The sequence below is a fragment of the Bacteroides fluxus YIT 12057 genome, from assembly GCF_000195635.1.
In the GTDB taxonomy this organism is placed as follows: domain Bacteria; phylum Bacteroidota; class Bacteroidia; order Bacteroidales; family Bacteroidaceae; genus Bacteroides; species Bacteroides fluxus.
On sequence record NZ_GL882623.1, the window covers coordinates 1 to 57,671 of the forward strand.

43 protein-coding genes and 1 tRNA gene (1 of these 44 running past the window's edge) are annotated in these 57,671 nt (G+C 47.2%); 35 read left to right on the forward strand and 9 right to left on the reverse strand.

Annotated elements, in window-relative coordinates:
* Positions 1 to 374 precede the first annotated feature (374 nt).
* The 12 genes from HMPREF9446_RS05865 to HMPREF9446_RS05920 all read left to right on the forward strand — a co-directional run bounded on the left by HMPREF9446_RS05865 (position 375) and on the right by HMPREF9446_RS05920 (position 11,181).
* A complete protein-coding gene (locus HMPREF9446_RS05865) occupies positions 375 to 818 on the forward strand; it encodes a hypothetical protein (protein WP_009124540.1) in 444 nt (147 codons plus the stop codon).
* Positions 819 to 1,018: 200 nt separating this feature from the next.
* A complete protein-coding gene (locus HMPREF9446_RS05870; protein WP_009124541.1) occupies positions 1,019 to 1,831 on the forward strand; it encodes a MotA/TolQ/ExbB proton channel family protein in 813 nt (270 codons plus the stop codon).
* Positions 1,832 to 1,942: 111 nt separating this feature from the next.
* On the forward strand, positions 1,943 to 2,548 hold the full coding sequence (locus HMPREF9446_RS05875; RefSeq protein WP_009124542.1) for an ExbD/TolR family protein: 606 nt from the start codon (positions 1,943 to 1,945) through the stop codon (positions 2,546 to 2,548).
* Between the two features lie 43 nt (positions 2,549 to 2,591).
* The gene (locus HMPREF9446_RS05880; RefSeq protein WP_087943542.1) at positions 2,592 to 3,245 is read left to right on the forward strand and encodes an ExbD/TolR family protein; all 654 of its coding nucleotides are present in this window, start codon (positions 2,592 to 2,594) and stop codon (positions 3,243 to 3,245) included.
* A 28-nt stretch (positions 3,246 to 3,273) separates the two neighbouring features.
* Positions 3,274 to 4,089, forward strand: a complete 816-nt coding sequence (locus HMPREF9446_RS05885) for an energy transducer TonB (RefSeq protein ID WP_009124544.1) — start codon at positions 3,274 to 3,276, stop codon at positions 4,087 to 4,089.
* Between the two features lie 10 nt (positions 4,090 to 4,099).
* Positions 4,100 to 5,050, forward strand: a complete 951-nt coding sequence (locus HMPREF9446_RS05890) for a PstS family phosphate ABC transporter substrate-binding protein (protein ID WP_009124545.1) — start codon at positions 4,100 to 4,102, stop codon at positions 5,048 to 5,050.
* Between the two features lie 5 nt (positions 5,051 to 5,055).
* Entirely contained in the window at positions 5,056 to 6,501 is a 1,446-nt protein-coding gene (locus tag HMPREF9446_RS05895) for a tetratricopeptide repeat protein (RefSeq protein ID WP_009124546.1), read from the forward strand.
* Between the two features lie 373 nt (positions 6,502 to 6,874).
* Positions 6,875 to 7,729: an ABC transporter ATP-binding protein gene (locus HMPREF9446_RS05900; protein ID WP_009124548.1), complete on the forward strand. Its 855-nt coding sequence runs from the start codon at positions 6,875 to 6,877 to the stop codon at positions 7,727 to 7,729.
* Complete coding sequence (locus HMPREF9446_RS05905; RefSeq protein ID WP_009124549.1) at positions 7,726 to 8,562, forward strand: membrane protein; 837 nt, start codon at positions 7,726 to 7,728, stop codon at positions 8,560 to 8,562. The genes HMPREF9446_RS05900 and HMPREF9446_RS05905 overlap by 4 nt, the downstream gene beginning before the upstream one ends.
* Before the next feature lie 5 nt (positions 8,563 to 8,567).
* Positions 8,568 to 8,936 carry a GntR family transcriptional regulator gene (locus HMPREF9446_RS05910; protein WP_009124550.1) on the forward strand — a complete coding sequence of 123 codons (369 nt, stop codon included), beginning with the start codon at positions 8,568 to 8,570 and terminating at the stop codon, positions 8,934 to 8,936.
* A 7-nt stretch (positions 8,937 to 8,943) separates the two neighbouring features.
* Positions 8,944 to 9,771 carry a hypothetical protein gene (locus HMPREF9446_RS05915; RefSeq protein ID WP_009124551.1) on the forward strand — a complete coding sequence of 276 codons (828 nt, stop codon included), beginning with the start codon at positions 8,944 to 8,946 and terminating at the stop codon, positions 9,769 to 9,771.
* 99 nt (positions 9,772 to 9,870) lie between these two features.
* Positions 9,871 to 11,181 (forward strand): anaerobic C4-dicarboxylate transporter family protein, encoded by a 1,311-nt coding sequence (locus HMPREF9446_RS05920; protein ID WP_009124552.1) that lies wholly within the window; start codon positions 9,871 to 9,873, stop codon positions 11,179 to 11,181.
* 77 nt (positions 11,182 to 11,258) lie between these two features.
* Here HMPREF9446_RS05920 and HMPREF9446_RS05925 read toward each other — a convergent pair.
* A tRNA-Met gene (locus HMPREF9446_RS05925) sits at positions 11,259 to 11,331 on the reverse strand.
* A 494-nt stretch (positions 11,332 to 11,825) separates the two neighbouring features.
* Here HMPREF9446_RS05925 and HMPREF9446_RS05930 point away from each other — a divergent pair.
* Genes HMPREF9446_RS05930 through HMPREF9446_RS05945 form a run of 4 tightly spaced genes read left to right on the forward strand, consistent with a single transcriptional unit; the run spans position 11,826 to position 16,441 of the window.
* Positions 11,826 to 12,437, forward strand: a complete 612-nt coding sequence (locus HMPREF9446_RS05930; protein WP_009124553.1) for a TetR/AcrR family transcriptional regulator — start codon at positions 11,826 to 11,828, stop codon at positions 12,435 to 12,437.
* Positions 12,438 to 12,450: 13 nt separating this feature from the next.
* Positions 12,451 to 13,197: a 3-oxoacyl-[acyl-carrier-protein] reductase gene (fabG, locus tag HMPREF9446_RS05935; protein WP_009124554.1), complete on the forward strand. Its 747-nt coding sequence runs from the start codon at positions 12,451 to 12,453 to the stop codon at positions 13,195 to 13,197.
* Positions 13,198 to 13,209: 12 nt separating this feature from the next.
* Positions 13,210 to 13,881 (forward strand): RluA family pseudouridine synthase, encoded by a 672-nt coding sequence (locus tag HMPREF9446_RS05940; RefSeq protein WP_009124555.1) that lies wholly within the window; start codon positions 13,210 to 13,212, stop codon positions 13,879 to 13,881.
* Between the two features lie 22 nt (positions 13,882 to 13,903).
* Positions 13,904 to 16,441, forward strand: a complete 2,538-nt coding sequence (locus HMPREF9446_RS05945) for an alpha/beta hydrolase family protein (protein WP_009124556.1) — start codon at positions 13,904 to 13,906, stop codon at positions 16,439 to 16,441.
* A gap of 554 nt (positions 16,442 to 16,995) precedes the next feature.
* Here HMPREF9446_RS05945 and HMPREF9446_RS05950 read toward each other — a convergent pair.
* A complete protein-coding gene (locus HMPREF9446_RS05950; RefSeq protein ID WP_009124559.1) occupies positions 16,996 to 18,423 on the reverse strand; it encodes a sigma-54-dependent transcriptional regulator in 1,428 nt (475 codons plus the stop codon).
* Between the two features lie 93 nt (positions 18,424 to 18,516).
* Between HMPREF9446_RS05950 and HMPREF9446_RS05955 the strand changes: the two genes are divergently transcribed.
* The 16 genes from HMPREF9446_RS05955 (at position 18,517) to rodA (ending at position 44,886) form a co-directional block, all read left to right on the forward strand.
* Positions 18,517 to 19,359: a peptidylprolyl isomerase gene (locus tag HMPREF9446_RS05955; RefSeq protein WP_009124560.1), complete on the forward strand. Its 843-nt coding sequence runs from the start codon at positions 18,517 to 18,519 to the stop codon at positions 19,357 to 19,359.
* On the forward strand, positions 19,349 to 20,584 hold the full coding sequence (locus HMPREF9446_RS05960) for a M16 family metallopeptidase (RefSeq protein ID WP_009124561.1): 1,236 nt from the start codon (positions 19,349 to 19,351) through the stop codon (positions 20,582 to 20,584). Before HMPREF9446_RS05955 ends, HMPREF9446_RS05960 begins: the two co-directional genes overlap by 11 nt.
* 5 nt (positions 20,585 to 20,589) lie before the next feature.
* On the forward strand, positions 20,590 to 21,930 hold the full coding sequence (locus HMPREF9446_RS05965) for an MATE family efflux transporter (protein ID WP_009124562.1): 1,341 nt from the start codon (positions 20,590 to 20,592) through the stop codon (positions 21,928 to 21,930).
* An 8-nt stretch (positions 21,931 to 21,938) separates the two neighbouring features.
* Entirely contained in the window at positions 21,939 to 24,287 is a 2,349-nt protein-coding gene (locus HMPREF9446_RS05970) for a hybrid sensor histidine kinase/response regulator (RefSeq protein WP_009124563.1), read from the forward strand.
* A 124-nt stretch (positions 24,288 to 24,411) separates the two neighbouring features.
* Positions 24,412 to 28,998 (forward strand): translocation/assembly module TamB domain-containing protein, encoded by a 4,587-nt coding sequence (locus HMPREF9446_RS05975; RefSeq protein ID WP_009124564.1) that lies wholly within the window; start codon positions 24,412 to 24,414, stop codon positions 28,996 to 28,998.
* Positions 28,999 to 29,014: 16 nt separating this feature from the next.
* On the forward strand, positions 29,015 to 31,369 hold the full coding sequence (tamL, locus tag HMPREF9446_RS05980; RefSeq protein ID WP_009124565.1) for a translocation and assembly module lipoprotein TamL: 2,355 nt from the start codon (positions 29,015 to 29,017) through the stop codon (positions 31,367 to 31,369).
* Positions 31,370 to 31,492: 123 nt separating this feature from the next.
* Entirely contained in the window at positions 31,493 to 32,404 is a 912-nt protein-coding gene (locus HMPREF9446_RS05985; RefSeq protein ID WP_009124566.1) for a glycosyltransferase family protein, read from the forward strand.
* 119 nt (positions 32,405 to 32,523) lie between these two features.
* Positions 32,524 to 32,979: a DUF6078 family protein gene (locus HMPREF9446_RS05990; protein ID WP_039968681.1), complete on the forward strand. Its 456-nt coding sequence runs from the start codon at positions 32,524 to 32,526 to the stop codon at positions 32,977 to 32,979.
* Positions 32,980 to 33,272: 293 nt separating this feature from the next.
* Positions 33,273 to 35,231, forward strand: coding sequence for an ABC-F family ATP-binding cassette domain-containing protein (locus HMPREF9446_RS05995; protein ID WP_039968716.1), 1,959 nt, complete (start codon positions 33,273 to 33,275; stop codon positions 35,229 to 35,231).
* 27 nt (positions 35,232 to 35,258) lie between these two features.
* On the forward strand, positions 35,259 to 37,295 hold the full coding sequence (locus HMPREF9446_RS06000; RefSeq protein WP_009124570.1) for a M13 family metallopeptidase: 2,037 nt from the start codon (positions 35,259 to 35,261) through the stop codon (positions 37,293 to 37,295).
* A gap of 162 nt (positions 37,296 to 37,457) precedes the next feature.
* The gene (gene purH, locus HMPREF9446_RS06005; protein ID WP_009124572.1) at positions 37,458 to 38,981 is read left to right on the forward strand and encodes a bifunctional phosphoribosylaminoimidazolecarboxamide formyltransferase/IMP cyclohydrolase; all 1,524 of its coding nucleotides are present in this window, start codon (positions 37,458 to 37,460) and stop codon (positions 38,979 to 38,981) included.
* A gap of 85 nt (positions 38,982 to 39,066) precedes the next feature.
* The gene (locus HMPREF9446_RS06010) at positions 39,067 to 40,089 is read left to right on the forward strand and encodes a rod shape-determining protein (protein WP_005652290.1); all 1,023 of its coding nucleotides are present in this window, start codon (positions 39,067 to 39,069) and stop codon (positions 40,087 to 40,089) included.
* A gap of 6 nt (positions 40,090 to 40,095) precedes the next feature.
* The gene (gene mreC, locus HMPREF9446_RS06015) at positions 40,096 to 40,938 is read left to right on the forward strand and encodes a rod shape-determining protein MreC (RefSeq protein ID WP_009124573.1); all 843 of its coding nucleotides are present in this window, start codon (positions 40,096 to 40,098) and stop codon (positions 40,936 to 40,938) included.
* Between the two features lie 71 nt (positions 40,939 to 41,009).
* Positions 41,010 to 41,510, forward strand: coding sequence for a rod shape-determining protein MreD (gene mreD / locus HMPREF9446_RS06020; protein WP_009124574.1), 501 nt, complete (start codon positions 41,010 to 41,012; stop codon positions 41,508 to 41,510).
* Position 41,511: 1 nt separating this feature from the next.
* Positions 41,512 to 43,380 (forward strand): penicillin-binding protein 2, encoded by a 1,869-nt coding sequence (gene mrdA / locus HMPREF9446_RS06025; protein WP_009124575.1) that lies wholly within the window; start codon positions 41,512 to 41,514, stop codon positions 43,378 to 43,380.
* 48 nt (positions 43,381 to 43,428) lie between these two features.
* The gene (rodA, locus tag HMPREF9446_RS06030; RefSeq protein ID WP_039968718.1) at positions 43,429 to 44,886 is read left to right on the forward strand and encodes a rod shape-determining protein RodA; all 1,458 of its coding nucleotides are present in this window, start codon (positions 43,429 to 43,431) and stop codon (positions 44,884 to 44,886) included.
* A gap of 8 nt (positions 44,887 to 44,894) precedes the next feature.
* Here rodA and HMPREF9446_RS06035 read toward each other — a convergent pair whose 3' ends face one another.
* From HMPREF9446_RS06035 to HMPREF9446_RS06055, 5 genes are all read right to left on the reverse strand, one after another.
* Entirely contained in the window at positions 44,895 to 45,380 is a 486-nt protein-coding gene (locus HMPREF9446_RS06035) for a gliding motility lipoprotein GldH (protein ID WP_009124577.1), read from the reverse strand.
* Positions 45,358 to 46,689: a PSP1 domain-containing protein gene (locus HMPREF9446_RS06040; protein ID WP_009124578.1), complete on the reverse strand. Its 1,332-nt coding sequence runs from the start codon at positions 46,687 to 46,689 to the stop codon at positions 45,358 to 45,360. The genes HMPREF9446_RS06035 and HMPREF9446_RS06040 overlap by 23 nt, the downstream gene beginning before the upstream one ends.
* A 6-nt stretch (positions 46,690 to 46,695) precedes the next feature.
* A complete protein-coding gene (locus HMPREF9446_RS06045; protein ID WP_009124579.1) occupies positions 46,696 to 47,826 on the reverse strand; it encodes a DNA polymerase III subunit in 1,131 nt (376 codons plus the stop codon).
* 52 nt (positions 47,827 to 47,878) lie between these two features.
* Positions 47,879 to 48,832: a methylenetetrahydrofolate reductase [NAD(P)H] gene (gene metF / locus HMPREF9446_RS06050; protein ID WP_009124580.1), complete on the reverse strand. Its 954-nt coding sequence runs from the start codon at positions 48,830 to 48,832 to the stop codon at positions 47,879 to 47,881.
* 96 nt (positions 48,833 to 48,928) lie between these two features.
* Positions 48,929 to 50,818 carry a fimbrillin family protein gene (locus tag HMPREF9446_RS06055; protein WP_009124581.1) on the reverse strand — a complete coding sequence of 630 codons (1,890 nt, stop codon included), beginning with the start codon at positions 50,816 to 50,818 and terminating at the stop codon, positions 48,929 to 48,931.
* A gap of 338 nt (positions 50,819 to 51,156) precedes the next feature.
* Between HMPREF9446_RS06055 and metA the strand changes: the two genes are divergently transcribed.
* Genes metA through HMPREF9446_RS06070 form a run of 3 tightly spaced genes read left to right on the forward strand, consistent with a single transcriptional unit; the run spans position 51,157 to position 55,009 of the window.
* Positions 51,157 to 52,074 carry a homoserine O-acetyltransferase MetA gene (gene metA / locus HMPREF9446_RS06060; protein ID WP_009124583.1) on the forward strand — a complete coding sequence of 306 codons (918 nt, stop codon included), beginning with the start codon at positions 51,157 to 51,159 and terminating at the stop codon, positions 52,072 to 52,074.
* A gap of 27 nt (positions 52,075 to 52,101) precedes the next feature.
* Positions 52,102 to 54,000, forward strand: a complete 1,899-nt coding sequence (locus HMPREF9446_RS06065; RefSeq protein WP_009124584.1) for a peptidase U32 family protein — start codon at positions 52,102 to 52,104, stop codon at positions 53,998 to 54,000.
* Between the two features lie 31 nt (positions 54,001 to 54,031).
* Positions 54,032 to 55,009 carry a hypothetical protein gene (locus HMPREF9446_RS06070; protein ID WP_410510776.1) on the forward strand — a complete coding sequence of 326 codons (978 nt, stop codon included), beginning with the start codon at positions 54,032 to 54,034 and terminating at the stop codon, positions 55,007 to 55,009.
* 178 nt (positions 55,010 to 55,187) lie between these two features.
* Here the strand turns inward: HMPREF9446_RS06070 and HMPREF9446_RS06075 are convergent, their stop codons facing one another.
* Both HMPREF9446_RS06075 and HMPREF9446_RS06080 read right to left on the reverse strand, forming a co-directional pair.
* A complete protein-coding gene (locus tag HMPREF9446_RS06075; RefSeq protein WP_009124586.1) occupies positions 55,188 to 57,497 on the reverse strand; it encodes a fimbrial protein in 2,310 nt (769 codons plus the stop codon).
* A 92-nt stretch (positions 57,498 to 57,589) separates the two neighbouring features.
* Positions 57,590 to 57,671 carry the end of a fimbrillin family protein gene (locus HMPREF9446_RS06080; protein ID WP_148345749.1) on the reverse strand. Its footprint extends 1,079 nt past the window's final position, so 82 of the gene's 1,161 nt are visible here — the last part of the coding sequence; its start codon lies off the right edge, out of view; it ends in the stop codon at positions 57,590 to 57,592.

The window sequence follows — 57,671 nt, forward strand, 5'->3', positions numbered from 1 at the left end:
TCCCTTACCGCGCCTGGAATGAGAAATCAATATAGAAAGTGATTACCTTAAATCTTTTCCATACAACTCTTTTCAATTTATATGCAACGAGAGGGTATTCGGATTAGAGGGTAAAAGTCCTTTTTCTTGTGTATGCAACTTATCTTAATCCTAGGGAATATTATGGATCTGAAAAATTTAAAAGTGTTTAAAATCAAAGATTTATCTTCCGTTTTTACTTCTCTATTTCATTTTTTATTCCTATCTTTACTCTGTGTTAAAGGTGCATTAAGCCCTTTTGTTGGTAAATAATTTAGTTTTTATAAAAGAAAATTTTGTTTTGAGAAAACAATAATAAACTTAAGGCGTTTATTATTGTAGTATTATTAGACGACATGAAAACAACTGTAAAGACATTTTGGATTTGTATGGTACTGATGTTGGCTTACAGCATGAGTGGAAAAGCCATTGATCTGACAAAGGTGGATGCTAAGTTGGGTGATGCCGATGCAGTTTCTGTCTCTTCGTCTTTAAGTTCCGCTACTTCTGATAATATTCAAAAACGTACTTCTTTATTTACTAACATTAAGTTTGCATGGACTACGGACATGGAGTTGGGAAGTAAACCTGTTTCTGAAAATTATATTTCCAACCAACAACGTTTGCGTAGAGTTCTTGAAGATAATCTTTTTCTTAGAAATATTCTTTTAATATTATCCAATCACGAGAATCATCTCGTACAAGGTCGGTCCAAGCTATACTATTCTGACAAAGACCCGTATTATGCATTGACGGGTAGTGACTACTATATCTACACGCTTCGGCGGATTTTGATTTAGCTGGCATTTATTCCTTCTTGTTTTTCCCCTTTGCCCTTCTTTCCTAGGTGTTTGAAAGTAGGTAGCCTTTGGTGTGCATAGCACTGAAATAAGGTTGCAAGGTTGATTACGTCCTATTGGGAATCGTAACAGGGAAACTATACCCCTACGAATCATTTTTTCAAAAATCAATTTTAATACCAACAATTAAACTTTTCATCATGGAAACTACTCAAAAAAAGTCTGCCTCTTTTAAAGGCATCAAATCCGCTGGTTGGGTAATCGTAATTTGTTTTATCATCGCCCTGCTTATTTTTAACTTTGTATTGGGAAATCCCTCTAACTTCATGAACAATGACCCGAACAACCACCCGTTGCCAGGAAATTTCTTGGGGACTATTTATAAAGGTGGATTTATTGTTCCTGTTATCCAAACTCTCTTGCTGACTGTCATTGCCTTGAGTATTGAGCGTTATATCGCTATCCGTGCAGCATTCGGTAAAGGCTCATTGGTGAAATTTGTGGAAAATATTAAAGCGGCATTGGCTGCCGGCGATATGAATAAGGCTCAGCAGATTTGTGATGCACAACGCGGATCTGTGGCAAATGTGGTAAATGCCACTTTGAAAAAGTATGCCGAGATGGAGAGTGACACGACTCTGTCTAAAGACCAGAAATTGCTTGCTATCCAGAAAGAACTTGAAGAGGCTACTGCATTGGAGCTGCCGATGATGGAGCAGAACCTTCCGATTATCGGTACTATTACTACTCTGGGCACATTGATGGGACTGCTCGGTACGGTTATCGGTATGATTCGTTCATTTGCCGCTTTGGCTGCCGGAGGTTCTGCCGACTCAATGGCATTGTCTCAAGGTATTTCCGAGGCTTTGATTAATACGGCATTCGGTATCTTGACAGGTGCATTGGCTGTTATCTCTTATAACTATTACACCAATAAGATTGATAAACTGACTTACAGCCTTGACGAGGTTGGTTTTTCTATCGTACAGACCTTTGCTGCTACACATAAGTAAATTGATAATTGATAGTTGACAATTGATAATTGGGCAGTGCAAAACTGTTGTATGCCTGTTATTGATTTCTAAACTTCTAATTTTAAATTCTCAATTTTCAATTTAATAATTATGGGTAGAGTAAAAATAAAAAAGAAAAGTACGTTCATCGACATGACTGCGATGAGTGACGTGACCGTATTGCTGCTGACTTTCTTCATGCTGACTTCTACGTTCGTGAAGAAAGAGCCGGTACAGGTTACCACTCCTGCATCAGTTTCCGAGATTAAGATTCCGGAAACCAACATCCTTCAGATATTGGTCGATCCGAACGGAAAAATATTCATGAGTCTGGATAAGCAGTCCGACTTGCGCAATGTGTTGGAGGCTATGGGGCAAGAGTATGGAGTGACTTTCACTCCTGAAGAAATCAAGAAATTTACGCTGGCAACTACTTTCGGGGTACCGATGAAGAGCATGAAGAAATTTCTGGATTTGCCGCAAGACCAGCAAGATGCTGTATTAAAGAATGAAGGAATACCGGCAGACAGCATTGACAATCAGTTTAAAGCCTGGGTACGCAATGCCCGTGCTGCGAACAGTGATCTGCGTATTGCTATCAAGGCAGACGCCAATACTCCTTATTCCGTAATCAAGAATGTAATGAACTCACTGCAGGACCTTAGGGAGAACCGGTATAATCTGATTACTTCTCTGAAGACGACGAGTGACGAGTAACACGTTGCAAGTGATGAGTTACAAGTAGAAAAAGAAAGGAAACATTATGGCTGAAATACAAGAAAGCGGCAATAAGAAAGGCGGGAAAAGCAAGCAAAAAAAGATGACCGTTAGGGTGGACTTTACCCCGATGGTGGACATGAATATGTTGCTGATTACCTTCTTCATGCTTTGTACTTCGCTGAGTAAACCTCAGACTATGGAGATAAGCATGCCGAGCAACGATAAAAGCATTACCGAGGAACAGCAGAGTAAAGTGAAAGCATCCCAAGCCATCACATTGCTGCTGGGTGATGACGACAAATTGTATTATTATGACGGTGAGCCCAATTACAAAGACTATACATCGCTGAAGGAAACTACCTATCAGCCGGATGGTTTGAGGGATATGCTCCTGAGACGTAATAGGACTGCTGTGAATGAAGTGAACAAGCTGAAGCAGCAGAAGATGGAACTGAAGATATCAGAGGAAGATTTTACGAAACGGCTTTCCGAGATAAAAAGCGGGAAGGATACGCCTACGGTTATCATCAAGGCTACTGATGCGGCGTCGTATAAGAATCTGATTGATGCTCTCGATGAAATGCAAATATGTAATATAGGTAAGTATGTGATAACGGATATCGCCGAAGCTGACGAGTTTCTGATGAAGAACTATGAAAGCAAAGGTGAATTGTCTCAGAACATTGCCGAATAATGTGTAACACCTAAAACGATAAAAGAATATGGCTAAAGTAGATTTAAGTTCTGCGGAATGGTGTGACCTTATATTCAACGGCAAGAATAAAGCGTATGGCGCCTATAAGATGAGGGAAAATTCTCCCAAACGTCACAACATAGCTGTTGTATTGGTGATAGTGATTGCCTTGGTGGGCTTCAGCGTCCCTACCTTGATAAAGATGGCTACTCCCAAACAGAAGGAAGTGATGACGGAAGTGACTACCCTTTCACAACTGGAAGAACCGGAAGTGAAACAAGAGGAAATGAAACGTGTGGAACCGGTGGCTCCGCCTCCTCCCGCATTGAAAAGTTCTATCAAGTTTACAGCTCCTGTCATTAAGAAGGACGAGGAGGTAAGGGATGAAGACGAGATCAAGAGCCAGGAGGAGCTTACCCAGACCAAGGTTGCTATTTCCATTGCCGATGTGAAAGGCAATGACGAAGAAAACGGCAAGGACATCGCTGATTTGAAGCAAGTGGTTACCCAGGCTCCGGTGGAAGAAGAAAAGGTATTTGACATGGTAGAGCAGATGCCGCAGTTCCCCGGCGGTCAGACTGAGTTGCTGAAATACATCGCCAACCATTTGAAGTATCCGACCATCGCCGCTGAAAACGGTGTACAGGGACGCGTGACCTGTCAGTTTGTGGTGGGTAAAGACGGCAAGGTGCGTGACGTAAAGGTCATCAAGACCTTGGACCCTTATTGCGATAAAGAAGCAATCCGGGTAATCATGTCAATGCCCAACTGGATTCCCGGCAAGCAGAACGGTGCGGCGGTGGCTGTGAAATATACAGTGCCCATTACCTTCAGATTACAATAATGTGTGTGTGATGAAAACGGTGAAACAACTTCAGCTTTCAGGCTTGCTGGCGATGCTGGCTCTTTTGTCAGCCTGCCAGGGCAAGCCCAAGGACGGACAGACGGATACCTATACTTCCGGTGTGGTTGCAATTGCTGCCGACGAAAGTTTCCGACCCATTGTACAGGAAGAAATCAATGTATTCGAAGGTCTGTTTCCCTTGGCAGGAATTGTGCCCCGTTATGTGACGGAAGTGGAAGCCGTCAATCTCTTGCTCAAGGACAGTCTGCGGTTGGCTATAACCAGCCGTAGGCTGACTCCGGAGGAGATGAACTCCTTTAACAGCCGTAAATTTTTTCCGCAGGAGATAAAGATCGCTACGGACGGTCTGGCGCTTATTACTCATAAGGGGAATCCCGATACCTTGATTACCGTGAGTGATATCCGTAATATCTTGACGGGCAAGATTACGCGGTGGAAGGAACTTTATCCGGAATCTGCATTGAAAGACATCAGTCTGGTGTTTGACAACAAGAATTCCAGTACGGTGCGTTTTGCAGTTGATTCCATTTGCAAGGGAGCTGCGCTTTCAAATCGGGTAAAGGCGTTGAAGACCAATAAGGAGGTCATTGACTATGTGTCAAGAACGCCGGATGCCGTCGGCATTATCGGTGTGAACTGGTTGAGTGACCGGAATGACAGTACGGGGCTTTCTTTCAGCAAGGAGGTACAGGTGATGTCCGTCAGTGCAGCCGGTAAGGCTACGCCGGAAAACAGTTACAAGCCTTATCAGGCATATTTGTTTTATGGCGACTATCCGCTGGCACGCAGCATTTATGTCTTGTTGAATGATCCGCGGAGCGCTCTTCCGTGGGGCTTTGCTTCTTTCCTCGCATCCGACCGGGGGCAGCGGATTATATTAAAGTCGGGACTAGTGCCTGCCACCCAACCGGTGCGCGTGGTAAACGTCAAGGATGAATAACTAAAATGAAAGCTAAAATGAAACGTAGATTTGTATTATGTATGGGAGCGATACTGCTGACAGGTACGCTCGCCGCACAAACGCCGGTGCCCGAGTGGCAGGCGGGGGTAGATAAGGTTAAAAGTCTGGTTAAGGACAACCTGGATCAAGCTTCGGAAGAAGCCGGTGAATTGTTGAAAGGCAAGAATAAGAAAAATGTGGAGCTGGTAACTTCCATAGCCCGCGTTTATCTGGACGCCGGAAAGCTGACGGAAGCGGAAGCCTATTTGGAGAAGGCCCGGAAGGCCGACCACAAGGCTCCCGAGGTATCAGTCCTGGAAGGTGACATCGCTTTGGCCCGGAAAGATGTGGGCAAGGCGTGCCAGTTGTATGAGCAAGCCATTTATTTTGATCCTGACTGCAAGGAAGCCTATCTCAAGTATGCACAGGCCTATAAGTCGGCCAGTCCTGCGCAGGCCATCGAGAAGTTACAGCAACTGAAGGCAATCGCTCCGGACTATCTGGAAGCTGATAAGGTGCTGGCCGAAGTATATTATGCCAACAATCATTTCGGCAAGGCGGCCGAGGCGTATGCAAAGTTCATCGATACTCCCATCGCCACGGAAGATGATATTTTGAAATATGCCTTTGCTTTGTTCCTGAACCATGATTTCGAGAAATCTTTGCAGGTTGCCCAAAAAGGATTGCAGCAAAATGCCCGTCATGCGGCATTCAATCGTCTTGCAATGTATAATTATACCGACTTGAAGCGTTATGAAGAAGCCGAAAAAGCGGCTGATGCCTTCTTCAATGATTCGGATAATGCCGATTATTCCTATCTGGACTATCGCTATTACGGAGCTTTGTTGAGTGCCTTGAAGAAATACGACCGGGCTGTCATGGAATATGGCAAGGCTCTGGAAAAAGACAGTACTCAGAATGACGTTTGGCGGGAAATTTCCGATGCATACGAGCAGGATAACAATTATGCCCGGGCAATTATCGCTTATCAAAAATATTATGATTCGTTGGATCAAGATAAAAAGGCGCCCGAAACCTTATTCCAGTTAGGACGCCTATATTACGGGCAAGGGACTTCTACGGATACCCTTGCCGTCCGGCCTGCCGACCGTAAGGCGGCTTTACAGGCAGCAGACTCTGTGTTCACTCTTGTCTCTGAACAAGCTCCCGGCAGTTACTTGGGAGAGCTGTGGCGTGCCAGAACCAATTCCGCTATGGACCCTGAAACGACAGAGGGTCTTGCGAAGCCTCATTATGAGAAGGTTGTGGACATTCTCCTGGCTAAAAACGAACCGAAGTACAACTCTGCATTGATAGAGTGCTACAGTTATCTGGGCTACTACTATCTGTTGAAGAGTGATTATCCTGCTTCGAAAGAGTATTGGAATAAAATTCTGGCTATCGACCCCACCAACGCTACTGCAAAGAAAGCGTTGGACGGCATCAAATAGCAATAATTTTAGTTGTTTGTCGTGTCGGGAGGAGTGGAGAGTGATTCTTAGCTCCTCCTTTTTTTGCCCTTTTGTAACCTGTTTTCATTCTTCTTTTTGATGTCCTACCAGACCCTCTTCTTCTTTTTACTAAAACTCGGATGACGATTTATTAAATCATTTTCTCATGCTCTGCAGTAGCTTTTGAGAGGGTTTTTAAAGAAAGCCTGCTCAGTCTGGTATCTGTCAAATAAAATGAAGGCATGTACTTCCCCGGATTATTTTTATTATTTTCTTCCTGAAACGCTTGTTGTTCTAAAAAGAATATATACTTTTGCGGTGTACTATTATACTAATACACGTAAACAATATAATCTTTAATAGATCCAAGCGTATGTTACAAGTAGAAAACATTTCATTTAGCTATCGCAGGGGCAAGAAAGAAGTCCTGAGCGATTTTTCGCTTTCGCTGGAGAAGGGTAGGGTATATGGCTTGTTGGGAAAGAACGGAGCCGGTAAATCCACGCTGCTTTATCTGATGAGCGGTTTGCTCACTCCCAAACACGGGAAAGTGATGTATCATGATACCGATGTGCGCCGTCGGTTGCCTATTACCCTGCAGGACATGTTTCTGGTACCCGAAGAATTTGAACTGCCGCCTATTTCCTTGGTCAGCTACATCGAGTTGAACGGTAACTTCTACCCTCGTTTCAGCAAAGAGGATATGGTGAAGTATCTGCACTTCTTTGAAATGGACTTGGACACGGACTTGGGAGCCTTGTCTATGGGGCAGAAGAAGAAAGTCTTTATGAGCTTTGCATTGGCCACCAATACCTCGTTGCTGCTGATGGATGAACCCACCAATGGACTGGATATTCCGGGCAAGAGCCAGTTCCGTAAATTCATCGCTTCGGGCATGTCGGATGATAAAACAATCGTGATCTCTACCCATCAAGTTCGCGATATTGATAAGGTGCTGGATCATGTATTGATCATGGATAACAGCCATGTCTTGCTGGACCAGTCCATTACCAGTATCTGTGACAAGTTGCTGTTTGTAGAAAGTGACGACCGTGAGTTGGCCAAGACTGCACTCTATACGCTTCCGTCCGTACAAGGAAATCTCCTTTTATTGCCTAATACGGAAAATGAAGAATCGGAAATTAATCTAGAACTGCTGTTTGGCGCTACACTTGCTATGCCCGATAAGATAGTGGAAATGTTTCACGCTAAAATGAACGAACAATGATACGAGATACTTTTTTTGATTGGCATCGTTTCGTAAATGTATGCCGCAAGGAGATGGTGGAGGGTTGGAAGGCCAATCTGCTCCGCATGGTGCTGATGTATGGTGTGTTGGCGATTGCGCTTGTCTGGAATGCCTACGTTGAATACGACGGAGATAGAAGCAGGGAGGCGATAGAAAGGAACGTTTGGTCATTCGGCATTGTGGCCTTTATCTGGGGCATCACGGTGATGGGCTGTCTCAGTGCTTCGTTTACCATGGAACGCATGAAGACGAAGACCAGCCGGATGGCTATGCTGATGACGCCCGCCACTATGTTTGAGAAGTTTTTTGCACGCTGGGTAGTGTTTACGTTCGTGTTTCTGGTAGTTTATATTATAGCCTATAAATTGGCGGATTGGACGCGTATCTTGGTTTTCATGGCGAAATATCCCGAAATGGACCATATTGGGCAAGTTCCGCTATGCTCCCACATGGTCAGTGAGTGTAGAACTTGTACTGAACATTGGACGGCTTTTCCCGATTATTGGAGATTCATGCTCGGTGTGAGCGGTTATTTCTTTTTCCAGTCTTGTTTTGTGCTTGGCAGTTCCATCTGGCCGAAGAATGCTTTCCTGAAGACGTTTGCTGCCGGAGTAATCATCGTTATCGTCTATGCCCTGATAGGGACTATGCTTGCCAAGCTGCTGATATCTGACTACTATGTGGATAGAGAACATCCTTCGGAGGAGGCGCTGTGGGCTTGTATGACGGTGGTTGCCTTTGCGATGGCTCTTTTCAACTGGATACTTGCCTATTTCCGTTTCAAAGAATCTGAAATCATTAACCGCTGGTAAAGAATATGAATTTCAAAGAAAGTAAAGCCATCTACCTGCAAATAGCAGACCGCATTTGCGACGAAGTGCTTCTGGGCCACTACCGGGAGGAAGGACGTATTCCTTCGGTAAGGGAGTATGCGGCTGTGGTAGAGGTTAACGCCAATACGGTGATGCGCTCGTACGATTACCTGCAGACGCAAGGGGTTATTTATAACAAACGGGGTATCGGTTACTTTGTATCTGCCGGTGCACGTAAGCTAATCCTTTCGTTGCGGAAAGAATATTTCCTGAAAGAAGAAGTGGATTATTTCTTCAAACAGATATTTACATTGGGTATTTCTGCCGGAGAACTGGCGGATATGTACCGCGAGTTTACCAAGAAACAAAAATAAAGTAATTATGAAACGGACAACTTATATAATATTCGGAGTAATGCTTGCCGGCCTGTTGGCGATGAGTGGCATTATATTCTATATGTCGTTATATACTATCGAATGGGAAGAAACTTTTATGGAAATCAAAGGGGACAGGCAGACTGTAGCGCTGCCGCCATGCAGGGTGGTGAAACTCACTCAGCCCCAGACCGTGTGGAAGCAGAAGAGCAAGGGGATTGTAGAAGCGGAGCGTGTCGTTTCGTTTATAAAAGCTCCGTTGGCCGTTGTTCCTGTAGATTCTCTGCAGGGGAGCTTGTCTCTGGCAGGTGATATGGTGCCTTTTGTATCGGTAACTGCTGCAGGCGATACTGTGTGTATAGAATTTGACATTTCGGACGGGAAGATTGAAAAGCGTTTTCGGGATGTTCATTGGTTGAAGGTCAAGTCCGAAAAGATGCAACTGAACATTCCGGAGGGTGTACAGGCTGTTTTAGTGGATGTTGAGGGCATGCAAACGGATTTCCGCGGATTCTGTTGCGACACACTGGCTTTCAAGGTGCGGGATTTTGCCAGGGTGGAAGATTGTCGTATTGTCTCTTTGGCGGCACAGGCACGGACCCTGCGTCTCAATAGCGGTGAAGTGCGGAATTTGCATCTGAATTTGGACGGTACCGCCGACTGTAGAGTGAAAGTCGATTCCTTCCGTATTGATACGGAGCATCTGACGGGTAGCAGAAGGTATCACAATGTGTTGCAGAGGGGAGAATGCCGTAGGGTTCTCTGGACACCGAAAAATAAAGACGCTTCTCTGAATGTGGAGTTGAACCAGGCGGTGAGGATTGAAATGGATTAAGTTTGTTTTCTTCACGCAGGTGGGGAAGAAACAAGTTCGCTCCCAATTCGCTTAATCGGGATTTTGCATTATCTTTGTGAGAAATAAAATCTACGGTATATGGTCTTGCAATTGATATTTGTATTAGTCTCTATTATTATAGGTGCGCGTTTAGGAGGTATCGGCCTTGGAGTTATGGGGGGTATCGGACTGGCAATCCTGGTCTTTGGCTTCGGATTGCAGCCCACCTCACCTCCTATTGATGTCATGCTGATGATCGCCGCCGTCATCTCTGCGGCATCTTGCATGCAGGCTGCCGGCGGCTTGGATTATATGGTGAAACTGGCGGAGAAGTTATTGCGCAAGAATCCGTCACAAGTCACCATCCTGAGTCCTATAGTAACTTATCTGTTTACGTTTGTTGCCGGTACCGGACATGTGGCCTATTCAGTGCTCCCGGTGATTGCCGAAGTTGCCACAGAAACCAAGATACGTCCCGAAAGGCCTTTAGGAATAGCCGTGATTGCTTCACAACAGGCTATTACGGCCAGCCCTATTTCGGCAGCAACGGTAGCACTGCTCGGTTTGCTGACGGGATTTGATATTACCCTGTTCGATATCTTGAAGATTACAATTCCTGCTACCATTATCGGCGTACTGGTAGGGGCCTTGTTTTCAATGAAAGTGGGTAAGGAGCTGGTAGATGATCCTGAATATCAGAAGAGGCTTGCAGAAGGTTATCTTAATACCAAGAAAATAGAGATAGCGAGTTTGCATAACAAGCGTCATGCTTTGGTGTCTGTACTCATCTTTATTCTTGCTACGGTTTTTATTGTGTTCTTCGGTTCGTTTGACGCTTTGCGTCCTTCGTTTGTTGTGGATGGTGAGACGGTGAAGCTCGGTATGTCTGCAATTATAGAAATCATTATGCTGTCTGCCGCCGCCCTTATTCTGCTGCTGACTAAGACGGATGGGATGAAAGCAACGCAAGGTTCGGTGTTTCCGGCGGGTATGCAAGCGGTTATTGCTATATTCGGCATTGCCTGGATGGGTGATACTTTCCTGCAAGGTAACTTGTTGCAATTGACCCGTTCCATAGAGGGAGTCGTACGGGAAATGCCCTGGCTGTTCGGGATCGCCCTGTTTGTAATGTCTATCCTGCTTTATAGCCAGGCTGCTACAGTCCGTGCATTGATGCCTTTGGGCATAGCCTTGGGCATTTCTCCTATGATATTGATTGCTTTGTTTCCCGCAGTGAACGGCTATTTCTTTATTCCCAATTATCCTACGGTTGTGGCGGCCATCAATTTTGACCGTACCGGAACAACCAGAATCGGCAAGTATGTGTTGAATCACTCTTTTATGATGCCCGGACTTGTTTCAACGGTGGTGGCTATCGCGCTGGGCTTATTGTTTATCAAAATATTCTGAGGGTAATATTATCCGGTAGAACCCCCAAAAGGGGCAGAAACAAAAAAGAATCGCGATTGCGATTCTTTTTTTCTTAGTTGCGGAGGCCTGACTCGAACAGACGACCTTTGGGTTATGAGCCCAACGAGCTACCAACTGCTCCACTCCGCGATTTTGTGAGTGCAAAGGTACGGCTTTTATTGGAATATGCAAATAAAATCTGCATTATTTTATGAAATAAATATCCTGTGATATGTAATTTGTTGATAATAAGCTGATAAACGGATAGCCTTTTAAAGCTTCTCTTTTCATTCTGAATGTTGATAAGACATGCCTGTTGGCTGAATTGTTGTTTGGAAGATGTTATATGCTCCTATGTGAAGGGTATCTCTTGAAAAGTTTTCGGGAAGCTGCTGCAAAAACTTCCGAAGCTAAGACTAAAAGTTGGAGGAGTTAAGTGGAAACTCTGTTCGCAGTGCGCGAACGGATATTCAAAGCGTGCGAATATGTATTCAAAGCTTGCGAACGGATATTCATAAGCTTTGAATAAAGCTTTTTCTACTGAAAAAAGAATCCCGCCAGTGGTTTAAAATCTTCATTTTCTTGTAAGATATGCGGAAATGTCTTACTTTTGCTCAAATTATTAAGCAATGTGCAATTAATCTATGACCGTATCGAAGACAAAAGCTAAATTAGTGGACGTCGCCCGTCAGCTGTTTGCAAAGATGGGTGTCGAAAATACTACGATGAATGATATCGCTCTCGCTTCAAAAAAAGGTAGAAGAACACTTTATACCTATTTCAAAAGCAAGGAAGATATTTATTTGGCAGTTGTCGAGTCCGAGTTGGATATCCTGTCGGATATGATGAAACGTGTGGCTGAGAAGACTATTCAGCCGGACGAAAAGCTGATGGAGATGATTTATACTCATTTGGATGCGGTGAAAGAGGTTGTTTTCCGCAATGGAACCCTTCGGGCCAACTTCTTCCGTGATATATGGCGGGTGGAGAAAGTAAGGAAGCGTTTTGACGCCAATGAAATCCAGCTGTTTAGGGAAGTGTTGCGTGAAGGCATGGAGAAAGGCGTTTTCCGGATAGACGACTTGGATATGACGGCTGAGATTGTGCACTATTGTGTCAAGGGCATTGAAACACCTTACATTCGCGGGCATGTAGGAGCCTACCTGGATGACGAGACGCGTGACAATTATGTCACCCGGCTGGTGCTGGGGGCGTTGGGTGCAACAGGAAAGAAACAGAATAACATTAATCAATAATTTAGAAAACAGTATGGGATTATTAGATGGAAAAACAGCCATTGTAACTGGTGCTGCACGTGGCATCGGTAAGGCTATCGCTTTAAAGTTCGCTCAGGAAGGAGCAAACATCGCATTCACCGACCTGGTGATTGATGAGAATGCTGAAGCTACGGCAAAAGAAATAGAGGCGTTGGGTGTGAAGGCCAAAGGATATGCTTCTAACGCGGCCAACTTTGAAGATACTGCCAAGGTAGTGGAAGAAATTCACAAAGATTTCGGCCGGATTGATATTCTGGTGAACAATGCCGGTATTACTCGTGACGGTCTGATGATGCGTATGAGCGAGCAGCAATGGGATATGGTCATTAATGTGAATCTGAAGTCCGCGTTCAATTTCATTCATGCGTGTACACCAATCATGATGCGCCAAAAGGCAGGTAGCATTATCAATATGGCATCTGTGGTAGGTGTTCACGGCAATGCGGGCCAGGCCAACTACTCTGCTTCCAAGGCGGGTATGATCGCTTTGGCCAAGTCTATCGCGCAGGAATTAGGTTCCCGTGGGGTTCGTGCCAACGCTATCGCTCCGGGCTTTATCATGACTGACATGACTGCTGCCTTGTCTGATGAAGTAAAGGCGGAATGGTGCAAGAAGATACCTTTGCGTCGTGGCGGTACTCCCGAAGACGTGGCGAATATTGCTACCTTCTTGGCTTCTGATATGTCATCATACGTATCCGGACAGGTTATCCAGGTAGATGGTGGTATGAATATGTAAAATAAATGAAGAATGACTGTCATATACGAAGACAATCATATCATTATAGTCAGCAAGACCGCTTCCGAGATTGTTCAAGGAGACAAGACGGGTGATACGCCGCTTTCAGAGACTGTAAAGCAATATCTGAAGGAAAAGTACAATAAGCCCGGCAATGTTTTCATTGGTGTTACGCACCGGTTGGACCGTCCCGTGAGCGGTCTTGTTGTTTTTGCCAAGACCAGTAAGGCCCTTTCCCGTCTCAACGAGATGTTCAAGGACGGCGAGGTGAAGAAGACCTATTGGGCAGTGGTGAAAAACCGCCCTCCCGAGGAAGAGGGGGAACTGGTACATTATATGGTACGAAACGAGAAGCAGAACAAAAGTTACGCGTACGACAAGGAGAGACCCGGCAGCAAGAAGGCGATCCTGCATTACCGGCTCATCGGAAAATCGCAAAACTATTATTTATTGGAAATAGACTTGAAAACCGGACGCCATCATCAGATCCGTTGCCAGCTGGCAAAGATGGGATGCCCCATCAAGGGGGACTTGAAGTACGGTTTTCCCCGTTCCAATCCGGATGGCAGTATTTGCCTCCATGCACGTTTTATCCGTTTTGTGCATCCGGTATCCAAGGAGATGGTTGCAGTGGAAGCGCCTGTTCCTTCCGGGAATCTGTGGAACGGATTTGAAAATATTTAGAACCTTTTTATAACTAAATTCAATGAAAAAAAACACTATTTTATCGGGGTTGCTGCTTTTAGCCGGACTGGCAGCCCAGGCACAAGACCGGGTGACGGAGTACAACGTACGCCCTGCCGTTGCGTTACGCACTCCTCTACAGAGTGACAGTATCAATTTCACCGGAGAAAAGTTTACGGTTGGCAATCTGCTGAAGACGGATATCAGTCTCGATTTTGAGGGACGTCCGTATGAGCGCATGTCCGCCGATACTGCCGGTTATGTGGCTGTGCAGAAAGCGGACAAGGATAACCTTGTCTATCTGTTTGCTACCAACCTGCGTGCAGAGCGCTTTATGAAAGGTAAATTGAATATCTATTCTCCTGCCCGCTTTGAGGTATTTGTGAACGGTGTGTCCAAGCAGACTAAAGAAACGGCGGAAGACAGTCTTTCCGAAGTCCGTCCGGTGGCAGTCAGCTTGCGTCTTGAACCGGAAGCGGATAATGAAATTGTCATCAAACTGCTGTCTGCGGCCGATGACAAGATACAGCCGGTTCTGAAGTGCGAATTCGAGAAGGAGAAAGATTTTGCCGAGGTCGGTTACCGGATGGCACCGGACTTGAAGAGGCGTTTTTCCTTGTATAATACCGCATTCGGTTGTCGTGTCAGTTCGGTGTCTCTCTCGCCGAACGGGAAGTACCTGTTGACACGCTACTCCGACAATTATTCCACGAAACGTTCCAGAACGCATTGTGAACTCACGGAGGTGAAGACCGGACGTGTGATATTGCCCGATGCCAACGAGAGTATGCGTTGGATGCCTTACAGTAATAAACTCTATTACACGGTGGTAGGCGAACGGCAGAGAGACTTGGTGGTATATGATCCCGCTACCATGCGTGAAGAGGTGTTGTTCAAAAATGTCCCCGAAGGTTATTTCTATTGGTCGCCTACGGAAGATTACTTGATTTATGCGCCTGTGGATGAGGGTGAAAAGGTGAATGGACCGTTGAAGCGTCTCCTTCATCCTGACGACCGCATCCCCGGTTCCCGTAACCGCCGTTACTTGGTGAAGTATGATATGGCGACCGGACTTTCCGAGCGTCTGACTTATGGAAGCCATAACGTTTATCTCAATGATATTTCTCCCGACGGAAAGAAACTTTTGTGTTCTACTTCCAAACCTGATATAACGAAGTGTCCTTTCTCGCTTTCCTCTTTGTTCGAGATAGACCTGGCCACCTTGAAGGCTGATACGTTGGTTTCCTGGGATGCTTATGCGGGAGGTGCCTCTTACTCTCCGGACGGAAAGCAGCTGTTGCTGACCGGTAGTCCGTCGGCTTTCGGAGGTATCGGCAAAAACTGCGGCGAACACCCTATAGCCAATGACTTTGATACCCAGGCTTTCATCATGGACTTGTCCACGAAGAAGGTCACTCCCATTACGCGTGACTTCAATCCTACGGTGAATCTCTTGCAATGGAACCGTACAGACGGCTGTATCTATTTCAATACTACTGACGGCGACTGCCAGCACATCTACCGCTATACTCCGAAGACCGGACAGTTTGAAATGCTTCCCCTGAAAGAGGACGTGATCACTTCCTTCACGCTGGCGGAAGACAATCCGGCGATAGCTGCTTATGTGGGAGGCGGAAATACCAGTGTGGGCGTTGCTTATACATACGATGCGAAAAAGAAGGCTTCCACTTTGCTTGCCAATCCGATGCAACCCATTTTGGACAAGATAGAACTCGGCAAGATGGAAGAATGGAACTTTACGGCGGCAGACGGCACAGAGATTAAGGGGATGATGTGCCTGCCTCCTTCATTCGACCCGAATAAGAAATATCCGCTGATTGTTTATTACTATGGCGGTACTACGCCCACTACACGTGGCATCACTTCTCCTTATTGCGCGCAGCTGTTCGCTTCACGCGATTATGTGGTCTATGTCATCCAGCCCAGTGGCGCTATCGGATACGGTCAGGAGTTCTCTGCCCGTCATGTGAATGCATGGGGGGAACGTACTGCCGATGAAATCATTGAAGGAACGAAAAAGTTCTGTGAGGCCCATCCGTTTGTCAATGAAAAGCGTATCGGTTGCCTGGGTGCTTCCTATGGAGGTTTCATGACGATGTATTTGCAGACCAAGACCGATTTGTTCGCCGCCGCCGCTTCACATGCCGGTATCAGCAATGTGACAAGCTATTGGGGCGAAGGTTTCTGGGGATATTCCTATAACTCCGTTGCGGCTGCAGAAAGCTATCCGTGGAACAATCCCGATTTGTTCACCAAGCATGGCGCGCTGTTCAATGCAGACAAGATAAAGACTCCGTTGCTGTTGTTGCATGGCACTGTGGATACGAATGTGCCTATCGGTGAAAGCATCCAGTTGTACAATGCGCTGAAAATCCTGGGCAAGCCGGTTGAATTCATTACGGTAGATGGCGAGAATCATTTTGTGCTGGATTATGCGAAGCGTGAGCTGTGGCAAAACTCCATTATGGCATGGTTTGCCCGTTGGTTGCAGGACAGCCCGGCATGGTGGAATGACCTCTATCCGGAAAGACACTGGTAAAGAAAGTGATAAGGTGGCAGGATGTTTGGAAAATGTCACCTTATATTCAAATAAAAAAGCCGTTCCCCAGAATAGACAAGGAGGGAACGGCTTTTTTTGTTAGTGTGCTTACTCTTCTTCGGCAGTCTTTGCAGATGTTTCCGTTATAAGCGCGGCGGTTATGGGCTGGATAACTTTCGGCCTTTTGTCGGGCTCTTTCTTGACACACTCGGTATGAATCCGAGTCTTGTCAAGAAAGAACCACCACAAACAAACATAAACAGGGCTGCTACTAATACTAACTTAGGATCATAGATACATTTGCTTTGGGCTACATATATAATTAGTCAAGTTTAAGTGTTTCATTCCGGTAGAAGCTTGACGCTTCCCGTAAGGTATGCTCAAAGGATGTGCCAAAGAGAAAAAGGAAAATGTAACTTCTTGTTTTTCAAGGATACAGGATGCCGTAGAAGCTATGATGCAATGCAGGGTAGTGTGGAAAACTGTGGAAAGTGTGGCAAGAAGTGTGGAAATATTCCACACTTCGGTTGTGGAGGGAACGGAACATGCTTTCGTCAGCTCTCTATTCCGTATAATTTCAGTTTGTTATACAGCGTTTTCCGGTCGATGCCCAACAATAGTGCGGCACGGCTCTTGTTGTTGCCTGTTTGGCGGAGAGCTTCGAGGATGTGCTGTTTCTCGGTTTCTTCATTGCGCAGCGGCATGCCGGCAAAGGCAGGGGCAGGTTCCCGCAAGTCGCTCAGTTCATCGGGGGTGATGAATCTGCCTTGGGCCAGCAATGTGGCGCGGCGTACGATGTTCTTCATCTGACGCAGGTTTCCCGGCCAGTGATATTCCAGTAAAGCCCTGGACGCCTTCTCGTCAAATCCTGTCAGATGTTTGTCCATTTCCCGGTTTGCCTGGTCAAGGAAGAAGTTGGCGAAGAGCAGGATGTCTTCGCGGCGGTCTTTCAACTGCGGCATACGCAGGGTAAACTCGTTGATGCGGTGATACAGGTCTTCACGGAACGTGCCTTTCTCAATGGCCTGTTCCAGGTTTTCGTTGGTGGCGGAGACCAATCGCACATCCACTTGTATCTCTTTGGTAGAGCCTACAGGACGTATTTTGCGCTCTTGCAGGGCGCGGAGCAACTGTATCTGTACCTCATAGCTCAAGTTTCCTATTTCGTCGAGGAAAATGGTACCGCCGTTGGCGGCGACAAAGGCTCCCGTCTTGTCTGTAAGCGCACCGGTGAAAGCTCCTTTTACGTGTCCGAAGAACTCGGAGGCCGCCAGTTCCTTGGGGATGGAACCGCAGTCTATGGCAACAAACGGCTGTCCGGAACGTTTGCTGAGCTGATGGATGCGATGGGCCACATATTCTTTGCCCGTACCGCTGGCTCCATTGATGAGCACGGACATGTTGGTAGGGGAAACAAGTTTTACATAATTATAGAGTTGCCTGGCGGCGTCACTCTCTCCTTCCAGAAAATCGGAAGGGGCGGATACGCCTGTGGTGTCCTTCTCGGCGGAATTTTTCTCTTTTCCGGAATGCATCATCTGTTTGGACGAAACGGATGATTTGTTTGGGGCAAACGCATCATCTGTTTGGGGTGAATGCATCATCTGTTTCGACACGTCGGATGATGTGTTTAGGGCTTCATCCATTTTCTTTAACAACTCATCCGGGTTTACGGGTTTGGCAATGTAATCGCAGGCGCCCAGTTTCATGGTTTGCACCGCCGATTGTATATCCGCATATCCCGTCATGATGATGAGCGGTATCGGCAAGCCGCGTTCACCCAACCATTTCAGCAGATCGATGCCGTCCTTGTCGGGCAAGCGCAGATCGGATAATATCAAGTCGATATGTTCCGTCTCAATCAGTTTCTGAGCGCGGGCGATGCTGCTGGCCGACGTTACCTGAAAACCTTTTTTCCCAAGCCACGTTTTAAGCATCATACCGTAAGTAATATCGTCTTCTACGATTAATATGGATCTCATTGCCTTTGGTTTTTATCTCTTTTATAAGTACAAAGGTAAGCGGTTTTGTGCGAAAATCGTATATTTGCAGACTTAAATTAAACAAAAAGGAAGATGAAAAGGAATTTCATTGTATTATTAACCATACTGGCTTGCGCTTTGACAGGCTGCAAGCCGGGACAAAAGAAAGATGGAGATATGGAAAAAGAGACGAAGTTGAAGATTGAAACAAGTGTGGGTGACATTATCGTGAAACTGTATAACGAAACACCCGGACATCGTGATAATTTCATAAAACTGGCTGAGGAAGGTACTTATGAAGGTACTTTGTTTCACCGTGTGATAAAAGACTTTATGATACAGGCCGGAGACCCGGAGTCCAAGAATGCCCCGAAAGGCAAGATGCTGGGAGCCGGTGACGTGGGTTATACCGTTCCCGCGGAATTCGTCTATCCGAAGTATTTCCATAAGAAAGGTGCCTTGTCTGCAGCCCGTCAGGGCGACAATGTAAACCCGAAGAAGGAGTCATCCGGCTGCCAGTTCTATATTGTGACCGGAAAGGTGTACAATGATTCCACCCTGCTGGGCATGGAACAGCAGATGAACCAGATGCGTCTGAACAATGCTTTCCAGGCGTTGGCGCAGAAACATACAAAAGAGATTTATAAGATGCGCAAGGCCGGTGACCAGGAAGGACTGATGAACCTGCAGGATTCTCTGATCGCGCAGGCTGAGGCACAAGTGGCGGGAGAACCGGAATTCCATTTCACTCCGGAACAGGTGAAAGCTTATACCACAGTGGGCGGCACTCCCCATTTGGACGGCGAATATACCGTGTTCGGCGAAGTGTTGGAAGGGCTGGATATCGTCGATCGGATTCAGAAGGTAAAGACAGACCGCAGCGACCGTCCGGAAGAAGATGTGGTGATCAAAAAAGTGACTGTCCTTGAAGATTAATAAAAAGACACTGGACAATGGTTTGCGGCTGGTGCACCATGAGGACACCAGCACGCAAATGGTTGCGTTGAACGTCGTTTATGACGTGGGTGCCCGTGATGAGCATCCCGACCATACGGGATTTGCGCATCTGTTTGAACACCTGATGTTCGGCGGTTCGGTACATATTCCCGACTATGACGCCCCCTTGCAGTTGGCGGGTGGTGAGAATAACGCATGGACCAACAATGACATCACCAACTATTATCTCACAGTCCCGAAGTCGAATGTAGAGACCGGTTTCTGGCTGGAATCCGACCGGATGCTGGAGCTGGCTTTCAGTGAGCAGAGCCTGGAAGTGCAGCGTGGTGTGGTGATGGAAGAGTTCAAGCAACGTTGCTTGAACCAACCGTACGGAGACGTGGGGCATCTGTTGCGCCCGTTGGCCTACGAGGTACATCCGTACCGCTGGCCTACGATCGGCAAGGAACTCTCACATATTGCCAACGCTACCCTGGATGAAGTCAAAGACTTCTTTTACCGCTATTATGCGCCGAACAATGCGGTGCTTGCTGTAACGGGAAATATCTCATGGACGGATACCGTCCGTCTGGCCGAGAAATGGTTTGCGCCTGTTCCCCGGAGAGACGTTCCCGTAAGGAGCTTGCCCCGGGAACCCCTGCAGACAGGGGAGCGCCGCCGGACGGTAGAGCGCAATGTGCCCTTGGATGCATTGTTTATGGCGTATCACATGTGTAGCCGTGAGGATGCGGATTACTATGCGTTCGATATTCTTTCGGATATTCTCAGCAATGGACGCTCCAGCCGTTTGAACCGTCGCCTGGTGCAGGAACAGAAGTTGTTCTCCAGTCTGGATGCCTATATCTCGGGTACACGGGATGCGGGATTGGTGCATATCAGCGGCAAACCGGCGGCAGGTGTATCGTTGGAGCAGGCTGAGGCGGCTGTACGCAAGGAACTGGACGAATTGAAGAATGCTCTTGTCGGGACACAGGAGTTGGAGAAAGTAAAGAATAAGTTTGAGTCTGCACAGATATTCGGTAATATCAACTACCTGAATGTGGCTACTAACCTGGCTTGGTTTGAGTTGGCCGGGCAGGCGGAAGATATAGACCGCGAAGTGGATAAATACCGTTCCGTGACGGCAGAACAGCTTCATACCGTGGCAGAGCAGGCTTTCCGTGAGGAAAACAGTGCGGTATTGTATTACAAGAAACAGAACTGAAACAAATGAAAACCTTCTATGAAATGTATAAGGGACATTACAAGGCATTGTTCCTTTTAGGGCTTCCTATCGTCATCGGCCAGGTAGGTGTCATCATCCTCGGTTTTGCGGATACACTGATGATCGGTCATCACAGTACCGAAGAGTTGGGAGCTGCTTCTTTCGTCAATAACATATTTACTCTCTGTATTATATTCAGCACCGGTTTCAGCTATGGGCTGACTCCCATTGTGGGCGGTTTTTATGGCAACCGTCGCTTTGCTGAGGCGGGACAGGCGTTGCGCTCCAGCTTACTGGCCAATGTGCTGGTGGCATTGCTGCTGACTTTTATCATGACGGTTGTCTATTTCAACGTCGAGCGGCTGGGACAGCCCGATGAATTGATGCCGCTGATAAAACCCTACTATCTGGTGTTGCTTGCCTCGCTGGTCTTTGTCATGCTGTTCAACGGATTCAAGCAATTCACGGATGGCATCACCGACACCAAGACGGCGATGTGGATTCTGCTCGGAGGGAATGCGCTGAACATCATAGGCAATTATATCCTCATCAACGGAAAACTGGGTTTTCCCGAATTGGGACTGCTTGGCGCAGGTATCAGTACTTTATTTTCCCGCATTGTCATGGTAGTGGTGTTTGCGGTGATCGTACTTCGCAGCCGCCGTTTCATCCGTTACCGTATCGGTTTCTTCCGTCTGGGATGGTCGAAGCAACTCTTCCGGCAACTCAATGCATTGGGCTGGCCCGTTGGCCTGCAGATGGGAATGGAAACCGCTTCTTTCAGCTTGAGCGCCATTATGGTGGGATGGCTGGGCACCATTGCGCTGGCCTCACACCAGGTTATGCTGACTATTTCGCAGTTCACGTTCATGATGTACTATGGAATGGGAGCGGCGGTAGCCGTCCGTGTCAGCAACTTCAAGGGGCAGGGCGATATGCAGAATGTGAGACGTTCTACCTATGCAGGTTTTCATCTGATACTCTGTATGGAAGTCGTGTTGCTGAGCATCGTGTTCTCCCTGCGCGACCAGGTGGGAGGCTGGTTTACGGACAGCACGGAGGTGGCTACGGCGGTATCGGCCCTGTTCTTCCCTTTCCTGATCTACCAGTTCGGTGATGGCTTGCAGATCAACTTTGCCAATGCCCTGCGTGGCATTTCGGATGTTAAACCGATGATGGTCATTGCCTTTATTTCCTATTTTGTTATATCTTTGCCCGTAGGATATCTTTGCGGCTTTGTGCTTGGCTGGGGACTGGTGGGCGTCTGGATGGCTTTCCCGTTCGGGCTGACCAGTGCAGGTCTGATGCTTTGGCTGCGGTTCCGGTATAAAACGAAACATGTGTAGAGCGAAACATGAACAGCGTCTCTAAGGTTAAGATTGCCGTAGGCTACACCTTGCTGCTTGCGGTCATGTTCTTTTCCCTGTTCTTTGTAAACAGGGAAATGGAAAACCTTATGCTTTCCGATGACAGGGACATACAGTGGACAGACAGTCTGTTGACCCTCCTGCGGGAAAAAGATACCAATACCATCCGTATGCTGCGTACGCTGAGCGAGGCGAATGAAAGCATGGTTTCCACCAGTGACATCGAGCACATCATAGCGGAGCAGGACTCGGTGGTGACACGGCAGCGTGTACAGCACCGCATCATCTCGCATCGCGATACAGTGGTGACGCGTCCCAAGAAGAAAGGGTTCTTCCGCCGGTTGGGGGAAGTCTTTGTTCCTCCCAAGAAAGATACGGCCATTCAGGTGAAGACCTCCCTGGAATTTGCCACCGATACGGTGATTGCCCCTTATAATCCTGCGGATTCCCTTCATGAGAAGTTGCGTGCCGTGGCTCAGCAGAAGAAAGCGGTGAGTGTCATTGTACAGCAGCGTAAACGCAACCTGCAACGTCTTGACCACATGCTGACTGCCCGCATTGACAGCCTGTTGAAAGACTATGAAGCCGAAACTCTGTCGCGGGCCCGTGAGGAAGCGGAGTATCAGCAGGCTGTCCGTCAGCGTTCCGCCAAAATTATCGGAGGGATTGCTGTAGGAGCATTGCTGCTTTCTGCATTCTTCCTGGTAATTATCGGACGCGACATTACCCGCAGCAACCGTTACCGTCGTGAACTGGAGGAAGCGCGCCGCCGCGCCGAAGACTTGCTGGCTACGCGCGAAAAGCTGATGCTTGCCATTACCCATGACTTCAAGGCTCCTCTCGGTTCCATTATGGGATATGCCGACTTGCTTTCGCGCTTGACGGTGGATGAGCGCCAGCGCTTCTACCTGGATAATATGAAAACCTCCTCGGAACATTTGTTGAAGCTGGTGGTCGATTTGCTTGATTTCCATCGCCTCGACCTTCATAAGGCGGAAATAAACCGTGTCTCTTTCCATCCGTCCCGGTTGTTGGAAGAGATACATGTCAGCTTTGAGCCGTTGACTTCCGCCAAGGGGTTGACGTTGAATTGTGAGATTGCTCCCGAATTGAATTCTACCTTTATCTCTGACCCGTTGCGGCTGCGCCAGATTATCAATAACCTGCTGTCCAATGCCGAAAAGTTTACGGACCATGGCGGCATTACAATGACTGCGCGCTATGAGAACAGAAAACTTGTGGTGGCCATTGCCGATACCGGCAAAGGCATGGCACCGGCCGACCGTGAACGCATCTTCCAGGAGTTTACCCGCCTGCCCGGAGCACAGGGCAAGGAAGGCTTCGGCCTCGGGCTTTCCATTGTACGCATGTTGGTGCAGTTGCTCGAAGGCACGATAGAAGTCGATAGCCGACCGGGCAAGGGGAGTACCTTTACGGTTAGCGTGCCCATTTACCCCTTGAATAAAGAAAAACAGTCTTTGAATGAAGAACGAAAAGTGAAGAATGAAGAATGTCCTTCCGGCGGGGACGCAGCAGCGCAGTCTTCTTCTCCATACAATGACGATTCTTCATTTAAAGGAGGTTCTTCATCTGAAAAATTAAAGGTACTGCTGATTGACGATGACCGTATTCAGCTGACATTGACTTCCGCTATGCTGTCTCAGAGCGGCATTGCTTCTGTCTCTTGCCTGCAGTTGGACGAACTGTTGGATGCCTTGCGTTCCGATACTTTCGATATACTTCTTTCCGATGTCCAGATGCCTGCCATCAACGGTTTCGATTTGTTGGAACTGCTGCGTGCCTCGAACATACCGCAAGCCCGTGCGATTCCCGTGATAGCGGTGACCGCCCGCAGCGATATGAAACGGGAAGAGTTTACGGCACATGGTTTTGCCGGTTGCCTGTATAAACCGTTTACGGTGCAGGAGTTGTTGCGGGAGGTGAATATTACAAAAGAGGAACTTCCGGAGGGAGAAGAGACACCTTCGGGGGGAGAAGATGAAGCTTCGGTGCCGGGCTATAACTTCTCGGCCCTTACCGCTTTTTCGGGAGATGATCCCGAAGCGGCAAAATCCATCTTGGAAAGCTTTGTTTCTGAAACCCGCCTCAATGTCGGACGTCTGCAAAAGGCGGCAGATGCCGGAGATATGAATGAGGTGGCTGCCGTATCGCATAAGATGATTCCTCTTTTTACTTTAATCGGGGCTACGGAGCTGGTAGGTTTGCTTAAAGTCTTGGAGAGGTCGGGCGATGCTCCTTTTACGGCAGAACAGAAAGACCGGGTGCTTGCTTCACTGGCTCTTGTCGAGGATATCATAGGCTCCCTGCCTGCATGACGTGTCCGTACCGCGCGGGGATACTTTTCTTCCGATTACTCTTTTTTCATGGGCGGGCAACCAAATGTCACAAGAATTTGTTTACTTTGTAGGACTTTTAAATTGACGACTGATTAATGTTCCGATGAGAAGAAAATGGTTGAAAATAGCACTCTGGGTGCTGCTCACTCCTATAACACTATTTATAATACTGATGATATTGCTTTATGTGCCTCCCGTACAAAGTTTCATACGGAAGCAAGCTACAGCGATTGCGTCAGATGCCACGGGTATGGATATATCCGTGGAACGGATTGATTTACGTTTCCCTTTGAATCTGCTGGTCCGTGGCGTGCTTGTGGTACAACCGGTTGACGGCACTGCCGGTGTGCAGCATCCCGATACCTTGCTGAACCTGGAAAGCCTGGATGTACGTGTGCAGGCGTGGCCTTTGTTGAAGGGGAAAGTGGAGGTGGACGACATTACCTTGAAACAGGTTGCTGTCAATTCCTCCAATCTGATAGAGGGGATGCGGGTAAAAGGTGTACTCGGGCATTTCTTTCTTGAAAGCCACGGCATAGACCTCACTAAGGAAGACGCGATCCTCAATACTGTTGAACTGAGCGATACCCATGTGCAAGTGCTGCTTGCCGATACTACCGATACTCCTGAAGATACTACCGGAACCGCGGTGAACTGGAAAGTGGCCCTCCATAAATTGAAACTGAAGAATGTGTCGGTTGGCTTGCAGATGCCGCTTGACTCCATGCGTATGGCAGCCCATGTGGGGAATGCCGAGATTGCCGATGCTGCTGCCGACTTGAAGCATCAGTTTTATGGCTGGAAGAAATTCCTCCTTACCGGTTCGTCCGTCAACTATGATACCGGCCGTTTGGATCCTGCCGACAGTACCGCCATAAGACCGGCGGAAGGTTTCGATGCTTCGCATATTGCTTTGCGGGACATTCGCCTGGGCATTGACTCCGTGATGTATTACGGCAGAAACATGAATGCCGTTATCCGTGAGTTTTCCATGAACGAACGTTCCGGCTTGAGTGTGACTTCCCTTACCGGACGCCTCTTTGCCGATTCTTCGGTAATCCGTGTCCCTTCGTTGCAGTTGCTTACCCCGCATAGTGAGATGAACTTTACGGCACAGACCTATTGGGAACTGATAAACATTCCCACTACCGGCCGTCTTTCCGCCCGCTTCAATGCCCGAATCGGCAAGCAAGACGTGTTGCTTTTTGCCGGAGGGCTGCCCGAAACCTTCAAAGAGGCTTATCCGTTCCGTCCGCTTGTCATCCATGCCGGTACGGAAGGGAATCTGAAGCAAATGCAAATTTCCCGCTTCACAGCCGACTTGCCCGGAGCCTTCTCTGTGAGCGGTGGCGGCGAGTTCTGGAATCTGACCGACAGCCTGACCCGTAATGGCAAGATGGACTTCGAGATGCAGACGCAGAATCTGAACTTCCTGACCGGGCTTACAGGTGTCACTCCCGACGGCTCTGTCGTAGTGCCCGACAGTATGAACCTGGTTGCCCGCCTGGGGATAGAAGGAACGCAATGTACGGCAGATTTGAAGGTGAAAGAGCGTGAAGGACTCTTGGGGCTGGATGCTTCCTATAATCTGGCAACCGAGGCTTACCATGCCAATCTTGATATCAATGCCTTGCAAGTGCATCATTTCTTGCCTAAAGATTCCATCTATACTTTGACGGCCCATATTTCCGCCAAGGGGCAAGGGGTGGATATGGCATCCCGTAAAACCGTTGCCGCCTTGGAAGCCTCTTTGAAAGAACTGCAATACGGGCATTGGAATGTGTCGGGGGTAGATTTGCATGCCGGATTGAAATCTTCCCTCGCTACCGTCCGTCTGACCAGTGATAATGCTTTGCTGAAAATGCACGGAGAGGCCGATATGCGCCTGGACCGCCGTTACCTCGACGGCAAACTCAATCTGGAGGTCGAAGAGCTCGATTTGCATAAACTGGGCATTGCGCCCAAGCCGATGGGACATCCGTTTGCTTTCAACCTGGGGGCGGAAGCACGTCATGATTCGATTAAACTGAATCTGGATGCCGGTGATCTGGACTTCCGCTTCCGTGCCCACAGCACTTTGGAGAAATTACTGGAACAGTCGGATGAATTCGTCTCCATCCTGACCAAACAAATAGAGGAACGGCGGCTGGACCATGCTGCCTTACGCCGTGTACTGCCTTCGGCAGGGATGCATCTGAAAGCGGGGAATCAGAATCCTGCCAGCTATTTCCTTGCCACTCAAGGTATATCATACCATGATCTCAAGCTGAGTTTCGGCTTTACTCCACAAGTGGGCATCAACGGGCGTACTTCCGTGCATGGGTTGCACATGGACTCCCTTCAGCTGGATACTATCTTTTTTGCCGTGAAGCAGGATACCGCCCGTATGAAGTTGCAGGGTGGGGTTATTAACGGACCGAAGAATCCGCAGTTTGTGTTCCGCAGTACCTTGACTGGTGAAATCCGCAATGAAGATGCCGAACTGACCGTTGACTATGTGGACGGAAAAGGACAAACCGGTGTGTTGTTCGGTGTCAATGCCCGTCCGCTGACCGAAGGTAACGGCAAAGGAAACGGTGTGGTTCTGAACCTTATACCTGCCGAACCTGTCATTGCTTTCCGTAAATTCCGTTTTGTAGATAATAGTAATTGGATTTACTTGCATAAGAATATGCGGGTGTATGCCAATGTGGATATGGACAGTGACGACGGGTTGTGTTTCCGCATGCAGTCCGACAGGAGTGATTCCATTTCCTTGCAGAATATAAATGTGGAGTTGAGCCGCCTGCGTCTGAGTGAATTGAGCGAGGTGCTGCCTTATATGCCTCGCTTGACCGGTCTGTTTTCTGCGGAGGCCAAATACATACAGACGGCTACTTCCTTGCAGGTTTCTGCGGAAGCCAATATCGATGAACTGACTTATGAGCGCCAACAGGTGGGAGATATCGGATTGGGGGCTACCTGGTTGCCGGGCGACGGGGGGACGCATTATTTGAATACATACTTTATGATCGATAATCAGGAGGTGCTGACCGCCGATGGTATTCTGACTCAGAAGAACGGTAAGGATACGCTGGAAGTCACCACCAGCTTCGAGCATTTCCCTTTGCGGATTGCCAACGCCTTCGTTCCGGACCGGATGGTTTCCTTTACAGGAGACGTTGATGGCGGCATGTATATTTACGGCCCGTTGGAGAAACCTCAAATGCATGGGGACATTTCATTGGACAGTGTATCTGTATATGCCCGTCAGGCAGGCGCGCGCTATTGGTTTGACAACCGGCCGTTGCAGATAAAGGACAATCAGCTGATATTTGACAAGTTCGCTATTTATACTACCAGCAAGAATCCGTTTACGGTAGATGGCAAGGTTGATTTCCGTAACCTGGAGCGTCCCACTGCCAATCTTAATTTGTTGGCCGAGAACTATACCCTGCTGGATGCTCCCCGTACCCGCGAAAGCCTGGTTTACGGCAAGGTATTCGTCGATCTCCGTGCCACGGTGAAAGGGCCTCTTGATGCGTTGACCATGCGTGGGAATATGAACTTGTTGGGCAATACCAATGTAACGTATGTTTTGACAGATTCTCCTTTGACCGTGGAGGACCGCCTTGACGGGCTGGTAACCTTTACCTCCTTCAATGATACTACCTCCGTTAAGGAGAGCGAGACTCCTGCCATGTCTTTGGGAGGGCTGGAGATGTTCATGTCCGTCCATATTGACGATGCGGTCCGCCTTCGTGCCGACCTTAGCCCTGACCGCAGCAAGTTTATAGAATTGGAAGGTGGCGGTGACCTGAATATGCAATACACTCCACAAGGAGATATGAGCCTCACCGGCCGTTATACCCTTTCGGGCGGTATCATGAAATATTCGTTGCCCATCATCCCGTTGAAGGAATTCCAGTTCAATCCCGGCAGCTACGTGGATTGGCGCGGCAATATCATGAATCCTACCTTGAACCTGAAGGCTACCGAACGCATGCGTGCTTCTGTAGCCGATGCGGATGGCGGTGACGGCTCGCGCATGGTTAATTTCGATGTATCCATTTCAATCAAGAACCGTCTGGAATCACCGGAACTGATCTTTGACATTTCCGCTCCCGATGACGCCACTGTCGAAAATGAATTGCAGGCTATGGGTGCGGAAGAACGCAGCAAGCAGGCCATTACCATGCTTGCTACCGGTATCTACCTCAACAATAGCGGTAAAGGTGGAGGCCTGACAATGGGAGCGGCATTGAACAGTGTGTTGCAAAGCCAGATTAACTCTTTGACCGGCAATCTGAAAAACGCTTCTCTCAGTATGGGGATTGAAGACCGTACTTCGTCCGAAACGGGCGATAAGCAAACGGATTATAGTTTCCGTTATTCGCAGCGCTTCTTCAACGACCGCATACAGATTGTGATTGGCGGCAAGGTATCTACCGGTGCCAATGCTACGAACGACGTCGAGTCATTCATCGACAATATTTCTCTGGAGTATCGCCTGGATGTATCCGGGACCCGTTATATCCGTGTATTCTATGACAAGAACTACGAAAGCATACTGGACGGTGAAATCACAGAAACGGGGGTAGGTCTTGTGCTTCGCAAGAAGATGGACCGGCTGGGTGAGCTTTTTATCTTCAGGAAGAAAAAGAACAAAGTGGCGGGACAACAAGAAGAAAAGGGACAAAGTAGGAAGTGACAGGACAATAAACGATATGAAACGACTGATAATATACATAGTGGGAGTCATGATTCTGGCAGCGTGCTCTACAACGAAGCATCTGCCCGAAGGGGAAGTATTATATACCGGACAGAAACCTATGATTGTTGAGAACCGGAGCACCACTCCGGTAGGTGAGACTGCGATGGAGGAAGTGGAGGCGGCGCTTGCCAAGGCACCGAATAATTCATTTTTAGGCAGTTCGACCCTGCGTATTCCTTTCCCGATGGGGTTATGGATCTATAATGGCTTTGTAAAGTACCAGAAAGGAGTCGGCAAATGGATATTCAACCGTTTTGCCGCCACTCCGGTGCTGATGTCTTCCGTCACTCCGGAAATCCGGCAGAAAGCGGCGGCTAACCTGTTGCGTGATTATGGTTATTTTAACGGGACGGTCAGCTACAAGACCTTTGTAGATCCGAAGGACTCCCTGAAGGCCAAATTACAATATACGGTGAATATGCGGAATCCTTATTTTATTGATACGGTGGTTTACCGCGGATTCAGTGACCGTACGCGGCGCATTATGGAATTGTCGCGCCGCCGTTCGCTCATCAGTCCGGGTGAACAGTTTAATGTGGCCGACCTTGACGGAGAGCGTACCCGTATCAGTACTTTGCTGCGTAATGTGGGCTGTTATTATTTCCGTCCCGATTACCTGACTTACCAGGCTGATACCACCCTGGTTCCGGGAGGACACGTCAGCATGCGTATGATACCCGTAGCCGGTATGCCTGCGGTGGCCGAAAAGCCATTCTATGTTGGAAACCAGTCGGTATATCTGATGGGCAAACAGGGACAGCAGCCTAATGACAGTATGGACTATAAAGGAATACAAATCCATTATTATAACAAACCGGGGGTACGTCCCAACATGCTTTACCGTTGGCTGAATTATCAGGGATACCGTAAAAAACGCCAGGTACAGGACAGTACCGGCATGTCGCGCCGCCGTTCCATGGAAAACCTGTATAGTTTGTACAGACAGACGCGCGTGCAGGAGCGTTTGGCCAATGTCGGTATTTTCCGTTATGTGGAAATGCAATATACTCCGCGGGATACGACCTTTGCTTCCGACACGCTTGATTTGAATATATATGCAGCTCTGGACAAGCCATACGACGCTGAACTTGACTTTAATGTCAAGATGAAGAGCAACAACCAGATGGGACCCGGCGCTTCCTTCACGGTGACCAAGAACAATGTGTTCGGCGGCGGTGAAAGCTGGAATGTGAAGTTGGACGGTTCGTACGAGTGGCAGACCGGTAAAGACCGTTCTTCGCTGATGAACAGTTATGAACTGGGTATCTCTACTGCACTGACGTTTCCCCGTGTTGTGTTTCCCCGCATGGGCGATCGTGAATATGACTTCCCGGCGGCTACGACTTTCAAATTGTATGCCAACCAGTTGAACCGCGCCAAGTACTATAAGTTGCTGGCGTTTGGCGGCAATGTGACTTACGACTTCCAGCCGAAGCCTACCAGTAAACACAGTATCACTCCTTTCCGGTTGACATTCAATGTGCTGAGAGACCCGACACAGGCTTTCAATGACTTGCAGGCGGAGAATCCCGCACTTTATGTCAGTTTGCGCGACCAGTTTATTCCGGCTATGGAATATACTTATACATACGACAATGCCTCTTTGCCGCGTAAGCGTAATCCTATCTGGTGGCAGACCACTGTTGCCTCGGCAGGTAACATAACTTCTGTTATTTTCCGTGCTTTTGGCGAACCGTTCAATAAAAGAAGAAAAGAACTGCTTGGAGTACCTTTTGCACAGTTTCTGAAATTGAACTCGGAGTTGCGTTACCATTACAGGATAGACAAGAACCAGATGATTGCATCGCGTGTTGCAGGCGGTGTCATCTGGTCTTATGGCAACATGCAGGCTGCTCCTTATACGGAACAGTTCTATATCGGCGGTGCCAATAGTGTGCGTGCTTTCAGCGCCCGCAGTATTGGTCCCGGTGGTTATCCGCCTGATAAAGAAGACAAGTTCTCTTTCATCAATCATGTGGGGGATATTCGTATGGAGGCCAATGTGGAATACCGTTTCCGCATCATCTCTGATCTTCACGGGGCAGTCTTCCTGGATGCGGGTAACGTTTGGCTGATGCGTAAGGAAGAGAACCGCCCGCACGGTGAACTCACCTTGAAGAATTTCGCGAAGCAGATAGCGCTTGGCACAGGAGTAGGATTGCGTTATGACTTGGATTTCCTGGTCTTTCGTCTCGATCTGGGTATCGGGCTGCATGATCCGTATGACACAGGCAAGTCGGGATATTATAACATTCCTAAGTTCAAGGATAGCATGGCGTTGCATTTTGCAATCGGTTATCCGTTCTAAAAGAACGTTTTTGAATGAATTATGCTAAAGAATGGACTAAAACTCGATATGAGCAGTCATAAATTTTTGTACATTTGCAGCAGTTATCAACAATGATACACTAACCTTTTAATAATAACTGATATGAAACCAACTTTATTCTTACTGGCAGCCGGTATGGGCAGCCGTTATGGTGGCTTGAAACAATTGGACGGACTGGGTCCTAACGGCGAAACTATTATGGATTATTCTATTTACGATGCTATCAATGCCGGGTTCGGTAAGCTCGTCTTTGTAATCCGTAAAGACTTTGAACAGGATTTCCGTGATAAAATCATCTCTAAATATGAAGGTCATATCCCGTGTGAAATGGTATTCCAGGCTTTGGATGCACTTCCCGAAGGATTTACCTGCCCGGCAGACCGTACTAAGCCTTGGGGTACCAACCATGCTGTAATGATGGGTGCCGATGTAATCAAGGAACCGTTTGCTGTCATCAATTGTGACGACTTCTACGGCCGCGACTCATTCCAGGTGATGGGTAAATTCCTTTCTGCGCTTCCCGAAGGTTCCAAGAACGTATATTCTATGGTAGGTTTCCGCATCGGCAATACTCTGAGCGACAGCGGTACCGTTTCCCGCGGTCTTTGCGGAACAGATGCAAACCATCTGCTGACTTCCGTAGTAGAACGTACCAAGATCCAGCGCATGGACGGTGAAGTGAAGTACATTGACGACAATGGCGAATGGACGGCTACTTCCGAGAACACTCCGGTCAGCATGAACTTCTGGGGCTTTACTCCCGATTATTTTGCTTATAGCCAGGAGTTCTTCAAGACATTCCTCAGCGATCCGAAGAATATGGAAAACCTGAAGAGCGAATTCTTCATTCCGTTGATGGTGGATAAGTTGATTAACGACGGTACTGCAACTTGTGAGGTACTTGACACTACCAGCAAATGGTTCGGTGTGACTTATCCGGAAGATCGCCAGAGTGTGGTCGATAAGATTCAGGCGTTGGTTGATGCGGGCGAATATCCTGCAAAACTGTTCTAAGGACTGATAGCCGAAAAATAGAAGGATCTGTCTCTTCAAACAAGGGGCAGATCCTTTTTTTTGAATATATATATTCCCTACATTTGTACCTTCAACTAAAAAAAGAAAGACAACCTGTAATGAAAGACGACTTCAACTACCAATCTGTCCCTCTCAACTACCTTCATTGTTTCAACGGGAAGTGCCCGCGCAGGAACGAATGCCTCAGACATCTGGTCGCATTGCATGCCCCCGAATCCGTTGTTGCCGTAAAGGCGCTGAATCCCGCCGCCTATCCCAAGGATACCGCTTCCTGCCCTTATTTCCGCAGCAACCGTAAGCTGCGCCTGGCATGGGGAATAGATGCCATGTTCGACAAGATTCCCTATACCCTTGCCTTGGACCTGAAAAGCCGGATACGCCGCATCTACTCTAAAAGCACCTATTACCGTATTCTGCACCAGGAGCGTCCGCTTCCTCCGGGAGAACAGGAGGAAATTGCCCGTATCTTCGCGCACAACGGGGTTGGGATAGCTCCCGAATTCGACAGATATACCGAAGGATACGATTGGGACGAACATCTTTTGCCGGGATAGGAGGGCGTTGGTGCAATGTGCTTGTAGCCAGCCGGATATGAGTTCCATGGTTTCTTCCGGTAGTGGAACTCTGTTCTCATAACGACTGAATGCCTTTCCCATAACGACTGAATACCTTTCCCATAACGACTGAATGTACTTCCCATTCCCACTGGGGCTGCCTTGCGTCATGATGGTGGCGGTTGCGGGCTGTCCGGGGAAAAGGTTCCGGAAAGATTTATGTGAGCCCGCGATGTGGCATAACGCTGAAAATCGTTACCTTTGCAGTCCTGAACACTAATTTCATTGACATTATGATATCCGTAGAAGGACTGAAAGTCGAATTTAACGCCACACCCTTGTTCGAAGACGTTTCTTACGTCATCAATAAAAAAGACCGCATAGCCCTTGTGGGCAAGAATGGTGCGGGCAAATCTACCATGCTCAAGATATTGGCCGGTATCCAGCAACCCACATCCGGTGTTGTCGCCGTTCCCCGCGAATGTACCATCGGCTATCTGCCCCAGGTGATGATACTCAGTGACGAGCGTACCGTCATGCAGGAAGCCGAACTCGCTTTCGAGCATATTTTTGAGATGCAGGCCGATATCGAGCGCATGAACCGACAGCTTGCCGAACGTACCGATTATGACAGCGAGGACTATCAAAAGCTGATCGATCGCTTTACCCACGAGAACGAACGTTTCCTGATGATGGGCGGTACCAATTATCGTGCCGAAATAGAGCGTACGCTCCAGGGATTGGGCTTTGCCCGCAAGGACTTCGACCGTTCCACGAGCGAGTTTTCCGGCGGATGGCGCATGCGTATCGAACTGGCCAAGTTGCTGCTCCGCCGTCCGGACGTGTTGCTGCTTGATGAGCCTACCAACCACCTTGACATAGAGAGCATCCAGTGGCTGGAGAACTTCCTTGCCACACGGGCCAATGCGGTAGTACTGGTCAGCCATGACCGGGCTTTCCTGAATAATGTCACCACCCGTACCATTGAAATCACCTGCGGGCGTATTTATGATTACAAAGTGAAGTATGACGAGTTTGTGGTACTTCGCAAGGAACGCCGCGAACAGCAGCTCCGCGCTTATGAAAACCAGCAGAAGCAGATACAGGACACGGAGGATTTCATCGAGCGCTTCCGCTACAAAGCCACCAAGGCGGTGCAGGTGCAAAGCCGCATCAAGCAACTCGAGAAGATAGAACGTATCGAAGTGGATGAGGAGGACAACTCCTCCTTGCGCTTGAAGTTCGTGTGCAGCAGCCGCAGCGGCAATTATCCCGTTATCTGCGAGGACGTTGCCAAGGCATACGGCAACCATGTGGTCTTCCATGACGTAAACCTTACGATTAACCGGGGCGAGAAGATAGCCTTCGTAGGCAAGAACGGTGAAGGTAAATCTACGCTCGTGAAATGTATCATGGATGAGATCAGGGACTATACCGGAAAGCTCACGTTGGGACATAATGTGCAGATAGGGTATTTTGCCCAGAACCAGGCGCAGCTGTTGGATGGGAACTTGACGGTATTCGATACAATCGACCGTGTGGCGGTAGGGGATGTCCGTCTTAAAATCCGTGATATCCTCGGTGCCTTCATGTTTGGCGGAGAGGCTTCGGACAAGAAGGTGAAAGTTCTTTCGGGTGGCGAGCGAACCCGCCTCGCTATGATTAAGCTTTTACTGGAACCGGTAAACTTCCTTATCCTCGATGAACCGACGAATCATCTTGATATGCGCTCCAAGGATGTGCTGAAAGATGCTATCCGCGAATTTGACGGTACGGTGATAATTGTCAGCCACGACCGTGACTTTTTGGACGGCCTTGCGACTAAAGTATATGAGTTCGGTGGCGGACTGGTGAAAGAACATCTCGGAGGCATCTATGATTTCCTTCAAAAGAAACAGATAGAGAGCCTGAACGAATTGCAGAAATCTCCTACCTTGTCCGCTTCGCCGATTACTGCCAAGACCGCAGAAGCAGAAAATGTTGCCCCTTCGGATAACAAACTTTCTTATGAAGCCCAGAAAGAACTCAACAAGAAACTCAAGAAACTGGAGCGCCGTGTGGCAGACTGTGAGGCTGAAATAGAACAGACCGAATCTGCCATTGCCATTCTTGAAGCTAAGATGGCTACCCCGGAGGGTGCATCGGACATGGCTCTTTATGAGCAGCATCAGAAGCTGAAAAAACAACTGGACTGTGTAATGGAAGAGTGGGATGAGGCTTCGAGTGAATTGGAAGAAGCAAAGAAACAGTAATCACTTTATAACAAAATTTTTTATTGTATGAGAGCATTTCATTATTTACCCATTGCAGCATTCTGTCTAATGGCAACATCCTGTAACACCGGCAAGCAGCAGGCGGAACTAACAGCCGGCATCCAGCTTGCCAATCTTGACACAACGGCTCTTCCCGGAACCGATTTCTATGAATACGCATGTGGAGGTTGGATGAAGAATAATCCTATTCCTGCCGAATATTCACAATATGGTTCTTTTACTATTCTGGCGGAAAACAATCGCAAGCAGATTCAAGGACTTATCGAAGATTTAGCCGCTACCCGGCATGAAGCCGGCAGTGTAGCCCAAAAGATCGGTGATCTCTATAAAATTGTAATGGACAGCGTGAAGCTGAACAAAGAAGGGGTAGCACCCATTAAGGCGGAATTGGACCAACTTGGTGCTTTGAAGGATACGAAAGAGGTCTATGCACTGCTGGGGGACTTGCAGAAGAAGGGTATCATTGCCTACAATGTAATGTATGTGGGGGCTGACGAAATGAACAGCTCCATGAATGCCGTTCAATCCTATCAGTCCGGTTTGAGTATGGGGGAACGCGAATATTATCTGGAAAACGATGAGGCTACCGCTAAAATCCGTAATGCCTTCCGTGCCCATGTACAGAAAATGTATCAATTGGCGGGCTTTGATGAAGCAACGGCAAAGAAGGGCGTTGAAGTGGTGATGGATGTAGAAACCCGTCTTGCCAAGGCATTCCGCTCTCGTACCGAGTTGCGTAATCCGCATGCCAACTACAATAAGATGAACATGCAGGAGTTGCAGAAGGCTTATCCTACTTTCGACTGGAATGCATACTTGTCTGCCTTGGGGTTGAAGGATGTGAAGGAAATAATTGTCGGCCAGCCTGCTTCTTTGAAAGCTGCTGCCGATATTCTGGATACGCTGCCTGCCGGCCAACAAGGACTTTATTTGCAATGGAAGTTGATAGACGCTGCTGCCGGCTGTTTGAATGACGCTATGGCCGAACAGAATTTTGATTTCTATAGCCGCACGATGTCCGGCACACAAGAGATGCAGCCCCGTTGGAAAAAGGCGGTAGGTACTGTAAGTTCTGCCTTGGGCGAGGCTGTAGGACAGATGTATGTGGAGAAATATTTCCCTGCCGCTGCCAAGGAACGCATGGTGGCTTTGGTGAAGAACTTGCAGGAAAGCTTGGGCGAACGTATCCGTAACCTTGAGTGGATGGGTGATTCGACAAAGGTGAAGGCTTTGGAGAAACTGGCTACTTTCCACGTAAAGATAGGCTATCCCGACAAGTGGAAAGATTATTCTACCTTGGAAATCAAAGATGATTCTTACTGGGCGAATATGGAACGGGCCAATCAGTGGGGACATGCCGAGATGATTGCCAAAGCCGGCAAACCGGTTGATAAGGACGAATGGCTGATGACTCCGCAGACTGTAAATGCTTATTATAATCCCACTACCAATGAAATCTGTTTCCCCGCTGCTATCCTGCAATACCCGTTCTTCGATATGAATGCCGACGATGCTTTCAATTACGGTGCCATCGGTGTGGTAATCGGTCATGAGATGACTCACGGATTCGACGACCAAGGCCGCCAATATGACAAGGACGGTAACTTGAAAGATTGGTGGACTGCTGAAGACGCCAAGAACTTTGACGAACGTGCTCAAGTGATGGTGAACTTCTTTGATAGCATACAGGTGGCTCCGGGCGTATATGCCAACGGTCGCATGACATTGGGCGAGAACATAGCCGATCATGGGGGCTTGCAGGTGTCTTACAATGCTTTCAAGAAAGCTACTGCCGCCAATCCGTTGCCGGTGATGGAGGGGTTCACTCCTGAACAGCGTTTCTTCCTGGCATACGCCGGAGTATGGGCAAACGATATCCGTCCTGAAGAAGTGCTGAACCGCACGAAAAGCGATGTACACTCGCTCGGTATCTGGCGTGTGAACGGTGCGTTGCCGCATATCGGCTCTTGGTATGAAGCTTTCAATGTCACAGAAAAGGACCCGATGTTTGTTCCGGTGGAAAAACGGGTATCTATCTGGTAAGCCAATAAAATAATGGATTCGGAAAGGCGGCAGGCTGGAAACAGGTGCCGCCTTTTTTAATTATAGCTAATTTATTGTATATGAATGTATGTGAGAATGAACAAAATTCGTAACTTTGCGCCACTAATTTAAATATACGCGTACTTTTTAAATAAGCAAATCATGTCTGAAACAAAAAGAATCAAAACGGCTTTGGTATCTGTTTACCACAAAGAGGGTTTGGACGAAATCATTACCAAACTGCATGAAGAAGGTGTAGAATTCCTTTCAACCGGCGGAACCCGTCAATTTATAGAATCCTTAGGCTATCCCTGCAAGGCGGTGGAAGACCTTACGACATATCCTTCCATCCTGGGTGGGCGTGTGAAAACCCTGCATCCTAAAGTATTCGGAGGTATTCTTTGCCGCCGTGGATTGGAGCAAGACATGCAACAGATTGAAAAATATGAAATTCCCGAAATAGACCTCGTGATCGTTGACCTTTATCCGTTTGAGGCAACCGTGGCCAGCGGTGCCGAGGAGCCGGCCATTATCGAGAAAATAGATATAGGCGGTATTTCCTTGATCCGTGCTGCCGCCAAGAACTACAATGACGTGGTGATTGTCGCTTCACAAGCCCAGTACCAGCCGTTGCGTGACATGTTGATGGAACACGGGGCCGTTACTTCCCTTGAAGAACGCCGTTGGTTTGCCAAGGAGGCTTTTGCCGTTTCTTCCCATTATGATTCGGCCATCTTCAATTACTTTGACGGTGAGGAAGGTTCCGCTTTCCGCCAGTCCGCCAATAACCAGAAGATGTTGCGCTACGGTGAGAACCCGCACCAGAAGGGTTATTTCTACGGTAATATCGACGCCATGTTCGACCAGATTCATGGCAAGGAAATCTCTTACAACAACCTGCTCGACATCAACGCTGCCGTTGATCTGATTGATGAATTCACAGATACCACTTTTGCCATTCTGAAGCATAACAATGCTTGTGGGCTGGCTTCACGTCCGACGGTACTGGAAGCGTGGAACGATGCGCTTGCCGGTGACCCGGTATCTGCCTTTGGCGGTGTGCTCATCACTAACGCTGTGGTTGACAAGGCTGCCGCCGAAGAAATCAATAAAATATTCTTTGAAGTGATTATCGCTCCCGATTATGACGTGGATGCATTGGAAATCCTCGGTCAGAAGAAAAACCGCATTATCCTGGTACGCAAACAGGCCTCTTTGCCCAAGAAACAGTTCCGCTCTTTGCTGAACGGTGTATTGGTGCAGGAACGTGACCTTAAGGTGGAGACTCCCGAAGATTTGAAGACTGTAACAACCAAAGCGCCTACAGCCCAGGAAATAGAAGATATGCTGTTTGCCAACAAGATTGTGAAGAACAGTAAGTCAAACGCTATTGTATTGGCAAAAGGCAAGCAACTGTTGGCAAGCGGTGTAGGGCAGACCAGCCGTGTAGATGCTTTGAAACAAGCTATTGAAAAAGCCAAAAGTTTCGGTTTCGACTTGAATGGCGCCGTGATGGCAAGCGATGCTTTCTTCCCCTTCCCCGACTGTGTGGAGATTGCCGGCAATGAAGGTGTGACAGCTGTTATCCAACCGGGCGGAAGCATTAAGGACGAACTTTCGTTTGAGTATTGCAACGAACATGGCATTGCAATGGTAACGACAGGGTTCCGTCATTTTAAACACTAATATTAATGGTGAATGATGAATTTTGAATGGGTCTGCCCAGATTCAACAATTCAAAATTCATCATTCATAATTCACAATTAAAACAATGGGATTATTCTCTTTTACACAAGAAATAGCGATGGACCTTGGTACAGCCAATACCATCATCACCACGAACGGTAAGATTGTGGTGGATGAACCTTCGGTTGTGGCATTGGACCGTCGTACCGATAAGATGATTGCCGTGGGTGAGAAGGCTAAGCTGATGCATGAAAAGACCCACGAAAATATACGTACCATCCGTCCTCTGCGTGACGGTGTGATTGCTGACTTCTACGCTTGTGAGCAGATGATACGCGGGCTTATCAAGATGGTGAACAACCGTAACCGTCTGTTCTCCCCTTCACTCCGTATGGTGATCGGTGTTCCTTCGGGCAGTACCGAGGTGGAACTTCGTGCCGTACGCGACTCTGCCGAACATGCCGGCGGACGTGATGTCTATTTGATTTTTGAGCCTATGGCCGCCGCTATCGGTATCGGTATCGACGTGGAAGCTCCGGAAGGCAATATGATTGTTGATATAGGTGGTGGTTCTACGGAAATTGCCGTTATCTCTTTGGGAGGTATCGTTTCCAATAATTCCATTCGTATTGCCGGTGATGACTTGACCGCCGACATCCAGGAATATATGAGCCGCCAGCATAACGTGAAAGTCAGCGAACGCATGGCCGAACGTATCAAAATCAATGTAGGTGCCGCCTTGACCGAACTGGGTGAGGATGCTCCTGAGGATTATATTGTTCACGGTCCGAACCGTATCACTGCATTGCCCATGGAAGTACCCGTATGTTATCAGGAAGTGGCGCACTGTCTGGAAAAGTCTATCTCCAAGATTGAAACCGCCATCTTGAGTGCATTGGAGAATACACCTCCCGAATTGTATGCCGACATTGTACACAACGGTATCTATCTGGCCGGTGGAGGCGCTTTGCTCCGTGGACTCGACAAGCGTCTGACGGATAAGATCAACATACCGTTCCACATTGCGGAAGATCCTTTGCATGCAGTTGCTAAAGGTACGGGTGTAGCATTGAAAAATGTGGACCGTTTCTCTTTCTTGATGAGATAACGTGACATGAGAAATTTACTGAACTTCCTCATTAAATACAATTACTGGTTCCTCTTTCTGTTATTAGAGGTTACCAGTTTTGTTTTATTGTTCCGTTTCAACCATTACCAGCAGAGTGTTTATTTTACATCTGCCAACGGAATAGCCGGGAAAGTTTATGAAATTTCCGGAGGCATCAGTTCTTATTTCCATCTGAAGTCCGTCAACGAGGATTTGCTTGACCGGAATGTGTGGCTGGAGCAACGGGTGGCTTTTCTGGAGAAAGCCTTGCTGGAGAAAGGCTTGGATTCTATAAGGTTGTATAGCCTGGAACGTCTGTCGCCCGAAAAGTATGACATCTTTAAGGCAAATGTCGTGAAGAATAGTCTGACGCGGGCGGATAATTACATCACCCTTGACCGTGGCGCGGCAGACAGCATTCGTCCGGAAATGGGCGTGGTGGATGCCAACGGCGTGGTGGGCATCGTTTATAAGACTTCCCCCCATTACTCGTTGGTGATTCCTTTGTTGAACAGTAAGTCCAGTATTAGTTGCAAGATTGTAGGCAGCGATTATTTCGGATATCTGAAATGGGAGGGAGGTGATTCCCGTTTTGCCTATCTGAAAGACTTGCCCCGGCATGCGGAATTTAATTTGGGTGATACGGTGGTGACCAGTGGTTATTCCGCTGTGTTTCCGGAAGGGGTATTGGTCGGTACGGTAGATGACATGTCCGATTCGCATGACGGACTTTCATATCTGTTGAAGATTAAGTTGGCAACGGACTTTGGAAAGGTGAGCAATGTGCGTGTGATTTCGCGCAACGGGCAGGAGGAGCAAAAGGTCTTGGAAGCCCGGGAAAAGGAATAGGGGAAAAACGGATAGGATTACGATGTGGTAATCTTGATTGTAAGTCGTAAATCGTTAAATCGTAGATAATCTTGGTTTTTAATTATTTGCATAAAATAGGGTGGTTTGTCGGTTTGGTGCTTTTGCAGGTGCTGATTCTGAATAACGTGCATATTGCCGGATATGCCACACCGTTTCTATATATTTATCTGATATTGAAGTTTGAGTCGGATGTCCCCCGTAATGTTTTAATGTTGTGGGCTTTCTTCTTAGGCTTGAGTGTGGATATATTTTCCGACACTCCGGGCATGAATGCTTCGGCTACAGTTCTGTTGGCTTTTCTGCGCCCTGTTTTTCTTCGTCTGTTCGTTCCTCGTGATACATTGGACTCTTTAATACCCTCTATTCGTACGATGGGGGTTTTCCCTTTTTTGAAATATTTGATTGTCAGTGCTTTTGTACATCATGCGATGTTGCTTGCCATTGAATTTTTCTCTTTTGCCCATATCGGTACTTTGTTGTTGAGAATGGTGGCAAGCACCTTGCTGACTGTGACATGCATCATGGCTGTAGAAGGAATCAGGAAGAAATAGAATGGCGAAAGATTATATACTTGAAAAGCGGAAATATGTGATAGGCATGGCAGCGGTTGTCATTGTCTTTATATACGTGTTCCGGTTGTTCGACTTGCAGATCATGACGGATGATTACAAGAAGAATGCCGATAGCAATGCTTTTCTCAATAAGATACAATATCCTTCACGTGGAGCTATTTATGACCGTAATGGCAAGTTGCTGGTGTTTAACCAGCCTGCCTATGACATTACTTTCGTGCCGCGGGAAGTGACACAGCTGGATACGCTTGATCTTTGCCGTACACTGAATATTACTTTGGAGCAGTTCCGGAAACGTATGAAGGATGTAAAGAACCGTTGGATGAATCCCGGTTATTCCAAATATACACATCAGACATTCCTGACGCAACTTTCGGCTGAAGAGTGTGGAGTGTTTCAAGAGAAGTTATTCAAATTTCCCGGTTTTTATATCCAGCGCCGTACAATCCGGCAATATACCTATAATTCTGCCGGACATGCCTTGGGGGATATCGGTGAGGTCTCCAAGAAGGATATCGAGAACGATGATTACTATATTCGCGGTGACTACATCGGGAAGCAGGGGATTGAAAAATCTTACGAAAAATATCTTCGTGGCGAAAAGGGAGTGGAGATATTGCTTCGTGACGCTCACGGACGTATTCAAGGGCACTATATGGATGGGAAACTGGACCGTCCTTCCATACCCGGCAAGAATCTGACGTTGGGAATTGATATTGAACTGCAGATGTTGGGAGAGCGACTGCTGCAACATAAGATCGGGGCTATTGTAGCCATTGAGCCCGCTACCGGTGAGATTCTCTGCATGGTATCCTCGCCGACCTTTGACCCTCATCTCATGATTGGGCGCCAGCGCGGGAAGAATCATCGTTTGTTGCAGATGGATAAACGGAAACCTTTACTGAACCGCGCCATTATGGGAGCCTATCCTCCAGGTTCTACTTTCAAGACGGCGCAGGCACTGACCTTCTTGCAGGAAGGAATTATCCATGAAGACTATCCCAGCTATCCTTGTGCCCACGGGTTTAATTATGGAGGTTTGCACGTAGGCTGCCACGGCCATGCTTCGCCTTTGTCCTTGGTTCCCGCTATTGCTACTTCCTGTAACTCTTATTTTTGTTGGGGGTTGTTCCGCATGTTCGGTGACAAAAAATATGGTTCACCGCAGAATGCGATTACTGTATGGAAGGATCACATGGTATCACAAGGTTTCGGTTACCGTCTTGGAACGGATCTCCCCGGAGAGCAACGGGGGCTGATACCGAATGCCAAATTTTACGATAAGGCATACCGGGGTTCTTGGAATGGCTTGACGGTGATAAGTATTTCTATCGGGCAGGGCGAAATCCTTGCTACTCCCTTGCAGATAGCCAATCTGGGCGCAACTATAGCCAATCGCGGGTATTTTATTACTCCTCATATCGTGAAGGAGATACAAGATAATGAATTGGACAGTATTTACCGTACTCCGCGATATCCTACCATTGACCGGGAGTATTATGAAGAGGTGGTGAAAGGTATGCGGGCTGCTGTAGATGGCAGTACAGGGAGTGCTACCTGCCGTATGGCAGGCGCTATCTTGCCGGGAGTAGCCGTTTGTGGAAAGACGGGGACGGCCCAGAATCGTGGAAAAGACCACTCCGTGTTCATGGGCTTCGCTCCAATGGATAATCCGAAGATTGCCATTGCGGTTTATGTGGAGAACGGAGGTTTCGGAGCGACCTATGGCGTGCCTATCGGTGCCATGATGATGGATCAATATTTGCATGGAAAGTTATCGCCTGAAAATGAAATAAGGGCGGAGGAATTCAGTAATCGAGTGATACTCTACGGTGATGAAGAGAGATGATAAAAAGATTGAGTGGTTTCAATTATAAATCGTAAAATTGTAAATAAATTGGTGACGAGGAGAGACAGTATATGGAAATCACTGGACTGGGTGACGATTGCCGTTTACCTGATGCTGATTATATTTGGCTGGTTCAGTATTTGTGGCGCGAGTTATGATTATGGGGATCGTGACTTCTTGGATTTCTCTACCCGTGCGGGAAAGCAGTTTGTCTGGATTATATGTTCTTTTGGCTTGGGATTTGTCCTGTTGATGCTGGATGATACCCTTTATGATATGTTTTCCTACCTTATATATATAGGGTTGATGCTGCTTCTGATTGTCACGATATTCATTGCTCCCGATACGAAAGGTTCCCGTTCGTGGCTGATTCTGGGGCCTGTCAGCCTGCAGCCTGCCGAGTTTGCCAAATTCGCTACGGCATTGGCATTGGCCAAGTATATGAGTGCCTACTCGTTTACCATGAAAAATTGGAAAAATGCACTGATGCTGGCTTTTCTTGTTCTGTTTCCCATGATGCTGATTATTCTGCAGCGGGAGACGGGGTCGGCACTGGTATATCTTGCTTTTTTCCTGATGCTTTACCGGGAAGGAATGCCGGGGGTGGTCTTGTTTTCCGGAATTTGTGCGGTTGTGTATTTTGTGGTGGGCATCCGCTTTGATGCAGTAATGATTGCTGATACACCGACGCCTATCGGGGAGTTTGCCGTATTGTTGATGGTATTGCTTTTTGCCGGGGGAATGGTGTGGGTGTATAAGAAAAGGTGGGAGCCTGTACGGAATATCCTGGTGGGTTCGTTGGGCACACTGCTTGTGGCTTATCTGATCTCAGAATATGTTATACCTTTCAACTTGGTATGGGTACAGTGGGGGCTTTGTGTCCTTGTTGTCGGTTACCTTGTCTTTCTGTCTTTAAGTGAACGTCATTTGGCTTATTTTCTGATCGGACTGTTTGCGCTGGGCTCCATTGGCTTTCTCTATTCCAGTGATTATTTCTTTAATCAGGTATTGGAACCGCACCAGCAGATACGTATCAAAGTGGTGCTGGGTATGGAGGAAGACTTGGCAGGTGCCGGTTACAATGTGAATCAGTCGAAGATTGCGATTGGTTCCGGAGGGTTGACCGGTAAGGGATTCTTGAATGGGACCCAGACCAAGTTGAAGTATGTACCCGAACAAGATACGGATTTTATCTTCTGTACGGTAGGTGAAGAGGAAGGTTTTATAGGTTCTACCGTGGTGCTGTTGCTTTTCCTGACGTTGATACTACGTTTGATTTCCGTAGCGGAACGCCAGCCTTCCGCGTTTGGTAGAGTGTATGGTTATTCGGTGCTTAGTATTTTTCTGTTCCACTTGTTCATCAATATAGGCATGGTATTGGGATTGACACCGGTTATTGGCATTCCGTTGCCTTTCTTCAGTTACGGGGGTTCTTCGCTCTGGGGTTTTACAATCTTGTTGTTTATTTTCTTGCGGATTGACGCGGGGCGTAACCGGAGGCTGTGACCGGAATTTTACTTTTCCAATTTGATACCTATATCATTAAGCCCTTGCAGGGTTTCGTCAGGCAATACATAAGCGATTTTGAAACGGTAGGTTCCGGATTTGTCGATTCGGATGCTTCCTGCAGGAACTGCTGTCTGGTATAGTCCGCCCCAGCCGTCACCTTTCCATATTCCTTCAGTATCGGCTAAGGCCAGTTGAATGGTGTCTGCCGGCAATGAAACGCTGTCAGGAGAATCATAGCAGACGGACAGGGACAGATTTTGGTAAGGGTAGTTGTTTCGGTTGCGTACTTCCATAGATAGTTTGTAATACGTCAGTGAATCAGAGACGTTCACATTGAAATACAATGTATCTTTTCGCATCCAGCCTTCACTGGGAAGGGATTGGAAGGAATGATATACAGTCTGTTTGTCGCAAGCGCTTGACAGGCTTGCGACAAACAGCAGTATGATACCTTTCAGACAGATATTTCTATTCTTGGGCCGGTTTGTCATTGGGGGTTGGTCTATCTCCTTGAGGTTTGGGTTTGTTGTTACGGGGCGGTCTGCGGTTATTGTTGCGTTGCGGACGTTCTCCCTGTCTTTGCTCCCTTTGTTTGGGCTGTTGCTCTCCTTGATTATTGGCTTGGATGGCAGCCGGTTGTTCACCTCCTTGGGGACGGTTACCGCTTTTTTTCTTTTTCTTGTTCCGGTTGTTGTTTTCATTGCCGTTGCCGCCATTTCTCTCGCCGCCGTTTCTGCCTTTGCGGTTGCGGTCGAAGCGGGTCAGGCTTTCCTGCTCCAGCAAGTCTACAGGCTTCTTGGGCTCGGTGCGGTGAGTTTCTTCGATGAGGCTATCCGGCTTGATGCCGCGTTTATTCAGTCCGATAATCTCGAATGCGCGTCTGCCGCTGATGGTTATCAGGTTGGCAGGAATATGCTTGTCGGTTGAATACGTAATCTGATTGCTGAGTATATCTGCCTTGAAGAAAAAGAAACTGCCGTCTTTGGTTTCTAATTCGATTTCTTTGGAAGGCAGGCGCTTTTGTGCTTCCACGTAGCAATCGACCTCGTAGTTGAGACAGCATTTCAGTTTGGCACACTGTCCGGCCAATTTTTGAGGATTCAGTGAGATGTCCTGATAGCGGGCGGCACTGGTCGATACCGATACGAAAGAAGTCATCCAGGTTGCACAGCATAGTTCGCGCCCGCACGGCCCTATACCGCCAATGCGTCCGGCTTCCTGGCGGGCGCCGATCTGCTTCATTTCGATGCGCACGCGAAAAGCATCTGCCAATACTTTGATCAGTTGGCGGAAGTCCACACGTTCATCGGCAATGTAGTAGAAAATGGCTTTATTCCCGTCTCCCTGATATTCAACGTCACCGATTTTCATGTCAAGATTGAGGTTTAAGGCAATCTGACGGGCACGTATCATGGTGGAATGTTCCCGGCTCTTTGCTTCGTTGTATTTATCCATGTCCACCGGTTTGGCTTTGCGGTAGATCCGTTTGATATCAGCTTCCGACTTGATATTTGCTTTCTTCATTTGCAGTGGTACGAGACGCCCCGTAAGAGTGACCACGCCAATGTCATGACCGGGTGTAGCTTCTACTGCAACGATGTCCCCTTTCTCCAGGGGGATTTTATTGCTGTTACGGAAATAGCCTTTACGGGTATTTTTGAACTGAACTTCCACCATGTCGCTTTCTTCGGCATTGCCGGGAATGTCGGCGAGCCAGTCGTAGGTGTTCAGTTGCTTGTCTTGCCTGCCGCAACTTTTGCAGCAAAGACCTCCGCTTCCGTTATGTAGTTTAAATTCCATTCTTATCTATTGTTTTAATAATACAATCATTTTCAGTGAAAAATCAAAGAATACCATGCGGGCATTCACATTTTGTTCAATATGTATCTGCGCTTCGCTCAGTTCGCCCATGATACCCATGACATTCCGTTCATTGACGAACGGGGCAAACCGGGTGGCGAAGTTTTGTTCGGGCAAAGTCATATAGTTCATTTCCTTGCAATGCAGGTTGTAGATGAAGTTTTCCCGAATCATGCGTTGGCAGTATTCCAGGAAATTCTTCTGGCGTTCCCGCCCTATACTTGCAAGTTGTTCGCTCCACTGCTTCATTTCCCGTATTTTGCGTTGATAGGAGAGGCGCATCAGACTGACAAATAAGTTGAAGAACAACTCACTCTCTTCATTCAGGTGAATAGTTTCCAAGGCTTTGACGAAATCTCCGTTGGCAAGATGGGCAATCGTGGTGCTGTCTCCTGCTGTTACCCCGTATTTCATTTGCAAGGCTTCTGCCACATGGCTCTCCTCGATCTTGGGGATATTGAAACGCTGTGTGCGACTGAGAATAGTGGGTAAAATCATTTCCGGAGTTTCGGAAACGAGCAGGAATATTGTCTTTTCGGGCGGTTCCTCCAGTAGCTTCAACAGTTTGTTGGCACAGGTCTGGTTCATTTTTTCAGGTTGCCATACGATGGTTACCTTATAACTGCCCTCGCTGGATTTCAGACTTAGTTTCCGGATGATCTCATCGCTTTCCTGGGCAAAGATTTGAGCCTGCTTGTTTTCTGCACCCATGTCTTCCAACCAATGGCTGAGGTAGAAATAGGGCGAGGTCAGCAGTTGCTGCCTCCATTGGGGGAGGAAGTCATTGCATACGGATACCTTTGGACTTTTGGCTTTGTTTATGATAGGAAATACGAAATGTACATCCGGGTGTACCAGTTTATTCCATTTCACACAAGAAGGACAAACGCCGCAGGCATCTGTTTCCGTATGGGCAGGACAACAGATATAACGGGCATACGCCAATGCCAGCGGGAGTTTGCCTACTCCGGCAGGCCCGCAGAATAATTGGGCGTGCGGTATGCGTCCTTCCTGCACTTCTTGTACAAGCCTTTGTTTGGCGGCTTCCTGTCCTATTATATCTTTAAAACTGAACACGATAATATAATTTGTTATTTAAGATTGAAGTTATTCGTTGACTATTGATCTTTCAATAAATCTGTTTGGCAACTTCCTTGATACTGTCTGTGGCTCCTACAGAGTAGAAGTGCAGACTTGGGACACCGTGAGCCATCAATTCTTTGCATTGTTGTACACACCATTCAATGCCTACCTGTCGGGCTTCCGCATCGCTCTTGCATTTCAGGGCCTCTTTTGTCAGTTCCTCCGGTAAATCGACCTTGAAAGTCTTGGGCAGCATGCTGAGTTGCGATAACTTTTTGAACGGTTTGATACCCGGAATGATAGGAATGGTAATGCCTTCTTTACGGGCACGTTCCACAAAATCAAAATATTTCCGGTTATCATAGAAAAGCTGGGTAACTGCATATTCGGCTCCGGTTTCCATTTTTTTCTTCAACCAGTAGATATCCGTATGTATATTCGGTGCTTCTTCATGTTTTTCGGGATAGCAGGCTACACCGTAAGAAAATGGAGTATTGGTTACTTTCATTTCAGAGCCATCTACAAAAATACCCTTATTGAAATTATTGATTTGTTCTTGTAGTTCGATGGCATGATGGTAACCGTTTCCTTCGGGGGTGAACACTGACTCATGCTTGGCTTTATCACCACGTAATACAAGCAGGTCGGTAATGCCCAGGAATTGAAGGTCGAGTAACACATATTCCGTCTCTTCGCGGGTAAAGCCACTGCACAGAATGTGGGGAACCACCGTGATATTGTATTTGTTTTGGATGGCAGCGGCTACGGATACAGTACCCGGACGGCGTCTCAACCGGTTACGTTGAAACAATCCGTTGCCAAGGTCCTTATAGACATATTCGCTGCGGTGTGTGGTGATATTGATGTATTTAGGATCAAACTCCCGTAATGTATCTATGGTCTGGTACAGCTTTTCAATCCCGGTACCTTTTAATGGAGGCAATATCTCGAAAGAAAAAGCTGTTTTTTCGTTGCTGTTTATCAGGTCGATTACTCTCATTTCTTTTTTCGTTATCTTTGTCTGATTGGCAAAAATCTTGCGTACATTGGGAACAAAAATACGAAAAAGAAATGAGAAATGCAGAAACAGAGGCTATTATTCTTTGATACAGCGGATAGAAAGGGCTTTATAGTAATCTTGGTTGGTGACCAGGGTTCCGTTTGAAACGAATTTGTCTTCCTCGCCGATGAAGAAAACGGTTTGTTCGGGAATGCTTTTTTTGCTTTCGTCCCAACTCCAGAAGCCTGTCATTTTATGGACACTATAGTGTTTCCCGTTGAACCACATTCCTACCGGATAGGCGTTGAACATGGTGAGGTTGTCTATAGGGGACACTTTACCTGCGGACAGTACTTCCCATTCGCCTGCTTTCAGCGAAGCGGCGCTTTCATTGGTGTACTTCCTTAATTGGTTCCAGTCGTCCTCTGAAGGGATTTTCCAGCCGGAGGGATTTAGTTTGCCGCTGAGTACGGCTTCCCCATTGTAGAAGTATATGTCGTAATTGGCAGGTTTGAAGTAACCGGCATCCTTACCCAAATTCGTTTGCCGGAGCAGTTTTTCTCCGGTCTGGTAAGCCGTTGCGCGAAGTTCTGCTTTCATCCAATATTGTGTACCTATCTTTACGATCGGATATTCTTCTAAAGTACCGTCTCTAAGGTCTCTCAAAGTGTAGCTTGCGACGTTGACGTTGATGGCATCCACGGTGTTTTCCAAAAGAATTTCTTTTTGGGCATTCAGGTAAAATTGGAGTATCGGGGTAGAATTCCCTTTCTGATAGCTGAAACTGTTTTTATTTGTATCCCAGCTTATTTTTCCTCCATTAATGGCTTCTTCCTGGTCTAAAAGTTGCAAGACGGTTCCCTGGCTCAGGTCCGTGTCTTCATTGTCTTGCACAGGATAGGCTACGATTGCCCTTGAGGTGAGGTTTTCCGATTGGAGATATTCCTTGCAAATTTCCGCTACAGGTTTTCCGCCGTTGTACACCCGGTAGATATTGGATTTTTTGAAGGATAAGGCGGACAGATGGATTGTGGCATATTCTTTTTGGTTGTCTGTGTTTTCATTGCTTCCGGTTTTCCAGTTGCTTATTTTGCCGATAATCCCTTGGAACGTGTTGCTGTTGGTTTGCATGGACGAGATGTTGATGGTATATTCCGTACTGCTTTCCAAGTCCAGGTCGGGTATGGCGCAACTGTATAGTTTGCCGTTCCATTCCATCGTGAAAGAATGTATGTCTGCATTGGCATTCTGAGGGATGATTACGATTTCTTTGCCGATTAGTGTGCCCTCCTCGATGCTCCATTTGCCAAAGGCGACAATGTCTGCCTCGCCATTAAAATCACTGAAAGTGTCATCCTGGAGATTATAGTTTGCCTGGGTCTTGAATCCGGTTGCAATGATTCTGGGGTTGGCTTTCAGCATGTCCTCTATTTTTTCATCTTGGCTGGGGGTAAGGGCTATCTTTATTTTGGCAAGCTTATGCCAGTATTCCAGTTCTACCGCTTTTGAACTGCTTTTCACCTTTGTTTTTTGGGCTATCAGGAAATCACTTTTTGAGTGTTTGAGACTGTCGCTTTGGTCTTTTTCCACGAATACGGGAATTGTGGATGAACCTTCCGCTTTACCTTCCGGCCGATAGGGGTAATAACTGATAAAGTCTAAAGTTAAGTCACCTTCGGGATAGAATACGGCTTTTTCCGGTATCAACGTTGATTTGTCTCCGCATACAAGGCGTAGGTTGTCTATGTAAGGATTCTGTTCAATGCTTGAAGAAGTCAGGAATGCGAACAGCCCCGCTTCATCTCCTTTGTCAAAAGCCGTGTTGGTGGCTTTAGTGGACGTTTTTCCTATTTTAGTAGAGAAGGTAATCGGTACGTTCCCTTCTTGGACTTCTTCGTTGATTTCGTTTACGCAGGCTATATTCCATAAAGAACAGCAAAATAACATTGCGGTGAAAGCAGCCGTGGATAGAGTTTGTTTTTTCATGTTATCATGTTTTGTGGAGGAATGACATTCATTCTCCGGTTGTACTCAGTAATTTAGTGTATCAAAATTTAGGATTGAGTAGAACCGAATTGGTATAAAAAAGTTGTTGTGCTTTCAGATGCTAATTATGGATGCCTCGCTTGGAGTCATGGTACTTTTCACTCTTTTGTTTATTGCACTATTTGTCAAAAATGAAAGCAAATGTAGCTTTATATATCTATCCGGTAACTATAAATCAATAAAAACTTTTATAATTTATTTATCACACTCTGATTTTTTGTCTAACTTTACACGCTAAAATCGTAGATAGTAACACGTTAAACCATAGATATAAACTCATGCCTTTAAATTTACCCGACAAGCTTCCTGCCATAGAGTTGCTGAAAGAAGAAAATATTTTTGTCATCGACAATTCTCGGGCAACCCGGCAAGATATCCGTCCGCTGCGTATTGTGATATTGAACCTGATGCCATTGAAGATTACCACTGAGACGGATTTGGTCCGTTTATTGTCCAATACACCTCTTCAAGTGGAAATTTCTTTCATGAAAATAAAAAGTCATACCTCCAAAAATACGCCGGTAGAGCACATGAAGGCATTTTATACGGATTTTGATAAAATGCGCGGTGAGAAGTACGATGGTATGATCATCACCGGTGCTCCGGTAGAGCAGATGGACTTTGAAGAAGTGACCTATTGGAATGAAATTACTGAAATTTTTGATTGGGCCCGTACGCATGTCACTTCCACGCTTTATATTTGTTGGGCGGCTCAAGCCGGGCTGTATCATCATTATGGCATCCCTAAGTATGCTTTGGGCAGCAAGATGTTCGGTATCTTCGAACACCGTCCTTTGCTTCCTCTGCATCCCATTTTTCGTGGGTTCGATGATGTTTTTTATGTGCCCCACAGTCGGCATACGGAGGTACGGAAAGAAGACATCTTGAAAGTGCCGGAGCTGACCTTGCTTTCCGAATCGGAAGATTCCGGCGTCCATCTGGTGGTAGCCCGTGGGGGACGTGAGTTCTTTGTAACCGGCCATTCCGAATACTCCCCGTTGACGTTGGATACGGAGTACCGCCGCGACTTGGGCAAAGGCCTGCCCATTGAAATGCCGCGTAATTATTATGTAGATGACGATATGGAGAAAGGTGTCTTGGTGCGTTGGCGTGCGCATGCCAATCTGTTGTTCTCCAATTGGCTGAATTATTTTGTATATCAGGAGACACCATATAATATCAATGAAATAGAATAAACTAGGGGCTGCAAGCCCGAACTGAATATGATAAAGCAACGTAAAATAGAACTGTTGGCTCCTGCCAAGAACTTAGAGTGTGGTATCGAAGCTATCAACCATGGGGCGGATGCGGTGTATATCGGTGCACCTAAGTTCGGTGCACGTGCTGCTGCCGTTAATTCTTTGGAAGATATTGCTGCTTTGGTGGTACATGCCCACCTGTATAATGCCCGTATTTATGTGACGGTCAATACTATTTTGAAAGAAGAGGAGCTGGAGGAGACAGAGCGGATGATTTGGGAACTGTATCGTATCGGTGTGGATGCCCTGATAGTGCAAGATATGGGGATTACGCGTCTGAATTTGCCGCCTATTCCGCTGCATGGCAGTACGCAGATGGATAACCGTACTCCCGAGAAGGTACGGTTCTTGGCAGATGCGGGTTTCAGGCAAGTGGTGCTGGCACGTGAACTTTCCTTGCAGGAGATACGCCGTATCCATGATGCATGTCCTGAAGTGCCGCTTGAAGTTTTTGTACATGGAGCACTTTGTGTCAGCTACAGTGGGCAGTGCTATGTCAGTCAGGCTTGTTTCGGACGTAGTGCCAACCGGGGAGAGTGTGCCCAGTTCTGTCGTCTGCCGTTCAATCTGGTGGATGCAGATGGTAAGACGCTTATGCGTAACAAGTATTTACTTTCCTTGAAAGATCTCAACCAGAGTGAAGTTTTGGAGAATTTGCTTGACGCAGGGGCCTCTTCTTTGAAAATTGAAGGTCGTCTGAAAGATGTTACATATGTAAAGAATGTGACGGCCGCTTATCGTCGGCGGTTGGATGCCGTCTTTGCCCGTCGCAAGGAATATGTCCGGGCGTCTTCAGGTAGTTGCCGTTTTGACTTCAGCCCGCAACTGGACAAGAGTTTCAGCCGTGGATTTACCCATTATTTCTTACAGGGACGGGAGCGGGGTATTGCTTCATTCGATACTCCCAAGTCTCTGGGTGAAGAGATGGGGACCATGAAGGAGCAACGTGGAAATTATCTGATTGTAGCCGGAGTAAAACCTTTCCATAATGGAGACGGGGTTTGCTATTTGGACGAGCAGGGACGTTTGCAGGGTTTCCGCATCAACCGTGTGGATGGCAATAAACTTTATCCGGCAGGGGAGATACCTCGCATCCGGCCTCGTACCCGTCTGTACCGCAATTTTGACCAGGAGTTTGAACGTATTCTTACCCGTAAATCTTCTGAACGAAAGATTGGCATTGTTTGGGAATTGTGGGATACTTCTTTCGGCTTTGCCTTGTCGGCCACGGATGAGGATGACAACCGGGTTGTATTATCTTTCCCTTATCCGAGGGAGATGGCCCGTACGCCGCAGGAAGAGAATCTGTGTACCCAATTGTCCAGGTTGGGCAATACTCCTTTTGAAGTGAGTGACTCTTTGGCAGGCAAGGCATCCGGTGTTATCATTCGTTTTTCCGGTAACTGGTTCTTGCCTGCTTCTGTAATAGCTGACTGGCGTCGCCAGGTTATTGATAAATTGGTGGTTGCCCGTCGTGTAACCTATCGTCGTGAACTGGCTGTTTGGAAACCTACCGGACATGCTTTCCCTGCAACTGCTTTGACTTATTTGGGAAATGTGATGAATGATGCTGCCCGTAGTTTTTATTTGGAACATGGGTTGTCCTCCGTTGCTCCTGCTTACGAAAAGCAGGCGGTACCCGATGCGGTGCTTATGTTCTGCAAGCATTGTTTGCGTTATAGTATGGGCTGGTGTCCTACTCACCAGAAAGGTCATTCGCTTTATCGTGAACCTTATTATCTGGTGGGTACGGACGGGAAGCGCTTCCGTTTGAGTTTTGATTGCAAGAACTGTCAAATGAAAGTATATGGAGATGAAGGAGCTTTCTTTAATGAAGAACAAAGAATGAAAAATGAGGAATGAAGAATTAAGCATGGGGAGTGAAGAGTTAAGAATGAAGAATGGGTGGCGGATGTTATTTTTCATTCTTTGTTCCTCATTCTTCATTTCTTTGGTTTCCTGCCATTATCCGCATCCTGATCTGGAAGACGAAAACTTGAGTGAGAGTACGCGCGATTCACTTGCTTATTTGTATGAGCGGCATTACACCTGGAACACAAATCTGGAAGTGCATGCCGATTCAGTGAATCTTGCCTGCCTGCCGGTGAAGGATTGCTATAATATGCTTCATCGGGGAGACCGGGTGGTGGTAGCGGAATTTGCCATTCATCCCACGGACAGCGTGGACAGCGTATGGGTGAAATTGGCGCATTCTCAAGAGATTCAGGGCTGGTTGCGGGAGTCGGAAATGATGCATGCCTTTGTGCCGACAGACAGTATTTCTCAATTCATTTATTTGTTCAGTGATACGCATGCTTCTTATTTTGTCATGATCTTTGCCTTGTTTGTGGCAGTCTGGCTTTTCCGGGCCTTCCGTCGTAAGCAGCTGAGGATGGTCTATTTTAATGACATTGACAGTATTTTCCCTTTGTTGCTGTGCCTGCTGATGGCGTTCAGCGCTACTGTTTATGAGTCCATGCAGGTGTTTGTACCCGATACGTGGCAGCACTTCTACTTTAATCCTACGTTGTCACCGTTCAAGGTACCGTTTATTCTCTCCGTGTTTCTGATGAGCATTTGGCTGTTTATCATTGTACTTCTAGCTGTACTCGATGACTTGTTCCGCCAGTTGTCTCCGGCAGCTGCGATATTCTATTTATTGGGGTTGGCTTCCTGTTGCATCTTCTGCTACTTCTTCTTTATTCTGACTACTTCCATTTATGTGGGCTATATCTTTCTTGCGGCGTTCTTGTGGATATTCCTTAAAAAAATGAAGACTTCGTTGGCGGCATCCCGTTATTGCTGCGGGCAGTGTGGGCGGAAGATACGGGCAAAGGGTGTTTGTCCGCATTGCGGGGCTATTAATGAGTAATTGACCGCTGTACAGGGATGAAGTTGATAGTTAGCAAACAAACAGATCTATCCGGATATTGTATCTTCGCAGACGATCCGGACAGAGGGGAAAATAAAGCCTGCTTTTACAGACTGTTTTTTTCTGTTTTTTGAGGCAAACCTACTTTTCACAAAGCAGAATTGCCGGATATGTTTTACTAATAATTTACCTTTACTGAAGGTGCGTCACTTGCCGGTTGATAAATGTAGGCAGCACGAATACGGAATTCTTTAGAGCGCAATTGATGTCCTTCTTGATTAGGGGAACTTTGATAGTGTACGAATCCTTCATCTGTAGCTTCATCATCATTCGGGTCGTATTTGATACGGGTTGCCCGTGCATAATCGGGATTTTCCCCATCATTTCCCTGATTTCCGGCAGCACCGGGATTTGATGACCAATACCATTTGTCTTGAAATACATTAAATATACCATAATATTTTTCCAACGCATATTCCAATTCGGAAATGGTAGGCAGATACCAGCGCGCTTCCACCACTTTGCCCTCCTTATTTCGTTTATTCTTATTGTAACAATATTCAGCTGCACCACTAGGGGTATCGTTTAAGGTCATTTCACCAGGCCAACCGGGAGAAGTACGATATCGTTCCATAATCTGCATGGTATTTTTCCACCCCCATCTCATGTATTGATTATAGTTGCCGTCGGTTACTCCTAATCCGCTATTCAAACCTGGAAGTCCCCATTTGAATCCTTCGTAAGTGTCAGAATACTCATTTTTACCGTCGTAATGTGTCAAATATTCTTCGTATTCTTCAATATAGAAATAAAACGGTTGGGCCTTAGCTGGTCCATTCTTGTATTTGTCAAAATATATAGCTTGCCTCAGTCCTGCTTGTCTGATAGGTATCTCGCGTGTATGCTTCACGCCATTGTCCCGTCCTTCATAAGTGACTTTCAGCTTGGCTTCACGAGCGCGTACGGGGGCGCCGTTCGTCACTTCTGTATTGTATGGTGCCCCAGGTACGTTTTCATCGACATAGAAGTAGATGCGTTCTTCGTACGTTTTGTCGGCATCCATGCCATCTTTTACCGTATAGCTTTTGCTATTTGTTTGTTCGTTCAATTCTTCCAGCAAGTCTGTTGTAAAATACTCGCGCTTTCCGTCCCCGGCTTTCTCTGCCGCACGTCCTATCGGTTCCATGCGTATCCATGGAGTCTTTTCCGGATCCACAATTTCTACCGTTACTGTGCCGGGCTCATAGATAAAGATATCCATCGGAGTGATATTGAAATGAGCATCATGTTCACGTTCGCGCAGCATTTCAATGAAGTACGGATTGACTTCCGTATCAATCGTTACGCGAGTATCCAGTAATGCTTCCGTTCCTTCATTATTTACGCTAATGCCGCTGATACTGATGTTATTCTTATACTGACGGTTGGCCTTGATGGTGAAGTCGTCGATGGGGTTGGCGCCGGGATAGAGGCGGTAGGCCACTTTATACATATAACCGTTGTGGTTGGTGTAGATACCTTCCAATTCAATGTAGGCAGCTGTTTCATCGGCTAATTGGGCTTTATAGCGTTGCTTTTCTTCCTCTTTGATATTTTCGGGCCATAGCATACTTGGTTTCGGTCGTGCATGCTCGAACATATAGAGTGTCAGCGATTGCGGGGCTCCCTTGCGGATGATGCGGCCGGTGAATTCATCGACTTCCACCTCTAATTCGTTGTCTCGTTTTCCTTTCAATTGGATTTTTCCATTCATATCGTTGGTTTCTTCAGTACCGGCCTTATCTAATTGCGGTACGACAGCACTTCCGTTGGGGAACGAGGATATCTTTACATTGTCAATCCGCAACGACGGGAATTGGGCATCTTCCGATTCCTGTCGGGGATTCATTGTAAAATTCAAGTCAATGCGTGCCATGAGTGACTTCAGCTGCATAAGGATAATCTTTTCAGTGGCTTTCGATGTCAGGTTCTGATTGCTGAGCTGTCCCACCATGGGCAGGCCGGTGGCGGGAAGCGTGACAGTGAATTCGGGTAGGTTGAACACGAAGTTATCAAAATCAGACAACTTTGTTATTTCATCCGGGCGTCCATTGTTATCGCTGTCCTTGAAAATGTCACGTGGCATATTGGCCAGCACATAGATAGTAGCTTTGTCCGCCCCCTCGCCAAACATGCCACTTTGTAACACCAAGTTGGATCCGTTCTCTATATACCGGTAACCTTGGAAAGCATCATTCTCTTTGGCTTCCAGGTAATTGCCGTTGTCTTGAAAGATAAATACATGTGCATTGTATATTTTCTGTTCTGCAGCAGTTTTAGGATCAGTACCCTTGGTTTGCACTTTGTGTATTCCCATATTGGCGGGTAGCCATTGCAGCGCTATTTCGCCTTCGCGCAGGCTGCTGTCTATGGACGATTCATCCAGTTCGTTGGTACAGGAGGTCGCCAACAGGGCGGCGAGACCCAATGTTATTCCTTTCCAGTTCATAGTTATTTTTTGAAGAGGTTGTATTAAAATGAGTTGCAATTATTATTGCGCTTTTCTGCACAATCTCGGTTATACATCTGTCGGATTGTTGTTCAGTCAAAATTAACGTCACTATCTCCTCCGTCTTCCCAAGCACCGTCACTACGCATTTGTACGATAAAGTCGTTGCCCACA

Coding starts and splice junctions, on each gene's coding strand:
- fabG (WP_009124554.1), top strand. CDS start 12,451: ATGGGATTATTAGATGGAAAAACAGCCATTGTAACTGGTGCTGCACGT.
- HMPREF9446_RS05905 (WP_009124549.1), top strand. CDS start 7,726: ATGATACGAGATACTTTTTTTGATTGGCATCGTTTCGTAAATGTATGC.
- HMPREF9446_RS06065 (WP_009124584.1), top strand. CDS start 52,102: ATGATAAAGCAACGTAAAATAGAACTGTTGGCTCCTGCCAAGAACTTA.
- tamL (WP_009124565.1), top strand. CDS start 29,015: ATGAAACGACTGATAATATACATAGTGGGAGTCATGATTCTGGCAGCG.
- HMPREF9446_RS05945 (WP_009124556.1), top strand. CDS start 13,904: ATGAAAAAAAACACTATTTTATCGGGGTTGCTGCTTTTAGCCGGACTG.
- HMPREF9446_RS05910 (WP_009124550.1), top strand. CDS start 8,568: ATGAATTTCAAAGAAAGTAAAGCCATCTACCTGCAAATAGCAGACCGC.
- purH (WP_009124572.1), top strand. CDS start 37,458: ATGTCTGAAACAAAAAGAATCAAAACGGCTTTGGTATCTGTTTACCAC.
- HMPREF9446_RS06010 (WP_005652290.1), top strand. CDS start 39,067: ATGGGATTATTCTCTTTTACACAAGAAATAGCGATGGACCTTGGTACA.
- HMPREF9446_RS05950 (WP_009124559.1), bottom strand. CDS start 18,423: ATGAGATCCATATTAATCGTAGAAGACGATATTACTTACGGTATGATG.
- HMPREF9446_RS05895 (WP_009124546.1), top strand. CDS start 5,056: ATGAAAGCTAAAATGAAACGTAGATTTGTATTATGTATGGGAGCGATA.
- HMPREF9446_RS05990 (WP_039968681.1), top strand. CDS start 32,524: ATGAAAGACGACTTCAACTACCAATCTGTCCCTCTCAACTACCTTCAT.
- HMPREF9446_RS05970 (WP_009124563.1), top strand. CDS start 21,939: ATGAACAGCGTCTCTAAGGTTAAGATTGCCGTAGGCTACACCTTGCTG.
- HMPREF9446_RS05985 (WP_009124566.1), top strand. CDS start 31,493: ATGAAACCAACTTTATTCTTACTGGCAGCCGGTATGGGCAGCCGTTAT.
- HMPREF9446_RS06055 (WP_009124581.1), bottom strand. CDS start 50,818: ATGAAAAAACAAACTCTATCCACGGCTGCTTTCACCGCAATGTTATTT.
- HMPREF9446_RS05940 (WP_009124555.1), top strand. CDS start 13,210: ATGACTGTCATATACGAAGACAATCATATCATTATAGTCAGCAAGACC.
- mrdA (WP_009124575.1), top strand. CDS start 41,512: ATGGCGAAAGATTATATACTTGAAAAGCGGAAATATGTGATAGGCATG.
- HMPREF9446_RS05975 (WP_009124564.1), top strand. CDS start 24,412: ATGAGAAGAAAATGGTTGAAAATAGCACTCTGGGTGCTGCTCACTCCT.
- HMPREF9446_RS05900 (WP_009124548.1), top strand. CDS start 6,875: ATGTTACAAGTAGAAAACATTTCATTTAGCTATCGCAGGGGCAAGAAA.
- HMPREF9446_RS05890 (WP_009124545.1), top strand. CDS start 4,100: ATGAAAACGGTGAAACAACTTCAGCTTTCAGGCTTGCTGGCGATGCTG.
- HMPREF9446_RS05920 (WP_009124552.1), top strand. CDS start 9,871: ATGGTCTTGCAATTGATATTTGTATTAGTCTCTATTATTATAGGTGCG.
- HMPREF9446_RS05870 (WP_009124541.1), top strand. CDS start 1,019: ATGGAAACTACTCAAAAAAAGTCTGCCTCTTTTAAAGGCATCAAATCC.
- metF (WP_009124580.1), bottom strand. CDS start 48,832: ATGAGAGTAATCGACCTGATAAACAGCAACGAAAAAACAGCTTTTTCT.
- HMPREF9446_RS05875 (WP_009124542.1), top strand. CDS start 1,943: ATGGGTAGAGTAAAAATAAAAAAGAAAAGTACGTTCATCGACATGACT.
- HMPREF9446_RS06075 (WP_009124586.1), bottom strand. CDS start 57,497: ATGAACTGGAAAGGAATAACATTGGGTCTCGCCGCCCTGTTGGCGACC.
- HMPREF9446_RS06070 (WP_410510776.1), top strand. CDS start 54,032: ATGAAGAATGGGTGGCGGATGTTATTTTTCATTCTTTGTTCCTCATTC.
- HMPREF9446_RS06000 (WP_009124570.1), top strand. CDS start 35,259: ATGAGAGCATTTCATTATTTACCCATTGCAGCATTCTGTCTAATGGCA.
- HMPREF9446_RS06040 (WP_009124578.1), bottom strand. CDS start 46,689: ATGGAATTTAAACTACATAACGGAAGCGGAGGTCTTTGCTGCAAAAGT.
- mreC (WP_009124573.1), top strand. CDS start 40,096: ATGAGAAATTTACTGAACTTCCTCATTAAATACAATTACTGGTTCCTC.
- HMPREF9446_RS05930 (WP_009124553.1), top strand. CDS start 11,826: ATGACCGTATCGAAGACAAAAGCTAAATTAGTGGACGTCGCCCGTCAG.
- HMPREF9446_RS06035 (WP_009124577.1), bottom strand. CDS start 45,380: ATGACAAACCGGCCCAAGAATAGAAATATCTGTCTGAAAGGTATCATA.
- HMPREF9446_RS05915 (WP_009124551.1), top strand. CDS start 8,944: ATGAAACGGACAACTTATATAATATTCGGAGTAATGCTTGCCGGCCTG.
- HMPREF9446_RS05955 (WP_009124560.1), top strand. CDS start 18,517: ATGAAAAGGAATTTCATTGTATTATTAACCATACTGGCTTGCGCTTTG.
- HMPREF9446_RS05995 (WP_039968716.1), top strand. CDS start 33,273: ATGATATCCGTAGAAGGACTGAAAGTCGAATTTAACGCCACACCCTTG.
- HMPREF9446_RS05885 (WP_009124544.1), top strand. CDS start 3,274: ATGGCTAAAGTAGATTTAAGTTCTGCGGAATGGTGTGACCTTATATTC.
- HMPREF9446_RS05965 (WP_009124562.1), top strand. CDS start 20,590: ATGAAAACCTTCTATGAAATGTATAAGGGACATTACAAGGCATTGTTC.
- metA (WP_009124583.1), top strand. CDS start 51,157: ATGCCTTTAAATTTACCCGACAAGCTTCCTGCCATAGAGTTGCTGAAA.
- HMPREF9446_RS05865 (WP_009124540.1), top strand. CDS start 375: ATGAAAACAACTGTAAAGACATTTTGGATTTGTATGGTACTGATGTTG.